This is a genomic window from Xylanibacter brevis ATCC 19188 (assembly GCF_000621725.1).
In the GTDB taxonomy this organism is placed as follows: domain Bacteria; phylum Bacteroidota; class Bacteroidia; order Bacteroidales; family Bacteroidaceae; genus Prevotella; species Prevotella brevis.
In genome coordinates this window covers 1-57,671 of record NZ_JHXM01000022.1, presented here as the reverse complement: position 1 = coordinate 57,671, position 57,671 = coordinate 1, and the positions used below count along the sequence as shown (strand labels likewise).

Below are 57,671 nucleotides of genomic sequence, written 5' to 3'. Positions count from 1 at the left end.
GCCTGCTATAAAGTCATTGTAGGCCGTAGCTGGAGCACCAGGGCGACAGAAGCCTTGTACGTTGACGGAATAGTTGCCAGCAGGCATCTTGCGAAGTGTCTGATTGATGTCGAACGTCTTCTGGAAGAACTCAGCGCATGAATTGTTAATCGTAGGTTCCACCGACCAGCCATCGTTGGCGTCGAAACCCGGGTTGGCAATCATGAATGTCAAGTCGAATGGATGCTTGGCATCTGTTGGGGTCACATTACAAAGGAATTGATAGGTGGCCTGCCTGATATCCTCGGTCAACGATGACAGTTCTGTGACATTGGTACTATTCGTTATTATGCTGTCAATGGTTTGGATCGTCTTTATGAAATTAGCGTCGGCATCCTCTTTGAGTTCCTGGTGAGGAACGTCTAGAAACGTCCTGACTTTCTGTAGGTTAGCGTATATCTGCTGCTTAAGTTCTTCAATTGCGGTTGTCTCTAAATTGCTCAGTTCGTCGGCCTTGAGAATCAGCCAGCGTTGTGCTTTTGCACCATTTGTGATATCGAATTTCGTTCCACTAACACTTCCTGTGTTTGTTGCTGTCAATGTTTTAGGTGTCCATGTGCTATTGGGGCTAATAAGCCAATAGCCGCGTTTGGCATTGTTGCCAGTGCCAATATCTACTCGGCCTTTCATCACGTGGAAGTCTTCAGCGCTTCCGGGTTCTGCGGCATCTGTGGTGCGAAACAATAAATTGTAGGTGAGATAACGACCAGTGGCTACGTTGCGGAACTGATAGAATTGGTTGTCTGGTGTAAAGGTGATGTACCATGCCAGACTATCGTTCTTTGCAGCGTCCTGAGCACTTGTGACAATGTTCTTGAGTGTTCCACTCTCGTTGATGCCAAGATAAGATGTGTATAGACCGCACTCGCTCGACTCGTTCTTCAAATAGTACTTGGTGTCATCTTCCTGATTGAAAGCGTAGTAGGGCTCAGCAAATAATGACTCTGTATGCTGAAGTCCATCCTCGCCTAAGGCTTGGCATACCAGTCCGTTGGCAATATAAAGCGATTCAGAACCGTTGTCCTCATCCGCACCGTTGATGCCGAATGGCCACAAGTGCTGATAGTCGCCATTCAGAGTCGCCGTATTGTTGTTGGCTAGAAAGCGCATGAGCTCCGTGACGCGTTCACCCAGCCATAAGCCTGTACCATATCCGTCACCATTAACGCCTGAACGCAGCGTGTGGCGACTCCATTCTGTATCATTCCAAGGTATAACGCCAATACCGTGAAGCATCTCGTGGAGAATGGTTCCGGTACGTTGATATGAGGTGTTGCTGCCCACCCGAATCCAGCCGCCATAGGAACAGTCGGCTGTTTTTACGCCGGCATCGTATCCAACTTTCGATGAAAAACCCTTTATCTCTGTCAGATTGTTCCAATATTCAACAGCCTTCTCTGATGCCTGCTTGATGCGGTTGTATGTGGCCTCGTCGCCGCCATTTCGCATCTGAAGGGTGATGGTGCCCATCGGCAGTGTGTAGAACTTGATTTCTTCTCCATAGCCTACAGTACCATTGCTTGCCTTTGCATAGGCTCTCATGTAGTATTTTGTGGCAGGGGTTAGGTCTTTCAGCCAATAGATGCCAGCCTGCAGTTCTTTTTCGTGAGCGGGTAGGGCTGTCGTAGTTGTATTGTCTTCTATCGTAGGTTGAGGATGCTCACTCCAGCAAATGCCTCTTTCGGAAATTGATGTACCTGTTGCAGCTTTTGATGATTGGATGCGTGCGAATGCCATAGTAGCACCGCGTGCAAAGCGTGGATTAGTTTCTACGGTAGGAGCCTGAGCGTGAATCTGCTGCAGGGAGGCTACGATGAGCGCAAATGTAGTTAGAGTACGTGTTAGTGTCATTATCTGAGTTTCAGTTAGTAAAAAGTTCGTGAGTGCAAAGGTACGAAGTTTTTTTTTATTATCCTAAGGTACGAGAGAAAATAAAATAGCACTCGCGCGAACAATAATATATTATAAAAGCGGGTGGGAGTGGGAAAGTAAAAATCGAAAATTGTCACGTCGGCTTTGCAATTTTTCCTTATTTTGTTTGGCAATATCCGAAAAATCACGTAACTTTGCGCAAAATAAAACAAAAATATTATTGTTAATCGTTATAAAAAACTAACTTTATGAGTCAAAAAAGAGTTTACCTCTTCGGTAATGGCAAGGCCGAAGGTAATGCAAAGATGCGTGAGGAGCTCGGCGGCAAGGGTGCAAACCTTGCTGAGATGAACCACATTGGTGTTCCTGTTCCTCCAGGTTTTACAATTACTACTGACTGCTGCAATGAATATTATCAAGTAGGACAGCAGAAGATTATGGAGCTGCTGAATGATGACGTAATGGCAGCTGTAAAACATATTGAGAACTTGATGAACTGTAAGTTCGGCGATGCCAAGAACCCACTGCTGGTTTCTGTTCGTTCTGGTGCTCGTGCTTCTATGCCTGGTATGATGGATACTATCCTGAATCTGGGTCTGAACGACGAGGTGGCAGAAGGTATGGCTGCTAAGACCAACAATCCTCACTTCGTATATGACTCTTACCGTCGTTTCGTACAGATGTACGGTGACGTAGTGCTGGAGATGAAGCCCGTCAACAAAACTGATATCGACCCATTCGAGGAGATCATCGAGAAGGTTAAGAAAGAGAGTGGTGTCGTTCTGGATAAGGACCTTTCTGTCGAGGATCTGAAGAAGTTGGTTAAGCTGTTCAAGGCTGCCATCAAGGAGCGCACCGGTAAGGACTTCCCCAATGATCCTATCGAGCAGTTGTGGGGCGCAATTTGTGCTGTGTTCCGTTCTTGGATGAACGAGCGCGCTATCCTCTATCGTAAGATGGAAGGTATTCCCGACGAGTGGGGTACAGCTGTATCAGTAATGGCTATGGTATTCGGTAACATGGGTGATACCTCTGCTACTGGTGTATGCTTCAGCCGTGATGCTGCCAATGGTGAAAACCTGTTCAACGGTGAGTATCTGGTGAACGCACAGGGTGAGGACGTTGTGGCTGGTATCCGCACACCACAGCAGATCACAAAGATCGGTTCTCAGCGCTGGGCTGAGCGTGCTGGCATCTCTGAGGCAGAGCGCGTTGCTAAATATCCTTCAATGGAGGAAGCTATGCCTGAGATCTATGCAGAACTGAATAGCATCCAGGATAAGCTGGAGCACCACTATCACGATATGCAGGATATGGAGTTCACCGTACAGGAGGGCAAACTGTGGTTCCTGCAGACACGTAATGGTAAGCGTACTGGTGCCGCTATGGTGAAGATTGCCATCGACCTGCTCCACGAGGGTATGATTGACGAGAAGACTGCCATCATGCGCTGCGAGCCTCAGAAGCTCGACGAGCTGCTGCACCCCGTATTCGATAAGAAGGCCCTTTCTCAGGCTAAGGTGATCGCACAGGGTCTGCCTGCATCTCCTGGTGCTGCTTGTGGTCAGATTGTGTTCCACGCTGACGATGCAGAAGCTTGGCACAACGATGGACATAAGGTAGTACTCGTACGTATCGAGACCTCTCCTGAGGATTTGGCTGGTATGGCATCTGCCGAGGGTATCCTGACTGCTCGTGGTGGTATGACCTCTCACGCTGCTGTTGTGGCTCGTGGTATGGGTAAGTGCTGCGTTTCGGGTGTAGGTTCGCTCAATGTAAGCTATAAGGACAAGACCGTAGAGATTGACGGCGTTGTATATAAAGAAGGTGACTACATTTCTCTGAATGGTACCACAGGTCAGGTTTATGCTGGCGAGGTGCCCACAAAGGCTGCCGAGCTCTCTGGCGACTTCAAGGAGCTGATGGATCTCTGCGACAAGTACACCAAGCTGCAGGTTCGCACCAATGCTGATACACCTCGTGATGCTCAGCTCGCTCGTGAGTTCGGCGCTAAGGGTATCGGTCTGACTCGTACTGAACACATGTTCTTCGAGGATAAGAAGATCATCGCTATGCGTGAGATGATTCTCGCTGACAGTGTTGCCGGACGTGAGAAGGCTTTGGCTAAGTTGCTGCCTTATCAGAAGGCCGACTTCAAGGGTATCCTTGAGGCTATGGACGGTCTGCCCGTTAACATCCGTCTGCTCGATCCTCCTTTGCACGAGTTTGTTCCCCACGATTTGGCTGGTCAGGAGACAATGGCCAAGGAGATGGGCGTTAGCGTAGAGGATATCAAGCGTCGTGTTGACTCTCTCGCAGAGAACAACCCAATGCTGGGTCACCGTGGTTGCCGTCTGGGTATCACCTTCCCCGAAATCACTGCTATGCAGACCAAGGCTATCCTGGGCGCTGCTTGTGAACTGAAGAAGGAAGGAAAGAATCCTATGCCAGAGATTATGGTTCCTCTGATTGGTACAATGTACGAGCTGAAGCAGCAGAAGGAAGTCATTCAGAGCGCTGCCAAGGAAGTATTTGCTGCTGAGGGTATCGAGGTTGAGTTCGAGATTGGTACGATGATTGAGATTCCTCGTGCTGCTTTGACCGCCGATCGTATTGCTGAGGAGGCTCAGTACTTCTCATTCGGTACCAACGACCTGACTCAGATGACCTTCGGTTACAGCCGCGACGATATCGCTTCGTTCCTGCCTGTTTACCTTGACAAGAAGATTCTGAAGGTTGACCCATTCCAGGTACTCGACCAGAAGGGTGTAGGCCGTCTCATCAAGTTTGCCGTTAAAGAAGGCCGTGAGGTACGTCCTGACCTCCGCTGCGGTATCTGTGGTGAGCATGGTGGTGAGCCCAGCTCTGTGAAGTTCTGTGCTAAGATAGGCATGAACTACGCATCTTGCTCTCCCTTCCGTGTGCCCATCGCACGTCTCGCCGCCGCCCAGGCAGCTGTCGAAGAGTAAATATTTATCCTACATAATGTTAGGGACCTGCTCATAATAGGGCAGGTCCCTTTTTTAGTTTAGAAGAAGGCTTCCGGCGATTGTAGAGTGAAAATGTTGCAGAAAATGCGATATTTTGCGTTTTTGTTTGGCGGTTCAGTATTATTTCAGTATCTTTATAGCAGAATTTGAGGAAATATCATTTTGTTCATAACCTCTGCTACGGTTTGGCGTACCCTTGTCTTACTTTTACAGGAAAACAAAGAAATATGGACAACGAAAGAGGACAAAGTTTGATAACCAAATATGTCTGGGTGATAGAGACCATCTATCGCAGACGTAAGATCTCGTTCAAAGAACTGAACGAGCTATGGCTTCGCGATGACATTAGCAGAGGTGTGGATATCCCCAAACGTACCTTCGACAACTGGCGTTATGTTATCTGGGATATGTTTGGCATCAACATCGCCAATGAAGGACGTGGCGAGTACCGTTACTACATAGAGAACGAGGAGGACATCAGCAAGAACGGACTTCGTTCTTGGCTATACAACACCTTCTGTGTAAGCAATGCCTTGGCGAACAGCCAAAGCATTAAAGACCGCATCATTTTGGAGTACGTGCCGTCTGGCCAGGAATACTTACAATCCATTATAGAGGCCATGAAGGAGAATCGTGTCCTTAATATCACCTATTACAGCTATTGGAAAGACGAAGAGTACACCTTCGATGTACAACCATACTGTGTAAAGTTGTTCCGACAGCGTTGGTACATGGTCGCTCGAAGTACCTATTCATATTATTACAAGAAAGGGCCGCGCATCTATTCTCTGGATCGTATTAAATATCTTCATACAACAGATGAGACATTTGAAATGCCAAAGGACTGGACGGCAGAGAAGTTCTTTGAAGGCTGTTTTGGTATCATAGCCGAACAATCTGTTAAGATTCAACCAGTCAAGCTGAAAGTATCAGCAGGACAAGCCAACTACATTCGTAACCTAAAAATGCATGAGTCGCAGGAAGAGATTGAGCGTAACGAAGAGTACAGTGTTTTCACCTTTAATCTCCGTCCAGAGTTTGACTTCCAGCAAGAACTTCTCTGGAACGGTGAAGATATGGAAGTGCTGGAACCTCTCTGGCTCCGTAAAGAAATTGCCGGAAAGATTAAAAGAATGTGGAACAAATACAAGGAGGACAAATAAATGAAAGATTTGAGTAAGAGAGAGCAGGGTGAAGCTCGTTTCGACTCTGCCGAACGGAAAAATCTTCGAGCAGGGCTCAAAGATTTTGCAGCAATAGATTTCGAAACAGCCAATAACGAGCGTTCTTCGGTTTGTTCTGTTGGAATAGTCATTGTTCGTAATGGTGAGATAGTAGATTCGTTCTACTCTCTCATCCAGCCAGAGCCAAACTATTATAACTACTGGTGCAGCCAGGTGCACGGCCTTTGTCAAGAAGACACCGAGGATGCACCAGTATTCCCGAAAGTCTGGGCACAGATAGAACCCCTGATTAAGGGCTTGCCCCTGGTTGCCCACAACAAGCCTTTTGACGAAGGTTGCCTAAAGACCGTGTTTCGAGTATACCAAATGGATTACCCTGATTATGAGTTCTACGACACACTGTGCGTTTCGCGGCGCGTACTCCCTAATTTAGAAAACCACCAACTCCAGACTGTGGCAGAAGCCTGTGGCTATAAGTTAGAGAATCATCACAACGCGCTTGCTGATGCAGAGGCATGTGCATGGATAGCAAGAGAGATACTATAGTTTTCAACTTATCCACGCTGCATTATTATCATCAATAGAGATAAAAGATAAGAAGAAAAATAAAGAATTATGGAAGAGTATAATAAACTTATTCAAGAGAAAAACTTGTTGGATGTATTTGAGAAATACAGCGATTTACAAATCAAATACAAAAAAGAAGACAGGCATTATATTGATGTCAAAATTGAACCATATATTATTTGTCTTGAATACAATTGGAAGCAAGAAATATGGATGTCAATCCTGCATACAATATTTGATAAAAATGATGAAGAAAGAGATTATCCAATATTTCCCAATGCAGAAGATGTAGGACGCCTTATCTATGATAATATTAAATTTGTAAAGGGAAAGTATGTTATAAATTGTTCTGTCGATTCGTGGTATCAAGATGTAGAGACAATTTTGTCAAACATAAAGAAGAACAGACCTACTCTATATCACGTACTTGATAATAGTACTTTGAGATTTCCAGATGGAATGATGAAAACAAGAAGAACAGATTGGAAAAGTCCAGCACGATTAATCGATATTCATCAAGAATCTGAGAAAGGGTTCGTTCAAGGAATAAAAAAAGAAGAGCAGTCACTATATGATAATTCGCATTATTTATTTGGAAGTAATGGAACATACGTGGGACCTGAGGAGAAGTATTATGTACTAAAATTCAAAGTTCTTCGTCCAGGGCAAGAACTATTTCAACCTATCAACGAGTATATTAATGTTGAAAAGTTGATTAGAGAATACTATCTTCCAAAGATGCAAAGGGAAAGGATGTCATCTAAGCTTTTGGGAAAAATTAACCAAAGGATTACCAATCTGAAATTGGATGTTGTCACTCGAGATTTTAACAAATATGGTGCAGTTTCAATTAACGCAACCTACAAACCCATTGGATTTGATTCTTGGGATGATTATTTAAAATCAATTATATAAATAAGAGTATTAAGAAAAAAGTAATTGCTGATTCAAAAGCCTGTGCATGGAGAGCAAGAGAAATATTGTAATAAGCATATATTTATGACGATTGACCCGATAAAGCTCATAAAAGAGTTCATTCACGATTATCTACATGATAATTTGGACGAATTAGTTATCTTCCGACTGTATGATCTAAGAGAAGACGAGAAGTATGGTTGTCCCAATCGGAAGTTCGATTCGGATGACACTAATATAATGCGTGCAATCTATTGTGTTTTATTCTCCGACGCATGGCAAGGGCTGACAATGGATACACTCGAAGATTATACCTTCAGAGGTGATACTATGAACACGTACAATACGATGTTTGGAAGACCATGTAATGATTCGCTTCATCCTGGATTAGATAAATTCAGCCCGTCTAGTGAACTTATCACAAAGGTGGAATATTTCCAAAACTGTGTATGTGGCACCATTGGCAATATGTGTGTCCTGCCGAATATTGGGCATAAATACAACGGTGAGTACGAAACATTGAATACTTACCGAGGATGCCACTATATCTGGCATGACTTCTTCGATCAATTCCTTGTTGCTTTAGAATCCGTGTTGGAGAAAAAAGAAGATGCGGACTATCCTCTTCAGAAACATATAATGCTTAATGAGCAGGCTTTTCGCCCTTATATGAATGATGATGGTATTACACGCCTATCCCAAGCCTTGCTGTGGGAAGACTACCTTAATAAGGATGGAAAGCCCTTTATATCATCTAAAGGTTTCTTCTATTGGAGGAATTTTGACATGACTGCTGATAATTATTTGCTTGAAGCGGAACGCTATGTAGATTTTGCTACAAGAGTCATCCGTCATAGAGCAGAAATTATGGTTAAGAAATTAAAGATTAAACTATATATGAAACACAGAACAATTGACCCAGTGGCAATTAAAGAGTTGACTTGCTTAGATTTTCATATTCCATCATATCAACGCGGTTACAGATGGACCACGCAACAGGTTAGCGAATTACTTGAAGATATTGAAGATTTCTGCGAAAAGGGAGCAAAAGGTATTTACTGTATACAGCCGCTTGTAGTGAAGGAACACGGCACTTCCTGGGACGTGATAGATGGACAGCAACGACTTACCACCATCAATATCATTCTTTCCTGTTTAAATCAGGAAAAGTATAAGCTGCAATATCAGACAAGGCCCAAAAGCCAGATGTTCCTCAGCTATATTCTCAATCGTACGGAAGAGGAAGCCAAGGAGAATATCGACTTCTATCACATGATTGAGGCACGTAACTTCATTCTTCGTTGGAAACAAGGTAAGGATGAAGAGTATATCAAGGAATTCACAAAAATCTTGTTAGACAAGGTTAAATTCATATGGTATGATACGGATACACAAGACCCAATTGAGGTATTTACTCGTTTAAACATTGATAAAATACCGCTTACTTCAGCAGAACTAATTAAAGCTATCCTGCTTAACCGTTCTAACTTCCCGTCAGACGATAACTATGAGAGGATTCGGCTCATACAACAGGATATCGCTTCACAATGGAACGAGATAGAAGCCATGTTACAAAACGATGAATTTTGGCTTTTCTTTCATGATGATACTTATACACAAGAAACACGAATTGATTTCATCTTTGAATTGATGTGTAGCCAGCGTGTATTGGGTGAGCCGACAGAGGATATTGGCACCGACCAATCTCGTGTATTTCGCTATTTTTATGGTTATTTTCACGATTCAAAATACAGCGAAACGACGCTAAAAATTGTTTGGGAAAAGGTTAAGAAAATATATAGCACACTCTATGAGTGGTTTACGCATCTTGAACTTTACCACTATATAGGATACTTGATGGCTCGTCCTAAGGAATCCACACGACAGAAAGGAAACCCCGCAGCCCAGCAAGCACTACTCTTCAAATATCTCACTGAATGGAACAAGCCAGGCATGACTATTGGAAAGTTCAAGGAATATCTCATTGGTGAAATCAACAACACGCTGAATGATTGCGCAGACCTTGGAAAGATTTACGAACTGAAAGGTTGCCCGAAGACACAATGTCGACCACTATTGCTCCTACATAATGTAGAATCGGTCATCCAACAGGGTCTGATCGTGCAGAAGGAGTATGGTCAGAGTGTCTTTACAAAATTCCCGTTCAATCTTTACAAAAAAGAAAAATGGGATGTAGAACACATTGACTCCAATACTTCTAATGAACTCACAAGTTTTAATGAGCAGAAGGAATGGCTTCTGACAACATACATTATCTCGACTGATGAACAAAGGAAAGACATAAAGAACTTCTGTCTTAATATGCAGGACAACGATAATGAGGCAGAGCGTAAGCGTATTTTTGATAAACTGGCACAGGAGATTCTTCCAGAAGGAAATGCTGAAGAATATCTCGACGAAGAAGAAAAAAACATGGTATGGAACTTCACTCTGCTAGACGAAAGTACGAATAGAAGCTACGGAAATGCAATCTTTCCTGCCAAACGTCGCACCATCATAGGGAAGGAACAAGGCGTGTATTATCCTATACCTACATTTAATAAGGAAAAAGGCTTTGAGGTTCCCGTGGAGCGCAAAGCCAAGTCTGCCTTCATTCCACCTTGCACGAAACAGGCATTCATGAAATATTACAGCCCTACATCCGGAAGCATGGTGGCATGGACTAAAAATGATGCCGAAGCTTATCTGAAGAATATTTATCGTATCTTATCCCAGAAATTCAAAGTTAAAGACTATGTTTCAGACACTATATAATATACTGCGTCAGCAACGCATCGAAATTCCCATTATTCAGCGCGATTACGCTCAGGGACGTGAAAATAAGGTGTATCTTCGTGAGCGCTTGCTCGGGAAGATGATTAAGGCTCTGCAAGATAAGTCTGGCAAAGATACTTTGAGCCTTGATTTCGTTTATGGCACAAATGAACATGGTGCCATGTGGCCATTGGATGGACAGCAACGTCTAACTACACTGTGGCTACTTCACTGGTATCTTGCCGTGAGGACAAATAACCTTGCCTCTGCAGAGGGGTGGCTCAGTCAGTTTACTTATGAAACCCGTACAACTTCTCGCGATTTCTGCAAGAGTCTCTGCAACATGGATACGGAGGCCTTCAATCAGAGTGGCATGAAACTCGTGGATTTCATTAAGGACCAGACATGGTTCTACTCCAAATATAAGCAAGATCCTACTATACAGGGAATGCTCCGGACGCTGGGAGGAACGAATATCACAAATTCTGAAAACGTGGACATTCAAGATGGTATAGAGGAGTTTCTTGCTGACGACAATAACTGTTCTGAGTATTGGGAGCGATTGTTAGCTGACGATTGTCCAATTTACTTTCTCTTCAAGGACATGAAGGATGAGAATCTGCCATTATCGGATGATCTTTATATAAAGATGAATGCCAGAGGAAAACAGCTGACGGACTTTGAAAACTTTAAAGCAGATCTTATCGGATATGCTCCAAACGAGGACAAGCCCAACGAAAAACTTTTCAATCATAAAACAGCTTCGCTCATTGACAATGAGTGGACGGATGTGTTCTGGAAAGAAGCGAGTTCTAAGGGTATCTTTAAGGTGGATGACATATACTATAAGTTCTTGCGTCGCTATTTTCTTGACAGGCTGATTGCCACGACATCCCGTAACGTACAGGAAACGCAACAGATTAATCTGTATCAAGACCTCTATAAAGGCAAAGAGAACTATGATGGACTAAAAGGATATGACGAGGTACTAACATCAGAAACAATTAATTCTTTAGAAAAGCTGTTTGCTCGTTGGAATGGAGCGAAGATTGCTCCTTATTGGGAAGAAACCGACGTTTTCGCCTTTATTCCAGAATATGTTGTCAAAGAAACAGGCAAAGATGACGAGCATACAGTTGTGGAGGTTTCATCTATTAGTCAAAAACAACGGGCTGTATTCCATGCAGTTTGTTGCTATTTTGAATATAATGAGATATTCAACAAAGAACAATTTGAACAATGGATGCGCTTCGTATGGAATGTCGTGGAAAACAGCAGCTTGAACAACGAGGAAGCAATGATTGGTGCTATTCGTTTATTTGAGGAACTGCGTTCCAAAAGTGATAATATCTTGCAATTCCTCGCTTCTGATGAAAAAATACGATCTAGTTTCGCGGCAAAGCAGGTGGAAGAGGAACGCTTCAAGGCTAAACTGCTATGTGGTAAAAATAGAGAAGAATGGCTAAAACTCATAAGAGAAGCCGAGGAAATGCAGTTCTTTAAAGGAAACATCGCTTGTTTGCTCCGTTATGATAGCAAGGAATTCGTAGAGGATATTGAATGTTTCAAAGTGAAACTCTTGCATGCAAGTACTTACTTTGATGACAAAGAGGTCAGAAAGGAATATGCGCTGTCACTCACAAAAGCTTTAATCCGTATAGCTCATCACTGGGAGCAGCTCGTCGAACAATATATTTATGACACCAGTGCTGATGCCTGGAAAGAAAAAATACTTCATAGCACAAATCCAAATTACTATAAGGAAGTACATACACTCTTGACAGCAGATAACCTTGATGAGCTTGACTTTATAAGCATTGAGGACGGAGAAAGGGATTGGGTTAAATCAGCCAATCATATTAAAATGCTATTCGCTGAAAGCAAATTCTTAGAGGAAGAACCATACTATCGTTATGGAAAAATCGTAAGTAATGGATCTGAATGGAGGCTTCACTGGACTGCAGGTGTATTGACATTCTTCCCATATAGAAGGAACTATGCCTACTGTTTCGATTGGATTGACACAGATAGTAACTACTCTTTCCGTCGAAATATTATGCTGTCGCATCCAAACATAGAAGTTGATTCTGATGTAAATTCATGTAACCAAGGAATATTCTGGAATTGGAGAGTGTATTTCAATTACAATGGAAACTCGTTCATGTGGGGATATGACAATATCATATATCTCCTTAATCGAATAAATGAACCCAAGAAAAGAGATTCAAATCATAAGAACGAAAGAGATGACAAATACTTCTGTATTCACATGAACGAACTGCCTGATATTTCGCAACAAGGACTGCTGATCCGACTAACACATCTAGCAGAAGAAGCTTCAATGTGATTACGATTATCAAGGTGTCTCTTCAATCTAACGATTTTTGTTATAAACAATATCCCAAATAACATGAAAAGGTATCGATTCGTACATTTGAATGTACATTCCCATTATTCAATAAATGATGGGTGCGCCAGCATCAGGGAATTGGTGGATGCCGCCATCAAAGAAAGAATGCCTGGTATTGCTATTACTGATACTGGCAATATGTTTGGCATTATGGAATTTTTCGACTATGTCAGTCAGATTAACATCGACAGACAGGAGAAGGGCAAGAAGTCTTTCAAACCCATCATCGGGTGTGAGCTGTATGTGGCTAAGAATGGATCAAAGGACAAAAAAGATGGTCACAAGGATTTGAAAGGGTTCCATCTGACTGTTCTTGCCAAGAACTTGACAGGCTATAAGAACCTCGTTAAGATTGTAAGCAATTCATGGACTGATGGTTTCTATGGAAGCCCTCGAACAGACCGTGCGGATTTGGAGAAATATCATGAAGGTCTGATTGTCCTATCAGGTAGTGCTGGCAGCGAGGTCTTTACTAAGATTTCCAAGGGTGACATAGAAGGTCAGGAAGAAACCATTAGATGGTATCAGCAGACTTTTGGAGAGGATTATTATCTAGAACTACAGCGCTGTGCTGATTATGACTTGAAGAGCAACACGCCAAGTGAGCTGATGCTTGAACAGGAAAAGGTTAATACCGTTCTAATGCAAAAAGCGAGAGAATATGGCGTAAAAGTTGTAGCCACGAATGATGTTCATTATGTGGCTCCTGAAGATTTGTCAGTATACAATATCCAACAATGCTATGCTACAGGTAAGACAATGGAAGAATTCTCCAAAACAGATTTTCTTCAATTCCGCTGGTTGACAAGCAGAAAACATATGTGCGAATTGTTCGCTGATGTACCTGAAGCTATAGCCAATACAATGGAGATATCTGACAAGGTTGATTTCTATGATATTCACCATGCTCCCATTATCCCCCAAATTGCTATTCCTAATGGCTTTGGGGATGAGAAAAAAAGCAAGGAAGATGCCTATTTGGAATACCTTTCTTTTGCCAAAGCAAAACAGATATACGGGGAATCGCTTTCTGAAGATGTGACTGACAGGCTCAATTTTGAACTGCAAATCATTAAACAGAGAAGAGCTTCTGGCTATTTTCTCTTTCTACAAGATGTCGTCAATACCGCTCAATCAGAACTTGGCGTATGGGTCGGTCCTGGACGAGGTTCTACAGCTGGTAGCCTTGTGTGTTATTGTTTGGGAATTACTAAGATTGACCCGTTGAAACATGACCTGCTTTTCGAACGATTCCTTAGCATTGAGGGCACGATGTTTCCTGACATAGACATAGACTTCGATGATGAAGGTAAGGAACGTGCTCTTGAATGGCTTCAGCAGAAATATGGCAAGGAATGTTGTGCGCATATTGTGTCGTTTAGCACATTCTCCACAGCAAATGCTTTCAGCACCATAGCACGAGTTAACCAATTGCATACTCCAGAGACAATGGCTATAAATGAAGTACTTTCGTCTCATTATGGTTATTCTTGGCGTTCCATAAAAGACGTTATAAAATATGAGCCAAAGCTGAAAAAGTTAGTTCGCAAAGCAGGACAACCTTTGAATAATGCAATTGATAATACTGCCATATTGGAGCGAAAAATTCGTGGTCTGGGTATTCATGCCTGTGGCTTTATTGTCGCTAATGATCCAATAACAAACTGGGCACCCATTTCTACAGTAAGTATAGAAGATTCCAATGGCAATGATGAGATATTGAGATGTGTCCAATATGAAGGAATGCGAGTGGAATCTTCAGGTCTCATAAAGTTTGATTTTCTTGGGCTAAAGACATTATCCCAAATGAGAGATATTTGTCGGCTCATTAAGACCCGGAAAGACGAGAATTTCAATATTGATGTGATTCCAATTGATGATGAGAAAACCATGAAGCTGTTTCAGACTGGTCAAACCGAAGATGTTTTCCAATTCAATTACCAGGGGATGCAGAAGTATTTAAGAGAACTTCATCCCACATGCTTCGAGGATTTGGTAATCTTGAATTGTATGTATCGACCAGGGCCAATGGAAGATATATCAAAGCTCATCAAGCACAAAAAATCAAAGAAAGGAATAAAGTACATCATTCCTTGTATGGAAAAGTACCTTCAGAATACATATGGTATCATTGTTTATCAAGAACAATTGATGATGCTTTCGCGCTTGATAGCCAACTTCGATAGAAGTGAGAGCGACTTGCTGAGAAAAGCCCTCGGTAAGAGGAAAACGGATGTGCTATCCATCCTGAGACCAAAATTCATAGAGGGTGGAATGAAGAATGGCCATAAGAAGAATGCTCTTGAAAAAGTATGGAATGAAATGGAGTGGAAAGGATTGTATGCTTTTAATAAGTCTCACGCTGTTTGTTACACTTGGCTGGCCTATCAAATGGCTTATTTGAAAGCCAATTATCCAGAAGAGTTCAAACAAGTCTTCGAGAAGTATAATTCCGACTAAAATCCATTATTATTGTAAGCAGTTCAGCAAGTAGATATATCACAAAAATTCTATTGATATTGAATTTTTCTCAGACCTCTGCCACCAGTTGGCGGAGGTCTTTGTTTTCTTTGCACCATAATTCTTTTGAATATGGGAAAAGTAGAGAAATATGAGAAGTTGAACAAACCTGGATTATGGTTTGTTTGTTCGGGACAACCAGCTACCGAACTTAAACAGCACGTATATAACTTTGCTGTGGAATCTGGCTTGCCTATTGTGGTCTATTCTGGTATTCCCAAAAAGGAAATACAGGTATGACAGGTACCAGGTACCTGTCATACCCTAAATCTCCCCAAGGGGGAGACTTAACCACCTCCTAAGCAACAAACAGCGCATCCAGAATAGGTGCGCTGTTTTTGTTGTTTAAAGTGAGAAGTGAGAAGTGGTGCGCCTATGGCGCAAACCAACCCTCTCTAAATCTCCACGAGAGGAGACTTAACTCCCTCCCCTTGGGAGGGTCGGGGAGGGGTTTTAGTCCTCATTCTCCCCCTGACTCGCGGTCTCATGTAGTAGGCGTGTCACCACCACCGATGAGTGAGAAGGCACCGTTCTTTGTATTTTGTTTTAAAAAAGTTTTCGTTTTTGCTGTTTTTTTTGTACCTTTGCACCGGTTTTTGGGATTTCGTAATTAATAGTGCTCGAAATTCTTCTCTAGATTTGTTCCCTAATCAGTGAGGTTTGTAGCGCATTGTGGCAAACGGGAAGTTTGTCCGAACCTTGATGGTTCATTATTCGTATTTCCGAGGGAAGGAATTCTTTAGTACGAGTAATGAAATTTAAGAGTATAAGTTTTTTATTAATGAGTAAACACAGGTATTTTTGTGCTCTGACTTTCTCTATGATAGTTGGAGCAGGTTGCTGTGTACCTACGTATGCACAGCACAGGATGAGCCTTCAGTCGCTTTTCGACCTGGCTGACCAACAGAATCAGCGTATCAAGGTCAGTGAAGCTGCATTGAAGGCTGCAGAAGAAGGGGTGGTATCGGCTAAATCAGCCATGCTGCCAAGTGTTGAATTCAATCTGCAGGGCTCTTACACGGGCAATGCATTCCTGATGTCACGAGACTTTTCTGCCAGTGGCATTACAGAGTATATCGTTCCAGGATTAGGTCCTCAGCAGGTAAAGAATGGCAAGCAGCCCACACCGCATTGGGGCAACAGTTTCACGGCCCAGGCCTGTCAGGTAATCTATGCAGGTGGTGCCATCCACTCAGGCATTGAAATGGCAAAACTGGGTCGCCAGTTGGCGGAACTTGATGTGGAGAAGAATCGTCAGGAGGTGCGTTTCTTGATTGCTGGCTATTTCCTAGATCTCTGCAAACTGCAGAACCAATTGCTGGTTATAGCGAAGAACATTGAGCTGACGGAAAAAGTCATCGAACAAATGAAAGCGCGCCGTGAGCAGGGAACAGTGTTGAAGAACGACCTGACGCGATACGAGCTACAACTGCAGAGTCTTCTGCTGACAAAGACACAACTTAATGATGCAAAAGAGATTATTCGTTATCAGTTGAGTACAGCTATCCACCTGCCTGAGGGAGAGAATCTAGAAGTGGATACACAATCGCTTGAAAAGGAGGAGCTAGAGCTCAAGGCACTCACTTCCGAAGAGTCGTGGCAACAGATTGCTGCAGAAAAAAATATAGATATTCGCCAGGCTTCACTTGCCACAGAAATAACGGAACAAAAGATCAAAAATACGCGTGCCGCATCGCGACCCTCAGTGGCTGTGGTGGCAGAAAACAATCTGTTTGGCCCATACACCTCCGATCTGATTCCAAAGGATGCTAACGTCAACGTGTGGTTTGTAGGCATTGGCGTGAAATACAATCTGTCAAGTCTATGGAAGAACAAGCATGCTATCCGGAAGGCGAAGCATGAAAATATCCAGGCGCTTGAGCGTGTAAAGTTAGCGCACGAAGGCATTGGGAATGGGGTACAGGCAAGCTATACAAACTTGTTGACCAGCTCTGTGGAGGTTACCACGCAAGAAAAACAAGTGGAACTGGCAGACCAGAACTATGTGGTGGTAAAGAACCGTTACGACAACGATCTGGCTTTGCTTACCGATATGCTTGATGCCTCAAACATGAAGCTTTCTGCCGATATGGCTTTGGTGAATGCACGTATCAACATGCTTTATAACTATTTCAAACTTAAATATATAACAAATACACTTTAGCAAAATGGAAAAGAATAAGATTACAACTTATATTTATAATACAATAGTAATACTCTGCATCGTATGTGGTGCCGTTTATGCTGCCAGCCAGTTTATGCATTTCGGAGGTGGCGAGGTTACAGACAATGCTCGTGTGTGCCAGAATATCGTGCCCCAGAACTGTCGCGTGCAGGGGTTTATACGTGAGGTGTGCTTTACCGAATTTCAGGAGGTGAAGAAAGGCGATACACTTATTGTCATTGAAGATGCCGAGTTTCGTCTTCGCTTGGCGCAGGCAGAGGCAGACCTTACCCGTGCCGAGCACGGATCGCAGGGCACAGCAAGCAGCATCCATACCACCAAGACCAGTATCAGCGTGACCGAAGCAGGCATCGAAGCCGCTCGTGTGCAGATGGAGAATGCCAAGAGGGAGGATGCCCGTTTTCAGAAACTGCTGGAGCAGGATGCCGTTACACAACAGCAGTATGACAATGTCCATACGGGTTATCTGAGTGCTAAGGCAGGATACGAGCAGGCGCTCCGCTCGCGCAACACGCAGACGGCCGTTGTGGCAGAGCAGGGATATCATCTCTCAGCCTCAGAGGCAGCCATAGAGCTGGCACGTGCGCAGGTGGAGATTGCCCGGCTGAACCTCTCGTATTGCTATATCATTGCCACTTGCGATGGTGTGGTGGGCAGCAAGGATATTCATGTGGGACAGTTGGTCAACCCCGGTCAGACCATGGTGAGCATCGTCGATAAGCATGAGAAATGGGTGGAGGCCAACTATCAGGAGTCGCAGATGCCGCATATCAAGGTGGGCGATAAAGTGCGCTTTACTGCCGATGCCGTTCCCGATGTGGAATATACAGGAGTGGTAGAGCGTATCAGCGATGCCACAGGAAGTGCGTTCTCGCTGATTCCTATCGACAATGCCACAGGCAATTTCGTCAAGGTGGAGCAGCGTGTGACGGTACGCGTGCGGATTGATGCCTGCGATGAACTGCAGAAGCTGCATGGTGGTTATAACGTGGTTTGTAAGGTGGAAGAATAATGGGAAAGCTGACTGAGTTTTTGATGAAGGCACCAGCGCCACCAGCAGGCATGCCTTTCTGTATGCCGATGATGAAAGGGTGGGTGCCTCGCCAGTTGCAGCCCTGGATTTACGTCCTGACGGCGCTGTGCTTCCAGTTCTCTGGAGGTATCTATCTGGGTGCCCTCGATGAGATTCGCGGCACCACCAACTTCATGATAGAGGATGTGATGTTCCTGCTCTATGCCACGCTGGCAGGTATGGCCGTGTGGTTCCCGATGCTGTTCAGGATGAAGTTCCGCTTCACCAATCAGCAGCTGCTGTGCACCTCGGCCATCGTGATGGGCATCTGCAACGTTATCACGATGCATAGCCACTCGATGCCAGTACTCGTTGTGGCATGTTTCATTGCAGGTATTGCCAAGATTCAAGGCACGTTCGAGTGCATGAGCAACATCCAGCTGTGGATAACGCCAAGGCGCGACTTCGCCGTCTTCTTCCCCGTGCTCCACATCATCCTTCTCTCTGCCATCGAGGGCAGCGGATGGCTTGCAGCCTGGATGGGGCACCATTTCACTTGGCAGATGATGCACGCCTTTACCGTAGGCACTATGTCGTTCGTGCTGCTCACGCAGATAGTTCTGTGTCGTCCGTTCTGTCCTATGCCCAACAGGTTTTCGCTGAAGGGTACCGACTGGCAGGGCGCGCTCCTCATCTGCGTCACGATGCTCCTGTTCTCATATATTTTCGTCTATGGAGATCATTACAGGTGGATGACCAGCCAGCACATCAGAGTGGTGGGAGCTTTTACACTCCTCTTTGCAGGACTTACCCTTTACCGGCTGATTCACAACCGCTATCCATACGTCGAGCTGCGACTGCTAAAATGCCGCAATGTGGTACCCATTCTCATCGTAACCATACTGGCAGAGTTGGCTTTCGGTGCTGAGCATACACTGGAGGAGATACTCTACACAGAGGTCATCGGACTGGAAGAACTCACCAAGGAAAGTCAGTATATGTGGGCATTGCCAGGCATGTTTCTGGGTATAGCACTTGACCTCTACTGGCTGAAGGTTCAGAAGTGGAAGGTATGGAAACTGATAGGCATCAGTTTTCTGTCTATCTTTGCATACGCCTTGCTTATGTACACCACGGTGGGTATGAGTGTGAACATCGAGCAATACCGGCTGGCCATCATGCTGCGCGGCTTTGGTTATGGTGTGCTTGCCCCAACCCTGATGTGGGCATTAGACGAGTCGGTACCCAGTCTTGAGATGTTCTTCATGGGCCTGTTCGTGTTCAACATCCCCCATATGTATCTTGGTGGTGCTATGGGTTATGGTTTCTATACCACCATCTTCTCGCATTTCCTGAATGCGGACATGATGCACTACGGTCGCCAGCTGACACTCACCAACCTCGACCTCTCGCAATTTGATTTCGGGGCGTTCATGGGCGACAGCTATCTGCACTCCATGATGCTTGTAGCCATCAAGCAGGTGTATGGCTACGTCATATGGTTTGCCCTGCTCCTGGCATCCATCTTCTTGTTGTGCGATATTCCCGCTGTAAGAACAAACATCCGTAAAGTGCCCCTATGGCCGGTGTTGGCGATAGAATATCTGTCAAGGAAACATAAGTCAGAGTGACTGTTTTATCACAAACAATTCAATAAAAAGTTCCCCTCCTTTTTCAGGAGGGGATTTTTGTTCTTATCAGTTTGTAATAGTGCCACTTTTTGTAACTTATAGTGCCTCTATTTGGAGGTTAAAGTGCTCGTTTTCGTACGAGTTGCCTGTTATAACTGGACCATGATGCTTCCAACTGAGGTCTAGGTACTAAAATTGCGAAGCACTAATATGCGTGCAAAGTACAGGGAAAGCATCGGAACCAAGGGTTCATACATGTCTTTTTCGGCTTTTTAGAACAGTAATTTGATACATTTTGTGCCCTTTCCTGAGTTAGATATCTCAGGTGCCTTTGATTTGCTGATATCGTATCTCGTTGATTATTAGCTTTTTAGATAAAAATAAATGGTTGCTAATGTGGCCTTGTGTTCCAGTTCCAGTTGTTCCAGTTTTGTTTTTGGTTGTTCTGTTACCCCTATTTCTATATATAACTATCTATATATTAATTAGTTATGAATATATAACAAGGGTTTTTGTCCCTCAAATTTTAATTGGAACAACTGGAACTGGAACAAAGTGCTCTTGAATTACACTTCCTCTACAAGGCCTCTAAGTGCTATGCAAATCTCGTTGTAACCGCCGAGGGCATATCGCTCGAACGATAAGCGGTATTCAGTTTTTGATTGCTGACCGACTCATCGCCATGCTTGTTGTATGCCCAACGGCACAAACAGCTTCCGCCAGACGATTGAGGTAATGGAAGCGTTCGTAGTCACTTGCGAAGGAGGGTAAGTCCTCGGGCCATGGAGCCATGATAAGTAGCGTCCCTGAAGCGCAAGCTTCGAAACGACTTCGTTCAGGTTTCCAGAATTTGCCAATAGGCTCAGATTGTACGTGTATTAGGCGAAGCCCTTGTTGCAAAGCTATGTTCTTTATGCGCTTCTCACATTCAGAGATACCAGGGGTGACAAGTACATCGCCACTCCTTGCTGACGATATGAGCCGTTCGCGTTCTTCCTTCCAAAAAGTGGTTTGTTCTGTGGGTACGCCATCTGTTTTGCGATGGAAGAAAACCTGATGTTTCTCGGGTTGGCGAAGCAAAAGCATATTACCGAAGGCGCTGTAACGAATGCCGTCAATGGCGATACAAAGGGCGTGCTGAAACAGATTCGGATATTCGCGACGCATCATGAGGCGGCGTGGGTTGTCGCGCAGGTAGTGCTTCCAGTTCTCCAGTTGTCCGTCGCGCATAAGGATATGGTCGTTGTAGTTAGGCTCAAAAAGGGATGGGCGCTTCTCTGAGGCTGACGCCCCAGACACGGTGACTGTTGAAGCACTTCTTGCCATCGTGGTGCCCGTCTCACCTTTCACCACTGTGGCTGAGGCGTTAGCCTCTGCCATTCCTGTCAATTGCCACCAAGCACGGCTGACCCCGCCTTTGAATGCGCCGATGATAATGCCGAGGTGCTTGCCTTCTGGCAACGGCGCGTTGATACGCACAATCATGTGTAGATGGTCAGGCATTAGGCATACCTGCCAAATGGCAACCATCGGGTAGTAGTGGTGTATTTTCGGAATCTCATTGTTAAGCACCGCCAGACCAAGGGGCGAAGGTTTGAGGTGGGGTGCTTCGCCTTCATACTTAGTGCTTCCAACAAGCTTGCCAAAGACAGGCAGTCTATCTGCAACAACCATAGTCACCTCGTATGTCCCTGGTATGGCATAGTCGTGCCCATACATGCGTCGTGTCTGACAGCTTTCCTTCATTGCTCCCTTCTTTACTTTAATTAGGGGATAGTCCCTTAATCACTTGTAGGTCGAGGTCCATAAAAGACCTGCTTTTTCAAGAATAGGTATTACATAAGAGGCTAATAGACGTTTACTTTTGTTTTTTTCAGAGTAGAATTCATTTTTTAGGTCTTCACGGTCTGCCATGAATATATCCATCATCTCATCGTTTAGCATACGTGCATTAATAAAACCATTGCAATTTTCGCCAGAAGAAATGACGTAGCATACTTGTCTAACAGACTTACTACTTGTTGCAGCAGCAATGGCAGCACCACCGACGGCTCCAAACATTATCCCCATGGCTACAATATCTCCTTTTATTTTGCCAAGGTTCATTTTATTCACAAAGAGCATACTATGCTTTCCTATTCTCTTGGTTGGGGTATAGCCGTTCCCAAAATGTACGTCAGAATAAATTAGTTTGCGACAATTAACATAAAGAGTGTCATTCTTCTTAACGACAAAGGCTTTTTTCTTAAGTATCTTATCTGAGGCTTTATTGCCTGTGGTAAACGTGTGACGATTACCGTTCCACAATGATTTTGGATTATTACTGGGTTTTTCATTTATCAAAGTGTCTAACGGAATCCATTTGTCATTCATGAAGTCCTCATAGGTGTTGCAATAAGCACACTGAGCACTTATTGAGTTCACGTTTAAAAACAAGACGACACTAAATAACAGTTGTATGAATCTATTTGTCATGTTATTTAAATGGTTGATTAATAAAGGTAATTGCTTCTATTTCTTTTTCACCCACCCGTCGGGGGTTATCTCTAAGGGGAAGAGGACGGCCTTGCGACCTTCCTTGTAGCGACCTTTGTAGTAGGCGTGGCAGAGGTAGTACATGCGACCATCGGGGGTGCGGGTCATGGTGCCGTGACCACAGCTTTGCATGATGCGGCCATCGCCCTCGAGGATGGGGTTGTGCTCGTATTTCTCCCACGGTCCTTGCAGACTGTGGCTGCGGGCTACGCTGACGGCATAGTCGCTCTGAGGCGAACAGCAGTCGCGGATGGAGTAGAGGATGTACCACCAGTCGCCCTGACGGAAGATACATTGGCCTTCCATGCCCTGGCGCTCGTCGTCGCGCAGAAGGGTGAAGGGCTCGCCCTGCAGGTGGAGACCGTCGTCGCTGAGTCGCTGGCAGAGCAACTCTATGGGACGATGGCTGGGGTCGAGACCATAGGCCTTCCATGAGATGTAGAGCTGGGTGCCGTCGCGGAAGACGTAGGCGTCGATGGCTTCGTTGGTGGTTCGGATGAGTGGACCGTAGTCCTTGAACTTACCCTCAGGACCTTCCGCCATCGCTACGCCGATGCAGCTGGTACCGTCGCTTTTCTGACGGGCTGTGTAGTAGCACATGGTGCGACCTGAGAGGTCGAAGAGCTCGGGTGCCCAGAAGCTGCCACTGGTCCATGATGGCCACTCTTCGAAGATGTAGCCCATGGGTTCCCACGTCTGCAGGTCCTTGGAACGGAAACGGGGGTAGGCCTGTGCCTTGTTGCCTGAGGTGGCAGCAGCATAGTAGGTGTCGCCTACGCGGATGACGGAAGGGTCGGGCACGTCGGCATCGATGACGGGGTTTTTGGCAAAAAGGGTGCCTGTGCGGGTGTCGTCACCATATATAAACTCGTAGGCATGGGCGAGCGTGGTGGCCGACAATAGTAATGTGAATAGGAAAAGTCGTAAAAGTTTCATCAGTCTAAGGTTTTTATGTTTTGAAGAAGAAGAAAAAAGCCGCCCAAGGTTTATGGCCCTGGACGGCATTCTTATGAAAAAATTAAGAAATTGCCCTAAGGGGACAGTATCTTATTCGCCTTTGATTGCAGCAACACCGGGAAGAACCTTACCCTCGATGGCCTCGAGAAGAGCACCACCACCAGTTGAGATGTAAGATACCTGATCGGCCAGACCGAACTTGTTGACACAAGCTACAGAGTCACCACCACCAATCAGAGAGAAGGCACCGTTCTTGGTAGCCTCGGCAATAGCGTCGCCGATGGCACGTGAACCAGCGGTGAAAGCATCGCACTCGAATACACCGGCAGGACCGTTCCACAGAATGGTCTTAGCACCCTTGATAGCCTCGGCAAATGCCTTCTGGCTCTCGGGACCTGCATCAACGCCCTCGAAACCAGCGGGAACCTTGTTGGCAGGGCAGGTGATGATCTCTGCACCTTCCTTCACAGTCATGGTGCCGAAGTCGAGACCGTTGGTAGCGGTGCAGTCAGAACCGAGAACGAGCTCTACGCCGTTCTTCTTAGCCAGCTCCTCAACACCCAGAGCTACATCCAGCTTGTCGAGCTCTACGATAGAGTCACCGATCTCGCCGTTGTGAGCCTTTGCGAAAGTGTAGGTCATACCACCGCAGAGGATGAGCTTATCAACCTTACCGAGCAGGTTCTCGATGATACCAATCTTAGAAGATACCTTAGAACCACCCATGATGGCAACGAAAGGACGCTTGATGTTAGAGAGTACGGCGTCAACAGCCTGCACCTCTTTCTCCATCAGCAGACCCAGCATCTTGTTGTCAGCGTCGAAGTAGTCGGCGATAACAGCAGTAGAAGCGTGCTTACGGTGAGCTGTACCGAAGGCGTCCATTACGTAGCAGTCAGCGTAAGAAGCCAGAGTCTTAGCAAACTCCTTCTGGCTGGCCTTCATGGCCTTCTTAGCCTCGTCGTACTCAGGAGTACCTTTTTCTACACCTACGGGCTTACCCTCTTCCTCGGGATAGAAACGCAGGTTCTCCAGCAGCAGAGCCTCACCCATCTTCAGAGCCTTGGCAGCGTCGGCAGCCTTAGCGCAGTCGGGAGCGAAAGCAACGGGAACACCCAGAGCCTTCTCAACAGCCTCGCGGATCTGACCCAGAGACTTCTTGGCATCTACCTTACCTTTGGGCTTACCCATGTGGCTCATGATGATGGTAGCGCCACCATCGGCCAGAATCTTCTTCAGTGTGGGCAGGGCACCGCGGATACGGGTGTCGTCTGTGATCTTTCCATTCTCATCGAGGGGTACGTTGAAGTCTACACGTACGATTGCCTTCTTACCGGCAAAGTTGAATTCGTTGATTGTCATAATGTTTATAATTTAAAAATATTATGTGACTTTTTGGGCAACGGGATAGGCCCGTTTTCGTTAAAACGAGAGCAAAGTTACTAAGAATAGCTGACAAATTGTAGGGTAGAATGAATAATTTAATACTTTTTTGCTAATCTATTATATATAATGTAAAGCTGAGTTGGCAAAAGTATTCTCTTTCGTTTTATCGCATTCGTCCAATAATGCGCACCACGGAGCGCTTGGCCAGTTCGGAGGGATGACTGCCTGGCTGTCCTTCGGGTACGTCGATGCCACGTGCGGCATAGTACTGCTGCCAGTGGTCGAGTATGCGTCCTGTGGCGTCGTGAAACGACAGGGGGACGGGGCGGAAGATAAGTTGGTTGAGGCTGTCCACAAACGACAACTGTACAAGCTCAGAACAGTAAATCTCCTTGTTGTTGGGTAGGAACAGGTAGTCGTAGGGACGGCCCAGAAGACTCCGTGCGTTGTTCAATGAGCGTTGCAGGTCGAATGGAACTGTGATGCGTCCAATGAGGTAGTGGCCGTCGGCAGGTAGCGAATCAACAGAAGTGATGACCACGCCCCGATGGGTGGCCTCGATCAAACTGTCGGTACCAAGGGCGATGGCTACATGCTCGATAAGGTCGCCACGCACCTGCGTAATGGCGGTGGGGCTCTCTTTGACGTGGAAGAGTAGGTCGCCTGGCTGAAGCTGCTGGGCAGCAGCACCGATGCCGTAGAGCACCGATGCTGCCGTCAGCAGTAGAGTGTGTATCGTGTTCATAGTCTGTGAATTAGATGTTGAAACGATACTTAGCGCCAATGGTGAGCCATAGGCCCGGCTGGCGCACGTTGCCAAAGTCCACACAATGACTGCCAAAGAGATTGTTGGCCTCGGCATAGAGCGTATATGCCTCGGCCGTCCACGAGAGGCGCGTATCCACCACGTCATAGGTGTGGTAGGGTATTACAATACCTGCGTTGGTGGTATAGTTGCCGGCTCGTTTCTGCAGACGATATTTCACGTCGAGGCTCAAACGCTCTACGATGGGCATGTGTAACTGGCCCACTAGTTTGTGGCGTAGGTATTCAAGTGTGGATTGCGACTCAATTTGGTGCTGTCCCACCTTGTCTTCGTCTATGTAGCTGTAGGCTACCTGCAGCGTGGCACCAGGCAGGGGTAGTAGCCTATGCAGCTGCAACGTGGCCGAAGTCTCAAAGCCTAGCGTATTGACCTTCGTATAGTTGACACTACGCCACACAGGTTCGGCCTCGGTGGGGTCCAGAATCCAGTCGATCATCTGGCGACAGTGGTTGTGATAGATGCTGGCTTGCACCGTGAGCAGCGAGGAACTGTATTTCACTCCGCCCTCTACGGCCTGCAGCTCCTCGGGCTTCAGATATTTATCGGCCTTATGTCCGCCTACGCTATAGTATAGTTCTGTGAACGAAGGCATGCGTAGCGAGGCATTGTAGGAGGCATACAGTTTCCAGCCTTTGCCCAGTCGCAGGCTGGCATCGATGCCCGGATAAATGGTGAACGGCATCTCGTTCCAGGTGTTTTTCACAGCAATGAAACCAGCCGACAGCGTGAAGCGCTTCAGCAGCAGGTTGTGCTCCAGGTGGAACGAGAGGTTGGAGCGGTTCAGGCCGTACTTATAATCGCGGAAAGGTGCATTCAGTGGCTCGCCCAGATTGCCACTGACAATGTCTTCGTTGCGAAACTCACCGCCAAAGGCCGTGCGGCCTGCTGCCCAGTCGAAGTAGCAGTTGAGGTTGATGCCGAAAGCATCGGTGCGGTGATGGTTGAAAGGAACCAGGTCTTCCGATCCGCGAATCAATTCGAAGCGGTCGTAGCCGCGATTCCAGTAGATGGCAGGCTTCAGGTGCAGACGGCCCGATGTCTCGCCCTGAATAGCTGTGAAGAACTTCAGCGTCTGCTCATACTGCTCGTCGAAACGTCCACTGTAGAACGTGTTGGAACCGAAGCCTTTAGCGCTAAGGCCAGCGTGCCACTGTAGCTGCATCGCCTGGTCGGCGTAGCCTCCCTGATAGAACACCTTGCCGCCCGTGTAGTCGCTGTTCAGGTGGCCAGCAGCAGAGCGCTGGTAGCCATCACTGCGCGTATAGGTGGCAGAGAGGGAAGATGTGAGCTGGTCGGCGTGAGGTGTCAAGGCATAGCGGCCTGCTGCCGACAGGTAGCCAAATGACCCGCCCTCCAATCGCACCTGACCGTTGTAATCCCGTTCGAGGGACGCTTCTGGTGCCTGACTGGTGACGATGTTGATGGCGCCTACCAGCGACGAAGCGCCATAGACGCGGGCAGCAGGGCCTTCGAGCACCTCGATGCGCAGAATGTCGGCCACATCACAGGGCAAATCGAACGCATTGTGACCCGTCTGGGCGTCGCAGATGTTGATGCCATTCAGCAGAACGGCAATCTGCTCGTAGCTGCCGCCACGAATGCTGACATCGGTCTGAGCACCGATGGGGCCTCGCTGTCGAACATCGACGCCCACAGCCATCTTCAGTAAATCGTTAATACTTTGTACTGGCGCCGCCTGAATTTCCTCGCGGCTCAGTACAGTGACCATTCTTGCTGCCTGTCCAAGGGCAAGCGGAGCGCGTGAGCCAGTGACCTCGACATCTTCGAGCGTCGCCTCTTTGTCAACAGACTCGGTGTTGTCTGTCTTCTCAGTCTTGGTGCTCACCTCGTCGGTAGCGGCCGTAGCCGACTGAAGGGTGGCAGCGCTGAGAACGCCAATGACAACCACGCGTCCCAGACAGGCAAAGAGGGAGTAGCCCTTCCGCTGGAATTGGCGGAAGACGATGACCTCGCGCTTGTTAAAATTGGGTTTGTACATGATTGATTTTAAAAAATGAAATAAAAAAAAGTGGAACTTTAGTGTTCCAGTCTCGAATCTTCTATAAGTTTTGGACAAAGATCGTGGAGACCACATTTGTTGCAATGAGGTGAACGCGACGTACAAACGTAGCGTCCGTGGAGCAACAGCCAGTGGTGGGCTAATGGTATGTCACTCAGTGGAATATGTTTCGTGAGCTTTAGTTCTACTTTATAGGGCGTGTTGTCGCTTTTGCTGACCAATCCTAAGCGATGACTGACGCGATAGACATGGGTATCGACAGCCATCGTTGACTTGCCGAAAGCCACGGCCTGAATGACGTTGGCAGTCTTGCGGCCAACCCCAGGGAGGGCTGTCAGCTGGTTCATGTCCATCGGCACTTCGCCATCATGCTTCTCGACGAGCATGCGTGCCATTGCCGCCAAATGGCGTGCTTTGGCATTGGGGTAGCTGACACTGCGAATGTATTCGTAGATGTCGTCAGCATCAGCCTTGGCCATGGATTTAGCATCAGGATATTGGTGGAAAAGGGCGGGCGTTACCTGGTTGATGCGCTTATCGGTGCACTGAGCACTCAGGATGACAGCCACCAACAATTGAAAAATGCTGCCAAACTCCAGCTCAGTATTTACTTCAGGCATCTCTTTTCGGAAGTAATCAAGCACTTGTCTGTAACGCTCTTCTCGTTTCATGTGGGCAAAGGTACTAAAAAAAGGTTGAAAAGTTATAATTGTTACCGAATTTCTGTTTATTTTTCGTATTTTTGCAGCATAAAACCTAATTATTAGATATAATGCTGAAACAAATTGTAATGTCAATGGTCTGCATGACAGCGATAGGCTCACATGCAGCCAAAGTAAAGAGCCCTGTCTGGATGGATCCGCAGGTGAACCAAGTGAATCGCGAAGCACGACGTGCCGCATTCTTCGCCTTCGAGAGTACAGAGCTGGCAAGGCAGAATGATAAGTCGAAGTCTTCGCGCTATTTGTCGATGGAAGGCAAGTGGCGATTCAACTTTGTGAAAGACCATAACCAGGCCCCCAAGAATTTCTATTCGCTGCAGTATGACGACTCGGAGTGGGTGGATTTTCCCGTGCCAGGACTCTTTGAGCTGGAGGGTTATGGCGACAAGATTTACAAGAATACGGGCTACTCGTGGGCTACCACCTTCGAGAGTAATCCGCCCTATATCTCGGAGACCAACAACTATACGGGCTCTTATCGCCGTGAGTTCGTGCTGCCACAGGACTGGAACGGACAAGAGGTGTTCTTCCATGTAGGCTCGGCCACGAGCAACCTTTCGCTTTGGGTCAACGGCAAGTATGTGGGCTATAGTGAGGATGCCAAGGTGGCAGCTGAGTTTAACATCACCAAATATCTGAAAAAAGGCAAGAACCTGATAGCCATGCAGGTGATGCGCTGGTGTGATGGATCATATCTGGAGGATCAGGACTTTTGGCGCTTCACAGGTATAGCCCGCGAGGTGTATCTCTATGCACGTCCTAAGGTGCATATCAAGAATCTCGTGGTGAATGGCGACTGGGACAGTGAGAAGAAGTTGGGCGCCATTGACTATACGATCGATGTGGCCAACCCATCGGGTGTCAACCTGGAGGTGATGCTGCAGAAGCCTAATGGCGAAACCATCTTCAAGCACGATGGACATAAATGGCCCTATTATCAGCACGAGAACTTCATCCTGAACTATAACGATGTGGAGCCGTGGTCGGCAGAGACACCACGCCTGTATGATTTCTGTGTGACTCTGAAGAAGGATGGAAAGGTGCTGGAGGTGGTGAAGCAGCGCATCGGTTTCCGCCGTATTGAGATTAAGGGAGGACAATTGCTGGTGAACGGACAGCCCATCCTGATTAAGGGCGCTGATCGTCATGAGCTAGATCCTGATGGCGGCTATATCGTGAGTGTGGATAGGATGATAGAGGATATCAAGATCATGAAGCAGCTGAACATCAATGCTGTGCGTACTTGTCACTATCCTGATGATCCTCGCTGGTATGACCTCTGTGATGAGTACGGTATCTACCTGACTGCTGAGTCTAATCTGGAGAGTCATGGCATGGGCTATGGCGATAAGACACTGGCCAAGAACCCTGACTTTGCCAAGGCTCACATAGAGCGTCAGGAGGGCAATGTGTGCTCGTTTATCAATCACCCTTCTGTCATCGTCTGGTCACTGGGCAACGAGGCTGGCTATGGTCCTAACTTCGAGAAGGCCTACGACTGGGTGAAGGCGCAGGACAAGACACGTCCCTGTCAGTATGAGCAGGCACGCCAGAATGGCAAGACGGATATCTTCTGTCCGATGTACTACGACTATGATGGATGTGAGAAGTATGCCCAGGGCGACAATCCTCGTCCACTGATTCAGTGTGAGTATGCACATGCCATGGGCAACTCGATGGGTGGTTTCAAAGAGTATTGGGACCTGATTCGTAAATATGCCAAGTATCAGGGTGGCTATATCTGGGACTTCGTGGATCAGGGTATGCGCGACAAGAGCCCTGTCACGGGTCGTGAGATATTCACTTATGGTGGTGACTATGGTAAGTATCCTGCATCCGACTATAATTTTAACTGTAATGGTATCATTGCTCCCGATCGCCGACTGAATCCACATGCCTATGAGGTGGGATATTACTATCAGAACGTGTGGGTGAAGGATGTGGACCTGAAGAACGGTAAGTTTGAGGTTTACAACGAGAACTTCTTCAAGACGCTCGACGACTTGGACCTCGTCTGCTTGTTGTTGCCTGATGGTGAGACTAACAATGCCTACCTCGTGACTCAGTTCCCTGACTTCAAGAACATTGATCCTCAGGAGCGCAAGGTTATTGAATCAGCCCAACTGAAAGAGGCGATTGCAGAATTTACCAAGAAGTATCCTAACCGTGAGCTGACTGCCAACTTCTACTTCCGTGCACGTCGTTCTCAGCCTCTCATCAAGCAGGGACAGGTGATGGCAAAGCAGCAGTTCATTGTGAGCGGCTATCAGTATCCTGATCTTTCGGCCGAGTCAAAGAAAGCAGCTGTAGATAAGGAGGAAACCAATAGTTACGTGAAGCTATCGGCCAATGGTACCGACCTCTACGTAGGCAAGTGGTCTGGCTGGATTGACTATCTGACTGTAGATGGCAAAGAGATGTTGCAGTTCCGCGAGAGTGTGACACCTGAGTTCTGGCGCGCGCCAACAGATAATGACTATGGTGCAGGTTTGCAGCGCAACTTCCGCACTTGGCAGCATCCCGACATGAAACTGCAGGACGTTCGTGTTGACGAGAATACTGTAGTGGCTACCTTCGATATGAAGGACCAGCACGCTAAGCTCACCATGACCTATACACTGACCGCAGAGGGCGAGGTCGTTGTTCGCGAACAGCTCTCTACGGAGAAAGACGCTAAGGTATCAGAGCTGTTCCGCTTCGGTATGCAGTTGCAAATGCCTCAGCAATACGCTCAGGTGATGTATTATGGTCGTGGTCCGGTAGAGAACTATATTGACCGTAATTCTTCAGAGTTTATCGGTATGTATTTGAACGACGTTCAGGACGAATATTTCGAGTATGTGCGTCCTCAGGAGAGTGGCAACCACACCGATGTGCGCTGGTTCCAGGTGCTCAACAAAGAGGGCAGGGGACTCTGTTTCTACTCAAATGCTCCGATGGAGGCCTCGGCTCTGCCTTATACCACAGGCCAGTTGGATGACGGTGAGCAGAAGGATAAGGCATGGGGACGCCACAGTGGTGATCTCGTGCCATCGGGTATGACGTCTGTTCATATTCAGCAGCGTCAGCTCGGCATGGGATGTGTCAACTCATGGGGCGCTTGGCCTCGCAGCGAGTATCGTCTGCCTTACAAGGACTATGACTTTACCTTCGCTATTAAGCCCATCAAGAAATAATGTTGAATACAAGATTCGTAATGATAGCGGTACTCATGGTGCCGCTATCACTTTTTTCTCAGAGATTCCAGAAGTTTCCACGCGAGATACCGGCAGGAAACTATAGTGGCATTTGTGCTTTCGGCGACGACTGTTATGCTGTGGTTAGTGATAAGGCTGATGAGGACGGCTTCTTTGTTTTCAAGATGCAGATAGACACGCTTCGTGGCAAGATTCGTAAAGTGGAGAATCGGGGCTTCAGAAAGAGCGGATTGCCTAATCGTGATATGGAGGGCGTTTGCTATTGCCCGTCGTCAAACTCTTTGTTTATCTCTGGCGAACGCGATAATGAGGTCTATGAGTATACGTTAGACGGACAGCGTACAGGACGGCGCTTGGCATTGCCAGAGGTGTTTCGTAGAGCTGATAGCAACTATGGTCTTGAGGCGCTGACATACGACCGAGTCAGACATTTGTTTTTCACCACTACAGAACATCCGTTGAAGGGCGATAGCGTGTTGCGCATACAGAGTTTTGCAGACAATCTTCTGCCAGCCAAACAGTATTTCTATCGGCCAGACGATCCCCAGGGAAAGGTTTACCTTCATGGCGTTTCTGAATTGTGCGCCCTGAGCGATGGCCGCTTGCTGGTGGTAGAGCGCCAGGTGTACGTCCCTCGGCTGAAGATTGGAGCGAAGTCTATAGTGCGTGTTTATGCTGTATATCCAGGTGATTCTGCCTGTCTTGAAAAGCATCTGGTAAAAGAGATCCGTACACGCCTGACTCTGACAAAGCGCAAATTTGCCAATGTCGAAGGCATGTGTGAGATTGCTTCAGGTCTATGGATGATGGTGGCAGATTCTCAAGATCAGTATAAAGGTGTTCTTCGCGACTGGTTCCTGCTGATGAAGGAATAAAAAAATAAGCCGCTAACTTTGAAAGTTAACGGCTTTCTTTTTGCTTTTGTCGAGGTGACAGGACTCGAACCTGCGACAGCCTGGTCCCAAACCAGGAACGCTACCAACTGCGCTACACCTCGTTTTTGCGGGTGCAAAGGTACACAATTTTTGTGACCCTTGCAAATTTTTCCGCAATTATTTTATGATTCCTTGCTCAACAAAGATCTTTTTCAGTGCTACAACCGAACGTTCCACCTGTTCTTCGGTATGTGTAGCCATCAGAGCATAGCGTACGAGCGTGTCTTGAGGTGCACATGCAGGAGGAATAACAGGGTTGATGAATACGCCAGCATTAAAGGCAAGTGCTGTCACAAGGAATGTCTTGTCAACATCACGCACGTAGAGTGGGATGATGGGGCTCTCGGTATCGCCAATCTCGAAACCTTCCTCGCGGAAACGCTTCAGGGCGTAGCGAGTCACTTTCCACAACTTCTCAATACGCTCGGGTTCATTCTGGATGATGTGCAGGGCTTCCATTGCGGCAGCTGTAGCAGCAGGTGTGTTAGAGGCTGAGAAGATATAGGTGCGGCAGGTGTGGCGCAACCAGTTGATAGTGTCAGCATCGGCAGTGATGAAACCACCAATAGAGGCGAGCGACTTAGAGAAGGTACCCATGATGAGGTCAACCTCGTCGGTCAGTCCGAAGTGGTCGCAAACGCCACGACCCTGACGTCCGAATACGCCTACGCCGTGTGCCTCGTCAACCATGATTGAGCAGTTGTACTTGTGCTTCAGCTTAACAATCTCTGGCAGTTTGCAGAGGTCGCCCTCCATAGAGAATACACCATCAACAACGATGAGCTTAATAGCTTCCTGAGGTAGCTTCTGGAGTACGCGCTCCAGGTCTTCCATATCATTGTGCTTGTAGTGCAGCTGCTTGGCAAAAGCCAAACGGCGTCCGTCAACGATAGAGGCGTGGTCACGATCGTCACAAATCACAAAGTCGTCTTTGCTCAGAAGGGCAGGGATGACACCCTGGTTTACGCTGAATCCGGTAGAGAAGCACAGACAGTCGTCCTTGCCAATGAACTTGGCAATCTCTTTCTCCAACTGGATATGGATATCAAGTGTACCATTGAGGAAACGACTTCCAGCACAACCTGTACCATATTTCTCCAAAGCTTCCTTAGCTTTGTCTATAATGCGCTGGTCACCTGTAAGACCTGTGTAGGCATTAGAACCAAACATCAGAACTTTGTGGCCTCCCATCTCAACCTCAGTTCCCTGTTTGCCAGTGATGGCACGGAAATAAGGATAGATTCCTTTTGCCATTGCCTCCTGAGGTATGCGATACGATTTGTATCTTTCTTGTAATTGTCCCATATTCTTGTTTATAGGTATTTGCTTTTTACAGGCTGCAAAGTTACACAAAATTCTGTAAAACGTGCTATTTTTTCTCAATAAAAGTGCTTTTTCATGTATTTTATCATCTTTTCTCCTTTTATTCTCTCTTATTTTTGTAATTTTGCAAACATGCAAGATAAGAAACAACAGATAGTTTTCATCGTAAATCCAATTTCCGGTACGCGTTCGAAAGAGGGACTTGAGGAACTGATTGCCTCTGTGATTGATGCTGACAGGTACGACTGGAAGCTGGTGAAGACGGAGCGTGCGGGGCATGCTTCCGAGATAGCCAGTGAGTGTGCCGACAGGGGTGTCGATATATGTGTGGCTGTAGGTGGCGATGGTACAGTGAACGAGGTGGCCAGCGCCCTGACAGAGAAAAGCACTGCGTTGGGCATTATTCCTTGTGGTTCAGGCAACGGACTGGCTCGGCATATGCGTATTCCGATGAATATGAAAGGGGCATTAGAGATTATCAATCAGGGACATATCGAGGCCTTCGACTATGGAAAGGTGGGCGGACATCCGTTCTTTTGTACCTGTGGCATGGGCTTTGATGCTTTCATCTCGTTGAAGTTTGCTGAGGCTGGCAAACGCGGGCTGACAACCTACGTTGAGAATGTGCTGAAAGAGGGCTTGAAATACCAACCAGACGTCTATACCGTGACAGACGAATCTAGCACACATAGCTATGAGGCTTTTTTGATCGCATGTGCCAACGCAGCCCAATATGGCAACAATGCCTATATAGCTCCAGGCGCCTCGATGCAGGATGGACTTCTGGATGTGATTATCATGGAGCCGTTCAGCATGTTGGAGGCACCAGGTATCGCACTTGATATGTTTGCAAAGACGCTTCCAAACAATTCTCGCATCAAGACCTTCCAAGCCCGAAAGATTCATATCCATCGTCAGAAGGAGGGAGCCGTCCACTACGATGGCGACCCCACCATCATGGGAACAGACATCGATGTGGAGATTGTTTCTCGTGGGCTTCGAGCTGTGGTGAACCCAGCGTGCATAGAGGATGCCTCGCATCCTACCAGAATGATGAATGCCATCAGTGCTTTCTTCCATAAAATCATATAATAATTATTAAAAGGTACGCGAACTATATTATTTATATGCAAACAGCTTTGGTTTTTATCATCTTGATTGCTGCTTTGGCGTATGCTTCATGGCGCATCTATCAGGTGTTTCTAGAACGCAATAATCCCTGTTATGGATGCCCTGGATGCGACCTGAAGAACAAAATTGATAGAAAACAAGCCTGCGACAAGAAAAAAGTGGCAGAAAAATTTGGCAATCCAAAAAATATATAGTACCTTTGCACTCGCAAAAAAGCAATGGTGCCTTGGATGAGTGGCTTAGTCAACGGTCTGCAAAACCGTCTACGGCGGTTCGAATCCGCCAGGCACCTCGCAGTAAAACTCCGAAACTCCGATAAACAAAGGGCTTCGGAGTTTTTGTTTTCCCAGCAATCAAAAGAATGTAGCGCAAATGACGCGCCATAAAAAAGCAGGACTAAAAAGATAAGTCCTGCTTTGTTGTTACATCGAAAACGTACTTTTATCTATAATCGATTGATTTCCGCCTGAAGATTGTTCAGGAAGCGACAGGCGTGCAAGCCGTCCATCTGTGCGTGGTGGAACTGAAAACTGATGGGCAGCGTGGTCTTGAACAGACTTCTGCGATACCTTCCCCAAACTGCAAAGGGATTATTCAGCGTACCAGAGTATTGGTTTACAATGACGTCGAGTTCGGTTTGTGGCAATGCCGAAGTGCCTATTACCATGTAGCCATCTAGCGACAGTATTTCGCACTTATCTATAGCAAGTGCAGTGAGACGTTGGTAGTCGGCATCAAACGTCCGAATGTTATCGGAGTAGGGGATGTCACACATGCTGATGCCGCCTTTTTTGTCTATCACTATCACGTTAATAGCTAACTTGTCGTATCGGTACATCTTGCCGTCTTCTGGCAAAAGGTAGAACTCATCTACCGTGCTGGCAGCCTTACCAATGCACCAACACAGCAACGTGTTAAACTTGATGCCCATGCGTTTGCTTGCCTTGCGCAGTTTTCCCACGTTGAAAGTCTTAACGACGGTCACCATTGGCTGCGTTGATGATATCCACCAGTTGAATGCGTTGCGCCTGCTTGTCTCGTTTGGATTTATTTCCGTTTTCATCTGCGTTTTGTTAATTACTCAAAGCATGCAATGAGTATTACATGCTCTCCTTCAGAATCTCCGTGATGTCGCCCTTCGTCAGATTCAGGTAACCTGCGGGATAGACCACGGTAGTCTCGGTGATGCCAGGAATCATTTCGGCAGTGGCACCCAGTTCACTGATGGTCAGCGGCAGACCAATCTCCAGCATCCATGCCTTCAGGGCCTGCAGACCTGCTTCGGCAATCTGCTCGTCGGTCATTCCTTCGCCACTGATATTCCATACGTTCTTGGCGAAACGCACAAACTTAGGCAGTCCGTTCTGCATGGCGCGACGATAGTAGGCCATCGATACAGAAGCCAGTGCATAGCCGTGAGGGGCGTGCGTCCAGGCACCCACGCTGTGACCAATCATGTGTACCATCCAGTCTTCCTTCTTGCCCAGTCCGATGAGGGTGTTCAGTGCCCATGTGGCTGTCCACATGATGTTAGAGCGTGCCTCGTAGTCCTGTGGGTTCTTGACAGCGATGCGGCTGCTCTGTATCAGTGAGCGCATCAGTCCCTCAGAGAGGTAGTCGCTGGTGTTGTCGTCGAAGTCAGAGAAGTATTGCTCCATGATGTGGTTCATGATGTCGTAGATGCCAGCCTTCATCTGGTTCTCGGGCACAGTCATGGTGAACTTAGGATTGAGAATAGAGAACTTAGGCATCAGTCGGCTGTCGAACACGTGGCCCACCTTGAATGTGTGCTCAGCATCAGTAATCACCGTGCCGGCATTCATCTCCGAACCAGTGCCAGCCATCGTAAGGATGCAGCCCACGGGCAGCAGTCGCTGATCCTTAGCAGGGTTCTGCTGCTTCAGCCAGAACTGGTCCCAATAGTCGCCCTCGTAATAGACAGATGCTGCCACTGCTTTCGAATAGTCGCACACGCTGCCACCGCCCAGAGCGATAATCAGGTCCACCTCATTCTCGCGGGCAATAATCACGCCCTCATGCAGTTTCTCCAATGTGGGATTGGTCATCACACCGGGGTTCTCAATGATGGTCTTGCCAGCTTCTTTCAGTATAGCCACCACCTGATCGTAGATACCATTGCGCTTCACGCTACCGCTGCCATAGTTCAGCAGCACCACGGGGCCATATCCTTTCAGTTCGTCCTTGAGGAAGTTCAGGGATTCATCACCAAAATAAAGTTTGGTGGGGTTGTAATAAGAAAAATTTCCAAGCATATTTTAAAATCTTTTTTTTAGTAATTAATTCTATTTCAGTTGTTTGCCATCGGCAAAAGCCTTGCCAACGGTCTCACCCAGTTGGATGTAGGTGTGATGAACGGGGTCGAGGGTGATCAGTCCCATCTTTGCAACATCGGGCTTGCCGTCTTCAGCCAGATACTTCTCGTCGCAGAGGATGTTCACGATTTCTGCAATGAGGTAGCAGCCCGTCTCGCTCTCGTCAATCTTCTGCTTCACGCGGCATTCCAGTGTCATCGGAAACTCTTTGAAAATAGGTGCGTTGATGTTGGGCGCCTTCTCGATGGTCCATCCCGTTCTTTCCATCTTGTCGGGTGTGTTCCTGCCGCTCACGATGCCTACATAGTCGGAGGCTATCATCGTCTCAGCAGTAGCAAAAGTCACGGTGAACTCGGGATTCTTGGCCAGATTATCTGTCGTCTGATGTGAACCAAGCGAGATGATGATTTCCTTCATATCCCATTGGCCGCCCCATGCCGCATTCATGGCATTGGGCTTGCCTTCTTGATCATACGTTCCGATAACCATTACAGGCTGTGGCAGTAGCCAAGCATTTGATTTAAAGCTCTTCATAGTCTTTTTTGTATTATACCATTAATTGTTCATCTTAGAACACTTGTGTTATCGTAGCTTTTGTATTGCAGCTTTGTTTTTATCCTTTTCGCCAACAAATTTAAGTAATTTCTTTCAATAATTGTTTGTTTAGGTTCAAATTTCAACAAAAAAATGGATTTTTGAACAATTCATAACAATAGGCAAAGAAAGATGTCTTGAATTAGCAGCTGATAGTTTTACTTTCTCAGGCTAATAGTTAAGCTTCTCTATTGGGAAACCTTAGCTGTTAAATCGGGTCTAGGGGCTGGAGAATGTCATTCCAGGGGCTGGATCGGTCGGATCCAGGGGCTGTATCAGCTCGTTCTAGGGGCTAGATGCTTCGGCTCCAGGGGCTAGATCCGACCCAAAAGCGTTAGTATTGCAAGTCAATAGTGGCACTTTTACTTTTTAATAGTGCCACTATAAGGGCCTAAAAGTGGCTGAAATGATGCTTGACATGCTTTATGTCATTTCATCAGCATTTTCTCAATCAATGGAACATACCAGGTGCGTACTTCCTCGGCTGTTGGGGTGTGAGCACCTGGGAAATGGAATGAGTGGTTGTAATGCTCCAGAAACATCGGTTCGAAGTGAGCCAGCGTGTCTTGCTCTCCAAATAAGCCCCATACTTTGTCCTTATAATAGGGATTGCAATAGCTGAACTGAACATTTTCCAATTCAGAAAACTCCTGTATCAACGCTTCATCGATGACAAACTGCTGATTGCCGTCCTTGCGTGGTGACTTGTATTCATGCTTTCCGATGCGTTCCTTCAGAAATGCTGTCATCTGGAAATGTGGGTTGCCAAGTAGGGCAGGGATGTCAACGATGGGAGCCAGCATCTGGGCATAGAAAGAGCCGCAGCTATTACCCACCAGCAGGTCGGGATGTTCCCTGTCACAGATGTCTCGGATTTCCTCCAGTGCCATCTGTGGATGTATTGGCAAATCGGGAGTGAGCACCTCTGCACGTCCTTCGAATGCCTCTCTCAGCGCCACAGCAGGCACGCATTGACCGCTGGCAAAGAATCCGTGCAGGAATAATATCTTTTTCATTGACAGTTTATTTCTTTATTCAAACTTTTGCTGTCCGTTTTATGATTGATTTTCTGGTGTTCTCAAGCAATAGGGCAACTTGCCATGTTTGCGATGATGAGCAACACATGCGCAGCATTTTCCGTGCCGAACACATTGCTTGGGACATGGACATTCGAAATAGTTGGTCTCGCCAACTGTTGATGATCTGTGTGGACAATTCATAGTCTTCTAATTATTGTTTTTGCAAAGATACAGATAATACAGCATTCTGCAATAACTTTTTAGGCAGATTTAAGTGTATTTATGTAATAGTTGGCATTAGGCGAAGACGCCACAACAAAATCTTCATCGTGAAGAATGAAGAGATTTACACCTTGATAGGCTCGAAAGATAATTCAAATATTTATGAAAGTAGCTGTATTGTTGAGATTTAATAATATTGTAATACAAATCCTATTTTATCTCGGAAATAATCTGTAACTTTGTGCCTAGAAATACAGAAGAATCATGAAGATACTTGTTGTGGATGATGAGCAGGATATCTGTGAGATACTGCAATATAACCTTGAGAACGAAGGTTTTGAGGTAGTTACTGCCTATTCAGCAGAGGAGGCACTAGAACTGTCTCTACAAGATTTTACGCTTATTCTGCTGGATGTTATGATGGGAGAAATGTCTGGGTTCCAGATGGCACGCAGACTCAAGAACAATCCAGCTACAGCACAGATTCCCATTATCTTCATTACGGCACTCGATAGTGAGGATAATTTGGTAAAAGGACTAAATATCGGTGCAGACGACTATATTGCTAAGCCATTGGGTATGAAGGAAGTGAAGGCCAGGGTTAAAGCTGTACTCAGACGTACTCAATCGCAACAAAATGGTCCGACTGCTGTAGATAATCATATTGCCTACGAAGGAATTATGGTTGATCTGAATGCCAAGAGTGTCGTATGCGACGGAAAGGAATTGGAATTCACCAAACTGGAATTTGAATTATTATCTTTTTTTCTCCAGCATCCCAACACGGTGTTTTCTAGGGAAGACTTATTAAAGTATTGTTGGCCAAATGATGTGCTGGTGGGAGATCGTACGGTGGACGTGAACATCACCAGATTACGTAAAAAGATAGGCCATTATGGTAAACAGATAAAAACACGTGTGGGCTATGGCTACTGCTTCGAAAAGTAAATCCTTTCAGCGTAATCTGCTGCTGAGCATCGGCGGCGTGTTCCTGCTCTTTGCTACATGTTTCAGCGTATATCAGTATAAGCGTGAAAAGGAGTATAAGATTGATATTCTTCATTCACGACTGCAGATGTACAACTATGAGATGGTGCAGACTGTCGGTAAGGATAGTATGAGCTGTAGCCGACGTTTTCGCGATTATGTCGTGCATCATCAGATGGAGGGACTGCGAGTGTCTGTGATAGACAAGGCAGGACGGGTCATCTTTGATAGCTATGATACTGATGTGGAAGCATTGGGAAACCATCTGCAGCGAACAGAGATCCAGCAGGCTTTGCAAGAGGGTAGTGGTTATGATATCAAGCGAATGTCACAGTCAACCCACGAGACCTACTTCTATTCAGCCACTCGTTTTGGCGATGTGATTGTGCGTGCTGCCGTACCATATTCAGCAGAGCTGACTCGTTCGTTGCAGGCAGACAATACCTTTATTTATTATTCAGGCGTTCTCACCCTATTGTTGGGCATTGTTCTCTACTATATCACTCATCGTATCAGCCGACACATTGGTTACCTGCGTGAATTTGCCGTGAAGGCTGAAGAAGGTGAAAAACTTGACCACGAACTGGAACGTCGGCTGCCAGATGATGAATTGGGTGATATCAGTCACACGATCATCATGTTGTATTGGAAACTACGTCATTCTGAAGAAGAGAAAGTGCGTATCAAGCGACAACTTACTCAGAATGCCGCTCATGAGTTGAAGACACCTGCCGCCAGCATACATGGCTACTTGGAGAGCATCTTGGATAATCGCGATATGCCTGAAGATAAGAAGAAACACTTCCTGGAACGCTGTTATGCCCAAAGTGAACGCATGAACAAACTACTGCTAGACATGAGTGCGCTCACCAAACTGGATGAGATAGACGACAACCGCTCTGAGGCACGACAGAATTATCGCCCTGTGGATGTGTTGCAGATCATACAGAGTGTGCTGGATGATACGGCCCTGCAACTTCAGGAAAAGGGCATCGCTCCATCACTCCAACTTCCTCAGCATATAGAAGTGCTGGGCGATCAGAGTCTGATATACAGCATATTCCGCAACCTGATAGACAATGCAATTGCATATGCCACAGGTGCATCGTTCCTGAAGATTACTTGTACTGAGGCGGAAAATGAAGGTCGCCACTTCTACGAATTTAATGTAAGCGACAATGGCCAAGGCGTGGAGGCGCAGCATCGTGAGCACCTGTTTGAGCGTTTCTACCGCGTGGATAAGGGACGCTCGCGCAAATTGGGTGGCACAGGTCTGGGACTTGCCATCGTAAAAAATGCAGTTGCTGCCCATGGTGGACAAGCAACTGCACTTGCTACTCCTGGCGGTGGACTCACCATCAGGTTTACCCTTGCACGTTTCTAATCATTCAGAATGATAACCGACTACGGATTACCCTTGTCCGTTGATAGGACCGTCACCAAAGTCGTTGTTTAGGCCCTTGCCGGCCTGCACGACGTTCATCACGTAGTCACCAAGTTTCTCGCACTCAGAGATGAAATCGACGTAGAACACACCGAGCTGATAATCGTAAAGACCAGCATTCACATCATGCAGATTTTGGTTCTTTAGCTGTGTTCGGTAATTGTTGATCTCGTGTTCGATGTTAAGCGAAACTTTTATACCATTCTTTGTGGTGGGTCGGTCTATGCGTTTAAGCATCTCGTTTAGAGCCGAATCGACCAGTTGCATCATCGTCATCATGTGCTGCATCTGATCGGCAGTAAACTCCTCCTGGCAATGCATACGATGACGATTCAGGGTACGACCGAGGTTATAAACCGAGTCGCCGATAGACTCTAACTCCGAGATTTGGCGGAGCATCTTCTGTATCTGAGCTTTCGAGGCATCCGACAAGCGGCCTTCGCTCACCTTATTCAGATAGCTGGCAATCTCCATCTCCATCGAGTCGGTGATGTTCTCGTATTTCTCGATACGAGCAAAGAGCTTATTAAATTCCATCTCGTCTTTCGTTTCAAGAAGCGTGGGCACGAAACCCGCCATACGCTGGCAGCGCTCAGCAAAACTACGAATCTCCTTCTGAGCCTCCATGATGCTGAGCTCGGCTGTAGAAAGTAGACCGCCACTGATGAAGCGCAAGCGATAGTCTTCGTCCTGAGCCTTCATAGGCAGCACACGGCACACAAACATCTCTATCTGCTTTACAAAACCAATGAGCAACAGCGTGTTGATGATGTTGAAGGCGGTGTGAAAGGCTGATAGCTTAAAGAGATCGTTGCCACCACCCATACAGTTTTCTACTACCCAACTAACGGCATCACAAGCGGGATAGAACACAATGAGGAACGCTACCACACCAAACACGTTGAAGAACATGTGGGCTAGGGCGGCACGACGAGCTTGTGTGTTGGCTGTCAGTGAAGCCATAAACGCCGTGATAGTGGTACCTATATTCTGTCCCATAGCCAGCGCAGCTGCTTGTTCGAAGCCAAAACCAGGGATGTTCATGCCGAAGAGCATCAGGGTGATAGCCATTGTGGCAGCTGAAGCCTGCACAATCATCGTTACCAGTGCACCAACGATGACAAAGAGGATAATCGTGAAGAACGAGTCTTGTGGTACGTGGGCCAGCATACCTGCCACCATATCGCCAATGTTCATCGCTGTGGCAGCCTCTTGCAGAAAAGAGAGTCCCATGAAGAGGAACGAGAAGCCAAAGATAAACTCACCGATGCTTTTGCGGTTACCCTTGCCACTGAATATCAATGGCATACCGATAGCCAACAAGGGGATAGCAAAGGCAGCGATGTTCACCTTAAAGCCAACAGCTGATATAATCCATGCTGTAACTGTTGTTCCGATGTTTGCACCCATGATGACGCCAATAGACTGCGCAAGCGTCATCAACCCTGCATTCACAAAACTTACAACCATCACGGTTGTGGCACTCGATGACTGGATGAGTGCCGTAATAAGAATACCTGTTAGAACACCCATCACACGATTCTTTGTCATCGCAGCCAAAATACTGCGCAGGCGATCGCCTGCAAACTTCTCCAGACCCTCCGACATTGTCTTCATTCCGAAGAGGAACAATGCTAGCGAGCCCACAAGCGAGAAAATGTTGATAATCAATTCCATTTTTTTATAATTTTGCTGCAAAGATATTACAATCTTATTACGCTGTTGTTACGTCCATATTACAATTCTGTTACAAACGGTATTCTGCAAACGCTATTGAAAAGGTTAAAATAGGGCAGGGGAATGAATGCCCCTTGAAGATTGAGATACACATGAGGGCAGAGGTAGGCTTCTTCCAAGTCGAAGAAGTCCTGATTCCCAAGATACAGTCAAGTCCTGCCAAGAGCCTGTTGGAGTTGTATGCAGGAGTTGAGGGAGAAGAAATGAAGCGGTATATGTAATGTTATAATGCAGTTTCACGGTTATTGCAATCTCATGACATTGTGAGGTTGCAATAATTCTTTATTACCCTTGCAACACGTCTGTAACATCCTATCTGTACTTTTGCAGCGTCATTTGGAAAGGCAAACCAAAACTTCCTTATGATGAGTAATGAAAAAAAAGAAAAAATGTACATTGTTTGTATTATTCTGCCTATGTGTAGTGAAGGTGGGTGCACAAGAGCTTACTTTAGAGGAGCGTCTCACTCAGATTGAACAAGAACTACAACGGCAAACGGAGAAACAAAAATTCATGCCACAGATACATGGCATACTCCGAGGTAAGTATGAATATGAGTATGAGCTGGATCTTAACGCCAGTCGTTTTGAGGTGCGCAATGCTCGATTATCGGTTGATGGCAATATGCCGTTAAAAAGCAGTTACAAACTCGAGGTGGATCTTTGTGATGAATCTGCCATCAAGATGAAGGATGCGTGGGTACGTGTGAATCCAATCAGCACCTTTCGCATCACACTTGGTCAGCAACGAATGCCTTTCTCCATCGATGCTCATCGAAATCCGTCGGCACAATTCTTTGCGAATCGCTCATTCATTGCCAAACAGGTAGGAGATATGCGTGATGTGGGAGCTGCTGTTGGCTACGATATTATAAGTATGGAAAATCGCAAGATACTCTCAGTTGATGCTGGTATTTACAATGGTTCCAACCTTGACAATCAGAAAACAGCTTGGTTTACATCTCCCGCATACTCTGCTCGTATTCAATATTTTCCAGTCAGAGGCTTGGCACTCATTCCAAGTGTTCAGCACCAGCTCATTGCTAGTCGCAATGCATCCTATACGTCTATTGACTTTGGTGCATACTACGAATACTTAGGCTTCCATTTGGAAGCAGAATATCTACATAAGTTCTATGCTAAAGATGCCTTTGACGATTGTAACGCCATAGATGCGATGGCTATTTACAAGATACCAGTTAAGAAAGGTTATCTGGGTGGTGTTAGCTATCTTCTCCGTTACGATTACATGGACAATCATAGTGATGGAAAGAAGGGATTTGATGAGGGTACCACTCGACTTTTGCAATCTGATGCTCAGCGTCATCGACTCACAGCAGGAGTCACCTTTCATGTAGCCAATAAGTACTTTCCCACCGACATCCGTCTCAACTACGAGAATTATTGGTATCCTAATGGAGGTACCCCCAAGGAGAGCGAGCAGGACAAACTCGTAGCCGAACTGATGATTAGATTTTAATGAACACTATAAGAAAAAAATATGAGCATATTTAATCTGTTTACAAAGTGCAAAGATTCTGCCCTTCCCGGCCAGGGACAATGCATTATTATTGATGCTGACGAGATGGAAGAGTCTCGTTCCATCTCCTTTTATGAAGAAGACGAGGATTGTGACGATGACGATGATGATGACGACGATTAAGAAATTGAAAATAAAATGGAAAACAAAATTAAAAGTATAATAATAGCAACTCTCCTCCTCATTATGCCTTCCATCAGTTTTGCCGGTATAGTGAAAGGCAAAATTATAGAGCAAGGAACCAACGAACCACTTACTGGGGCAACTATCGTAGCGAATGACGGACAAGGAACTTCCGCTGACATTGATGGAAACTACTCGTTGAAATTAAAGAATGGTACCTATACGTTGACTGTGCGATTCATTGGTTTCAAGACCATGATAAAAGAAAATGTTAAGGTGACAGGAGATGAATTGATAATAGATTTCGTGCTTGAGCCAGACAATACCACGCTTGGCGAGGTAACGGTCAGCTCAACACTGCGCCACAACACCGATGCATCCACCACTCGCGAGCAGAAAGAGGCACACGTCACAATGACGGGCGTGAGCGAGCAGCACATCAAACGGACACAGGACAAGGATGCAGGTGAGGTGATACGACGCATACCTGGCGTGAGCATCATCGATGAGAAGTTCGTAATGGTGCGAGGGCTCTCACAACGATATAATAATGTGTGGCTGAATGGTGCCGCTGTACCTTCGAGCGAAGCCGACCAACGCGCATTCTCGTTCGATATTATCCCATCATCACAACTTGACAATATGATGGTGGTTAAGTCGTCTGCACCTGAATATCCGGCTGACTTCTCGGGAGGCTTCATTCTGGTCAATACGAAAGATGTACCGAGCGAGAACAAGACGGAAATCTCGTTAGGGACATCGTGGAATACTTCATCTCATTTCCGTACATTCCTCTCTGCCAAGGAAAACGACTGGCATACACAATCATCTTCTCCAGTCGGGGACATCAGTGCTTCGGCAAGCACAGCACAACGATGGCGTACAGACAAAGGACAGACATGGGCACTCGTGACCAGCGTCAATTTCACACAGCAATACCGCACACTATACGACATGGAAAACAATCTCTTTGGTGCTTACGATGTGACACACAATCGCTCCAACTACCTGCGCCAAATGATTGACCAGCAGTTCAACCTTAACCGCCGACTTGGTGCCTTGCTCAACCTTACCTACCTCTCCGCCTCAGGGCGCAACCGATTCGAATTGAAACAGATTCTCAATCACTTGGGTAAGGATCGTTACACGGATCGTGATGGCTTTGATGCGCAGGGCGACCATGTGCGTCAGGCAGAGTATTACCGCCAGCGAAGACTCACCTATAATGTTCAGTTGGACGGCAAACATACACCATCAGAAGCAGACAAACTTGATTGGAGTCTTGGCTATGCGTACGCCAATCGCCATCTGCCCAACCGTAGGCGATACAGCATGATGGAAGAAGAAGGCCGTTTCATGATAGACAACCTGAACGACTTTAATCGGGAAACGTCCCAACTGGATGAGCACATTTTTTCGGCGGCTGCCAACTGGAAGCACGAGTTTGCTTTCGGTTCGTTCACACCCTCCCTCTTTGCCGGTGCCTATGCCGAGCATCGTCGCAGAACTTATGAGACGCGTCAATGGACGTTGCAGTATGAGGGTGGCCAGTTGCCCAGGTCACTTAATGGTTGGGATACAGAGACAGGTCTGCCAATGATCTTGACCATGGACAATGGTGCGACAGGTTCGCCGACCAATACGAATGGCATCAGTTGGCACGAGCTCATCGACTGGAGCAACAACTATTCTGCCCGAAGCACACAGGGCTGCGGCTATGTGAGCGCAAAACTCCCCATCCGACGATTTGACATATATGGTGGTGTTAGATTTGAGTATGTACGTACAGAACTCATCTCCAACACCCGTCGTCAGGAGCCTTCGCCTCTTTCTACGTTCTATGACTACAACGACCTCTTCGCATCGCTCAATCTTGCCTACCACCTTACAGACAAGCAGCAGGTGCGTCTGGCATACGGTCGCACGACCAACCGCCCTGAGTTTCGCGAACTCTCTTCCAGTGTCTATTACGACTTCGATCTTGCCAGCAACGTGCAAGGCAATCACAATCTATTACCCACTTATATTGATAACTTCGACCTTGGCTGGGAATGGTATCCTCATGCGGGTGAGGTGGTAAGCCTCTCACTCTTCTATAAGCACTTCCGCAACCCTATCGAGTGGACGTATACTGTGGCAGGTGGCACCGACCTCGTATATTCCTATCTCAACGCAGAGGGAGCCAACAACTATGGCGTCGAACTCGACATTCGTAAACAGCTGGACTTCATGCGTCTGCCTTTCCTCTCTTTATCACTTAATGCCTCATGGATCAAGAGCAACGTAACTTTTCCTGAGGGAAGCAAAGAAGAATCGCGCCCGATGCAAGGACAGTCACCTTATTTGGTCAATGTTGGTCTTTTCTTCAACAGCAACCAAATCCCCGGCAAAGCAAAAGGAACGCAGGGATGGACGGCTTCCATACTCTACAATGTGATTGGAAAGCGCCTGATAGGCGTAGGGCGTAGTGTGGGAACTGGTACCACCGAGGTACGCGTCCCCGACAGTTACGAGATGCCTCGCCACCAGCTCGACTTCAACATTGCCAAGCGCCTCGGTCATTTCGATCTTCGTCTCTCCATTCGTGATCTTCTGGCACAAAAGGTTCAGCTCAAGCAGTTTGAAAAGACCCCACAAGGAGAAGTCGAACAGATTACACGATCCTATAGCCCTGGAAGGAATATACAATTTTCTGCAAGTTTCCAGTTCTAAAAATCTTGCAGTATTACAATCTGGTTACGTAACAAAATCGTAGCATGGTTATAACAAGGTAGAAACATCATGTGAATATCTTTGCAACGCAATTCGGAAAGGTCGAGTTGCATGACGTAATAACAAACAATATTAACAATGAAGAAAAAAGTTTTTCTTTCGGTGGCAATGATGGCCACTACGCTGATGATGACCATGGTGTCATGCAGCCAAGACGATGACGTGAACAATGGTAGTGAGACACAAACTGCCTATGTATGGGGCATGGATGGTAGTATCAAGACATGCGACCACCTCACTTTCACAGCAGACGGCAAGGATGACGCTAATGGAACCATTATCGGTAATGGTGATAAGGAATTTGTCTTTACAGGAAAGCAGACGCTGAAGAAAGGTGTCTATCTGATGAAGGGATGGATATACGTGGCAGATGGTGCCGAACTAACCATCGAACCAGGCACCGTGATCAAGGGTGAGAAGGCTTCTGCCGCTTCGCTTATTGTGGAGCCAGGTGGCAAACTCTACGCCAAGGGCACAGAGTCAGCTCCTATTGTCTTTACTTCAGCAGAGGCAAAGGGCAACCGTAAGCCTGGCGATTGGGGAGGATTAATCATCTGCGGACGCGGTACAAATAATAAAGGTGTGCTCGGTCAGCAGATAGAGGGTGGTCCTCGCACGAAACACGGTGGCAATGATGCCAATGACAACAGCGGTGTACTCTCATATGTTCGTGTAGAATTTGCAGGTTATCCTTTCCAGAAGGATAAGGAAATCAACGCTTTGACATTGGGCAGCGTAGGTGCTGGCACACAGATTGACCACGTGCAGGTAAGCTACACCAACGATGATTCTTTCGAGTGGTTTGGTGGTAATGTGAACTGCCGCTATCTCGTTGCCTACAATGGTTGGGATGATGAGTTTGATACGGACAACGGTTACAATGGTAAGGTACAGTATGCGCTCTCCATCCGCAACCCTCGCATTGCCGACACCTCGCAGTCAAATGGTTTTGAGAGCGATAACGATGCCGACGGTTCACTCACCGAGCCTTTTACTTCTGCCGTTTTCTCAAACGTGACCTTCATTGGTCCAATGGGACGTGATGGTTTTGAAAATACACCCGATTATATCAACGGTGGTAACGTCTTCCCACAGAATGGTTCCGCCCTCGGCAAGTTCCAAAGTGCCATGCAGATTCGTCGCAGCAGCCGACTGGCATGCTTCAACTCCGTGGCAGTCGGCTATCCTGTTGGCTTGATTGTGGATGCAGAAAAGGGTAACACACAGGATGTGGCAAAGGCTGGCAACCTGAAGCTACAGAACATCTTCTTTGCCGGCATGGGCGTGACGGGTAGTGATGCTAACAAACGCTACGAGGACAATCTCTACGATGCTGTGCAGAAGAGTGTGATTGACGCCAATCAAGAGTCTTACAGCAGCACCTTCTTCAAGTCGCAGACGGGCAACAAGGTATTCCAGAGCATCTCCGACTTGATGCTCACCTCGGGCATCTATTCTGGTGTACAGTACCTTCCACAGAGCGGTTCGCCATTGCTAGGAGCTGCCAGCTTCACCGACGTTTTGCTCTCTTCATGGTTCGAGAAAGTCAGCTACATCGGCGCCTTCGGAAATAATGACAACTGGCTCCGTGGCTGGACAGAGTTTGACCCACAGAATGCTGAGTACTAATCTGTTCAGAATATAATATCATTTAGTTACGCGTGTATGGTCTTTCCTTTATGGAAATGGCCATACACTTTTATCCATTTTTATATGCTTATGCAAAACAAATCACAAAAGGAAATCATACTTGAAGAAAAAATTCAGAAACTGGTTGCTGACATCGTGGAGCATTCGGACATTGACGACAATCTACCTGTCCGCATGATGAAGCAGCTGTTGGAGAATGAAGAAATAAAGGCAATCCAGGATTATGCGAACACGGTGTCTATCACTCGCCTAGGATTGAACGACCATGGCCCTGTTCATATGCGTACCGTATGTCATAACGCACTGAAGATGCTTAGCATATTGCATGACGCAGGGGTGGAGACGAGCCTACAAAAGGAACACTCTGGCAGCTTTGCTGACAGTGTTGTTGCCGTAATGATTGCCGCGTTCCTACATGATGCCGGTATGACTATCGGCCGGAAAGACCACGAACTTTACTCTGGTATTATCTCCTATCAGATTATAACAGATGTCCTGCAGAAGAATCTTCCCGAGGATACGATGCGCAGAACCATCATCCGCTCAATGGCCATGGAAGGCATACTAGGTCACATGGCTACGCACCCCATTCATTCCATTGAAGCAGGATTGATACTCATTGCGGACGGATGTGACATGACCAAGGGGCGTGCCAGAATTGCTCTTGAAATCCCAACCAAACCCACCGAAGGCGACATCCACAAATACTCAGCCAACTCCATCGAAAAGGTTCACATAACACAAGGAACAGAGCATCCTATAAAGATAGAAGTCCTCATGAAGTCAGAGGTAGGACTTTTTCAGGTAGAAGGTGTGCTCATGCCTAAGATACAGTCAAGTCCATCCAAGCACCTGGTGGAACTCTATGCCTGTGTAGAAGGGCAAGAAACAAAAAGGTATCTGTAGTTATTACAATCTTATTACGCTATTGTTACGCCCGCGTTACAATCCTATTATAACCGGTGCTGTAACCTATCCGTTATACGAATGAAATGTTTTTGTAATATGCTCAGTTTACCTTTGCAATGTCAATCACTAACGGTTGGCAAAATCATTTATGGATAAAGAAAAAGCAATAAGAATTCAGAGAATCTTTAATTGGGTGAGATTTGTCATCCTAGTGTTGTTTCTCACATTTATTTTCATCGGATTATCATAACGACCTTTTAATTAAAGATGAATACATTATTTCTCGGAATAGTTATATTCCTGATTGTACTTGCAGTGTTCGACCTAGTGGTTGGCGTAAGCAATGACGCAGTAAACTTTATGAACTCTGCTATCGGAGCCAAGGTGGCAAGATACAGAACAGTGGTTACAATAGCTGCTGTTGGCGTGTTCGTTGGAGCTTCCCTGAGTAATGGTATGATGGACGTGGCCCGACATGGCATCATGACGCCACAGTATTTCTCGTTCTACGACGTGATGTGTGTATTCCTGGCAGTCATGGTGACCGATGTGGTACTGCTCGACGTGTTCAATACGCTCGGTATGCCTACATCCACCACTGTCTCGATGGTATTCGAACTGCTGGGCGGAGCCTTTGCCATCGCCCTGTTACAGATCCTCCATGGGGCAACGGCAGCTGACGGTACATTACTCTCATTAGGCGATCTGCTGAATACGGAGAAAGCCATCTCTGTCATACTTGGCATTTTCCTCAGTGTTGCCATCGCGTTTGTCCTCGGCACGCTGGTACAGTGGGTGGCACGCATCGTTTTCACTTTCACCTATCGCGTGAACGGGAGAACGACAGATCAGTCGGGCAAGATGGGAAGTTTGGTTGCATCATCGTTAAAGATTGGTATCTTTGGTGGATTATCTGCGACGGTCATTGTATGGTTCCTGCTTGTCAACGGATTGAAGGGAAGTACTCTGATGACCCCAGAGGTGAAAGAGATTATCAGTCAGAACACATGGTTGATTATTGGCGGTGGCATGGCAGTATTCTCTGTGTTGATGACGCTGCTGAGTGCCATGAAACTGCCCGTACTGAAGTGCGTTGTACTGTTGGGCACCTTCGCTCTGGCGATGGCATTTGCTGGCAACGACCTGGTGAACTTCGTGGGTGTCCCACTGACAGGACTTGAGGCCTATCAGGACTACATGGCTAATGGCAACGGCGAAGCGCAGAGCTTTATGATGCGCTCGTTGATGGAGAGTGCTCATACCCCCACACACTATCTCTTCGCGGCAGGTGTGGTGATGGTGCTCGCACTGATATTCTCGAAGAAGGCGCAGAATGTGGTGAAGACCTCGGTTGACCTCTCGCGACAGGACGAGGGCGACGAGATGTTCGGTTCGAGTGGCGTAGCACGGACCTTGGTTCGCACGTCGAGAAGCATGGCCAACGGCCTGACGGCGTTAGTGCCGAGTGGGGTGGGGCGATGGATTGACTCACGCTTTAATGCCGATGCTGCTGTGCTTAAACAGGGAGCCGCCTTCGATGAGATTCGTGCAACGGTCAATCTGGTGCTTGCAGGTGCTTTGGTGGCACTGGGCACATCGCTTAAACTGCCGCTATCCACTACCTATGTCACCTTTATGGTGGCTATGGGTGCTTCACTGGCAGACCGAGCATGGAGTCGTGAAAGCGCTGTGTTCCGTATCACAGGCATGCTATCGGTCATAGGTGGTTGGTTCATCACGGCAGGTGTGGCGTTCATGTTGTGCTTCCTCGTCTGCATAGCCATATTCTTTGGATCGTTTGTGGCAATGGCCGTTGCCATCGCGCTGGCCATCTTCTTGCTTATTCGAAGCCATCTGCGCTATGAAAAAAGCAACAAGACCAGTGAGGCCGACGAATTGTTTGATCGGATTGTTCGTAGTAGTGATAAAGCTGAATGTTGGATACTGCTTCGACAACATGTGACACTAAGCATTACGAACCAACTACAGTTGATCGCAGAGACTTACAAATCGTTGACCGATGCTTTCTTTTATGAGGATTACCGCACGCTAAAGCGTAACACAGTGATAATCGAAAACCAACGCAAAGATATAAAACGCCAGCGACGCAAACAGATTATGGCCCAACGACGTATAGACCCCATGTTGAGTATTGAGAAGGGCACATGGTACTTCCTAACCATCAACTCGCTAGCACAAATGGTATATGGTTTGAAACGTATGGGTGAGCCATGTTTAGAGCATGTGGGTAATAACTTTCGTCCAGTGCCAAGCAAATATATCCAAGAGTTCATACAGATGCGCAATGAGATATTGCAACTCATCAACCGAGCCAGCCATGTCGAAACAATGGCGTTGATACGTGATGATGCTGATAAACTGCAATCACAGCTCTCCAATTATCGACGAGCTATCATTCACGACATTCAAGCCAGGCATCTCAATATTGAAAGCATGACAGTATTTCTGAATTTGGTCCAAGAGTCACAACAGCTTCTCAGTGCTTTGCGCCACACAGTGAGGGGGGCAAGCAAGTTTGATGAGTAATGCACGTTGGCTGTCGATGTGTACAAGCTAAGCTTTCACGCCAATGATTGTCGCATTCGATGGCTTCATACGGTGAATCTCAGTCTGGATAAAGCCCGCATCGTCGAGCAGTGTCTTCAGTTCCTCCGGCGAATAGGCTGTCATGCCCTCTACGACATTCGTCCACATAGAGTCGCCATCAATTACTTCTATAAGAATGGCGAACTTTCCTCCCTGCTTCAGTACGCGACGTACCTCCTGAAGACAGGCAGGGAGGTTGGGCCAAAAATATACCGTCTCTACTGCAGTTACGAGGTCGAACTTACCATCTTCGTAAGGCAAATTCTCTGCAGACCCCTGAGTGATGAACACCCGTTTGTTGAGCACTTCGGCATTCACCTTCTTGGCCTTCGCTACGCTTTCCTCAGAGATGTCGATACCATAGACCTTTGAACCCTCGCTCCGCTTCATCAGTCGTTGCAAGGTAGCCCCTCCGCCACAGCCGATATCAAGCATCGTCCAGCCGTCCTGAATATTGACCAGTTTCAGTCCCCAGTTCGTAAGCGGTGCATGACATAGATTCATAAACTTCAGCATCGCACGTCCCATTCGCCCTTGCGGACATGCACAATTGGTGAAAAATGTTTTTAATAGCCCCATTGTTTTATCCTCCACATTCTAAATCTTAATCTTACTAAGAATTATGGGTGGTTATAGCATTAGAAAATGGGGTGCAATACCTAAAACTCGGTGTTTTAAGCATCGCAAACCTGTAACGCTCAGCAAATCAGATTAACAAGAATGTGGTATTATGTAAGTATAAGTAGCTGATAATTAGTGCATATTCCCCCAACATTTTGCCCCTTCTGAATAGCATATATATATTATATCCGGAAGATAAAAGGTTTAGTTTAGGTTATAAATATTTAATATTGGAATAAACTAAACCAAACCGAGTCTTGCCCAAATAAACCTTGCTTTAGTCTCTCTTTTTTGGATGGCAATTCAAATATTGCTTTTTTTAATAGTGTTATAGTCTCTGTTATGTTCAGATAAAAGGTCGTCCTTATTTTTTTATTTGTGGTTTTTCGAAAAAAACTAGATTAAATGTGTTAAAAAAGGTTGTAATGTTACAACCATTTAAGTATGTTTTGTACATTTGCAGCATGATAGCTGCGAGAATGCTCCCGCTCCAAAATACTGAATGCTATGCGAACACAACCTACGCTTACATTAGCTGATATGAAAGAAGTAACAGGCATCAGCATCGCCGCTATTCAAAAACTCCTTGACCAGTTGATTCAGAAGAAACATGTAGAACGTGGGGAAAAAGAAGGCAGTTGGAGGGTGTTTGTGACATAATAGGTAATGTAAGATGCTGAGTATACTAACGATATGCAATCCCTCTTGAATCCCGGCATTTAATTAATCAAACGTTATTAAAAAATGTATAATAATATGCAAAAGAAAACTTTTGTTACTATTCTGTTCTCTCTGCTTTCAATTTTTGCGTCTGGACAAATTAAATCGGAAGTATCTGAGACTGTAGAGCTGATGGGAATCCTTTCGCGTACTGCGGGGTTTCAGGAATTCAGCAAAGACCTTGCCGGCCAGTATTCTAAAGATACTGAAGCATGGTTTGCACAATACCGTGAGCATCCGACTGTCGCTTACTATAAGGAGCTACGTGACAAAAATGGCATTGCCTACGAACGGGTGACGAATATGGCGGTTCATCTGAAAATAGAAAAAGGTAAAGTAAAGCTTGTCGGCAATCGTGCCGAACTCACTGGTGGCTGGCAGAATGTTGACCTTGACGACTTCGTGAAGCGTCTTAACAAATTCTATGTAGATTCACGCTTTCATGAGTTCTTTGAGCAACACCAGAATTTCTATAGTGACTTCTTGAAACAATACGATACCAATGTCATGCCATATATTTATACTGATTGGTATGGTAAATTCTACAATGGAACTGGGTCAGACGAACGCTTCCGCCTCATCATTGGTTTCACCCATGGATCGACCAACAATAGTGCTTCCCGACAACTGCCTGGTCAGCCACATGAGGTTTTCGCTGTCTGTGGCTACAATCTGAATCCCAAAACTGGTCGTCTGCTGTTCGACACCAGCCTTCCGCTTCATGAGTTCAATCACTCCTTTGTCAATCCGCTTTTGGAAAATAATGAAAAAGTTATGCAAGAAGTGGGAAAAAAACTATTCCAATCCTCACAATCAGTTATGGAGAAGCAGCACTATGATGACTGGCACATCGTCATCAACGAAAGTCTTGTTAGAGCTGCTGTCATTGTCTATTTCTACGAGAATGGCTTCAATCAGTTTGCCATGAATATGCTAAACATAGAAACGATACAAAATGGCTTCCCCTGGGTGCTTGATGTTGTTTCTGCTCTACGCTATTATGCTACCCATCGTGAACAGTATTCTACGCTTAACGATTTCTATCCAGAGATTGCTAGATTCCTTAACAAATACAATATGAAATAATTAGCAAAAAAATAGGTTTAGTTTACTCCGCTTTATATATAGGGAGATTTAAACTAAACCTACTTTCCCACGCACCAACTGAAATCAACGAAAATATCGGCGTTCTACGGCTTTAATCAGTACACGGCCAATCTTCGAAAGTATTTCGAAAGTAAGTGAAAGTGCAAATACTTGATAATAAGCACTTTTACGATTTGGCTTGTACCGCGCCTTTTTGCTCGACTTGAGAAATGCTCGTCTGAATGTATTATCCCACTGGATATCAACGAGTTTCTCTTTGTTCGCTACATATTTCAATTATGTTGCAAAGTTACACATTTTTCACGAAAAACGTGCAGAATGCGCTATCTTTTTTATAATTCATCCCAACGAATGGAATATGATTCTAACAACTTTGTGGGTATTTGCAGTTCGGTAGCGGTTTTGCGCCAGTCTTTGATGGCTACTCGAACCTCTTCGATAATATCTTTTGCCTCCTGTTGTTCAAGCATGTAGTTCTCACTTGCGGAAAGTAGAGCGTTAATGTCTGACTGTTCTGTGTATTCATCGATGAGCAGGCATTGATAATCCCTTGTTCCAGGGTTGATGTCGTATGCAGGAGAGAGTGTCCAACCTTTCGGGGTAAGCAGGAAACCGTGGTTACGGAAGTGGTCATCGGTATTGCCGAACATGACGTTGAATGCCACTCGGCGATAGAGCTCACGGAGATTCTGACGCACATCGGTACACCCACGAAGGATGAAATCAACGATGTCCAGATAGCCGTTTCCTGTGCTGCTGCCAGCACCGTCATCAAAACCAAGCAACGACATAGCAGAAGCAAAATGAATGCGACGGCCTTCTGCTGTTCTATCGAAGCGTTCAGAAAGAAGCAGGTCACGATCTTTTGAAATCTTGATGGTGCGCGTCTTTGCCACGTTGATGCCAGCCTTGGCCGCAAGCTGATGCGAGAAGTGCTCAATAAGTTCAGTATTCTCCAAATCCTTTTTTGATGGGAACTTGGCTACATATAGTTTGCCGTCCGTATCAACCACGTTGGCCTTAGGACGAGCACCACCAAGCGAAGTGCCTGGATCAATCAATTGGTCGAGCCAACGCTGTTCCGGCAATTCATTGCGTTCCTCTGCCAACTCAATCTCATGGCATGCATCGCACTGGGCGCGAAGACTCTCGATAGGTGGAACAAGGAATTTCGCACTCGCATTTATATAGCCATCGCTATCTTCCTCTTTGTATCGTATGCCTCCCATACGGGTGAAGTCTTCAATCCCTATGAGATAGTCGTAATTAGTGAGCATACGTTTCGGCCTGCCTTCCTGTTGGGCAGTCAGTCGCTCTCTGAGGTCAAGCAGTAAACGTCCCCAGCGATCGGGAAAGAAATCCTTGACAAAGTCGAACACATTATCATTACCACGAGGATGCTGCAACGAAGGAACATTCATCAGGTCACCACTCAGCAGGAGGCCACCATGCTGTTTCAGCCACTGGCGCGAATACTCAAAGACAAAATGGTCCTTGCCGCGAACGTGTTCGTAGCCTAATATTCCAATCTCTTCGGGAGAGGTTAGGAAGTCAAAATCTGCGTAAACTGTAATCCTTTTCATCGTCTGAGTAATTCTGCATCCTGAAGTTGTCTGCCAAGAGCATCGTCAGCAGCCAACAGGGTGATATCCTTTTCCAGATTAAGCGCAAAAAGAACACGCGCATAGATACCCATGGAAACCGTTGGGTCGCCATGTTCCACCTTTGAGACAGTCAGCCGTGTCACTGTTGCCCTGTCTGCAATGTCTTGCATAGACAAATGCCTGCGCTTGCGGGCCAACATGATTTGCTCTCCCATAATCTTCAGGTTCTGGTGTCTTAGCCTGAAATACGTTGACTCCTGCCAAACCTTTTAAAGTTAAAAAGAGTTATGAGAAAAGGTCAACGTTTTGCACGCGCTTTCAAGCGTGCCGTAGCAGTGGAATATCTGCAAAGTGGTGAGGAACGTAAGGTGATAGCCATGAAATATGGTCTTCCTAACGTCCAAACTGTCAGTAATTGGGTAAGTTTATACCTAACTCCGCACGAAATTGAAACAAAATGTGTAAATTTGCCGCGGGTTAATGTTAATGCAGTAGAGATGGCAAAGGTAGAAACTCCTCAGCCTCAGGTTCCCTTGGAGAGCCAGCAGGCC

The 57,671-nt window shown here is 46.4% G+C and carries 43 protein-coding genes and 2 tRNA genes (1 of these 45 running past the window's edge); 27 read left to right on the top strand and 18 right to left on the bottom strand.

The genetic code is table 11. The features are described from left to right. On the bottom strand, positions 1-1,890 hold the 5' portion of the coding sequence (locus tag T433_RS15340) for a hypothetical protein (protein WP_155808496.1). It extends 471 nt beyond the left edge of the window; the window shows 1,890 of its 2,361 coding nt (coding positions 1-1,890); it begins with the start codon at positions 1,888-1,890; the stop codon falls past the left edge of the window. 269 nt (positions 1,891-2,159) lie between these two features. On the opposite strand from T433_RS15340, the gene ppdK reads away from it, so the two are divergent. From ppdK to T433_RS0111555, 10 genes are all read left to right on the top strand, one after another. Then, positions 2,160-4,880 (top strand): pyruvate, phosphate dikinase, encoded by a 2,721-nt coding sequence (gene ppdK / locus T433_RS0111605; RefSeq protein ID WP_027450503.1) that lies wholly within the window; start codon positions 2,160-2,162, stop codon positions 4,878-4,880. A 248-nt stretch (positions 4,881-5,128) separates the two neighbouring features. Further along, positions 5,129-6,064, top strand: a complete 936-nt coding sequence (locus tag T433_RS0111600; RefSeq protein ID WP_044109839.1) for a helix-turn-helix transcriptional regulator — start codon at positions 5,129-5,131, stop codon at positions 6,062-6,064. 93 nt (positions 6,065-6,157) lie between these two features. After that, positions 6,158-6,631, top strand: a complete 474-nt coding sequence (locus T433_RS0111595; RefSeq protein WP_027455910.1) for a 3'-5' exonuclease — start codon at positions 6,158-6,160, stop codon at positions 6,629-6,631. 69 nt (positions 6,632-6,700) lie between these two features. Beyond that, positions 6,701-7,567: a hypothetical protein gene (locus T433_RS0111590; protein ID WP_027455909.1), complete on the top strand. Its 867-nt coding sequence runs from the start codon at positions 6,701-6,703 to the stop codon at positions 7,565-7,567. Positions 7,568-7,858: 291 nt separating this feature from the next. Further along, on the top strand, positions 7,859-10,342 hold the full coding sequence (locus T433_RS0111585; protein WP_162164202.1) for a DUF262 domain-containing protein: 2,484 nt from the start codon (positions 7,859-7,861) through the stop codon (positions 10,340-10,342). After that, positions 10,323-12,689: a DUF262 domain-containing protein gene (locus T433_RS0111580; RefSeq protein ID WP_027455907.1), complete on the top strand. Its 2,367-nt coding sequence runs from the start codon at positions 10,323-10,325 to the stop codon at positions 12,687-12,689. The genes T433_RS0111585 and T433_RS0111580 overlap by 20 nt, the downstream gene beginning before the upstream one ends. A gap of 63 nt (positions 12,690-12,752) precedes the next feature. Further along, positions 12,753-15,212 carry a DNA polymerase III subunit alpha gene (gene dnaE, locus T433_RS15335; protein WP_052357105.1) on the top strand — a complete coding sequence of 820 codons (2,460 nt, stop codon included), beginning with the start codon at positions 12,753-12,755 and terminating at the stop codon, positions 15,210-15,212. 841 nt (positions 15,213-16,053) lie between these two features. Continuing rightward, the gene (locus T433_RS0111565) at positions 16,054-17,436 is read left to right on the top strand and encodes a TolC family protein (protein ID WP_027455906.1); all 1,383 of its coding nucleotides are present in this window, start codon (positions 16,054-16,056) and stop codon (positions 17,434-17,436) included. Positions 17,437-17,440: 4 nt separating this feature from the next. Further along, complete coding sequence (locus tag T433_RS0111560; RefSeq protein WP_027455905.1) at positions 17,441-18,469, top strand: HlyD family secretion protein; 1,029 nt, start codon at positions 17,441-17,443, stop codon at positions 18,467-18,469. Then, positions 18,469-20,100: a hypothetical protein gene (locus T433_RS0111555; protein WP_027455904.1), complete on the top strand. Its 1,632-nt coding sequence runs from the start codon at positions 18,469-18,471 to the stop codon at positions 20,098-20,100. Before T433_RS0111560 ends, T433_RS0111555 begins: the two co-directional genes overlap by 1 nt. 651 nt (positions 20,101-20,751) lie before the next feature. Here T433_RS0111555 and T433_RS0111550 read toward each other — a convergent pair. From T433_RS0111550 to nth, 7 genes are all read right to left on the bottom strand, one after another. Beyond that, the gene (locus tag T433_RS0111550) at positions 20,752-21,846 is read right to left on the bottom strand and encodes a transposase (RefSeq protein WP_155808494.1); all 1,095 of its coding nucleotides are present in this window, start codon (positions 21,844-21,846) and stop codon (positions 20,752-20,754) included. Between the two features lie 39 nt (positions 21,847-21,885). Next, the gene (locus tag T433_RS0111545) at positions 21,886-22,575 is read right to left on the bottom strand and encodes a DUF6563 family protein (protein ID WP_044109834.1); all 690 of its coding nucleotides are present in this window, start codon (positions 22,573-22,575) and stop codon (positions 21,886-21,888) included. 36 nt (positions 22,576-22,611) lie between these two features. Continuing rightward, entirely contained in the window at positions 22,612-23,571 is a 960-nt protein-coding gene (locus T433_RS15330) for a glycoside hydrolase family 43 protein (protein ID WP_081778482.1), read from the bottom strand. Positions 23,572-23,682: 111 nt separating this feature from the next. Then, complete coding sequence (locus T433_RS0111535; protein ID WP_027450432.1) at positions 23,683-24,954, bottom strand: phosphoglycerate kinase; 1,272 nt, start codon at positions 24,952-24,954, stop codon at positions 23,683-23,685. Between the two features lie 187 nt (positions 24,955-25,141). After that, a complete protein-coding gene (locus tag T433_RS15325; protein WP_052342149.1) occupies positions 25,142-25,723 on the bottom strand; it encodes a YiiX/YebB-like N1pC/P60 family cysteine hydrolase in 582 nt (193 codons plus the stop codon). Positions 25,724-25,733: 10 nt separating this feature from the next. Continuing rightward, positions 25,734-27,803: a TonB-dependent receptor plug domain-containing protein gene (locus tag T433_RS0111525; protein WP_027455901.1), complete on the bottom strand. Its 2,070-nt coding sequence runs from the start codon at positions 27,801-27,803 to the stop codon at positions 25,734-25,736. Positions 27,804-27,841: 38 nt separating this feature from the next. Further along, positions 27,842-28,495 carry an endonuclease III gene (nth, locus tag T433_RS0111520; RefSeq protein WP_027455900.1) on the bottom strand — a complete coding sequence of 218 codons (654 nt, stop codon included), beginning with the start codon at positions 28,493-28,495 and terminating at the stop codon, positions 27,842-27,844. Positions 28,496-28,596: 101 nt separating this feature from the next. Here nth and T433_RS0111515 point away from each other — a divergent pair, with 101 nt between their 5' ends. Together T433_RS0111515 and T433_RS0111510 are read left to right on the top strand one after the other, a co-directional pair. Next, the gene (locus T433_RS0111515) at positions 28,597-31,722 is read left to right on the top strand and encodes a glycoside hydrolase family 2 TIM barrel-domain containing protein (RefSeq protein ID WP_027455899.1); all 3,126 of its coding nucleotides are present in this window, start codon (positions 28,597-28,599) and stop codon (positions 31,720-31,722) included. Next, the gene (locus T433_RS0111510; RefSeq protein ID WP_052357104.1) at positions 31,722-32,618 is read left to right on the top strand and encodes an esterase-like activity of phytase family protein; all 897 of its coding nucleotides are present in this window, start codon (positions 31,722-31,724) and stop codon (positions 32,616-32,618) included. The genes T433_RS0111515 and T433_RS0111510 overlap by 1 nt, the downstream gene beginning before the upstream one ends. Positions 32,619-32,667: 49 nt before the next feature. Here T433_RS0111510 and T433_RS0111505 read toward each other — a convergent pair. After that, a tRNA-Pro gene (locus tag T433_RS0111505) sits at positions 32,668-32,740 on the bottom strand. 55 nt (positions 32,741-32,795) lie between these two features. Further along, positions 32,796-33,983, bottom strand: a complete 1,188-nt coding sequence (gene spt / locus T433_RS0111500) for a serine palmitoyltransferase (protein WP_027455897.1) — start codon at positions 33,981-33,983, stop codon at positions 32,796-32,798. Positions 33,984-34,133: 150 nt separating this feature from the next. Between spt and T433_RS15320 the strand changes: the two genes are divergently transcribed. The 3 genes from T433_RS15320 (at position 34,134) to T433_RS0111485 (ending at position 35,424) form a co-directional block, all read left to right on the top strand. After that, positions 34,134-35,093, top strand: a complete 960-nt coding sequence (locus T433_RS15320) for a diacylglycerol/lipid kinase family protein (RefSeq protein ID WP_081778480.1) — start codon at positions 34,134-34,136, stop codon at positions 35,091-35,093. A gap of 35 nt (positions 35,094-35,128) precedes the next feature. Further along, a complete protein-coding gene (locus tag T433_RS16290) occupies positions 35,129-35,326 on the top strand; it encodes a hypothetical protein (RefSeq protein ID WP_044109832.1) in 198 nt (65 codons plus the stop codon). Positions 35,327-35,352: 26 nt separating this feature from the next. Next, a tRNA-Cys gene (locus tag T433_RS0111485) sits at positions 35,353-35,424 on the top strand. A 153-nt stretch (positions 35,425-35,577) separates the two neighbouring features. Here T433_RS0111485 and T433_RS0111480 read toward each other — a convergent pair. From T433_RS0111480 to T433_RS0111465, 4 genes are all read right to left on the bottom strand, one after another. Further along, a complete protein-coding gene (locus T433_RS0111480; protein WP_027455896.1) occupies positions 35,578-36,195 on the bottom strand; it encodes a CatA-like O-acetyltransferase, family 2 in 618 nt (205 codons plus the stop codon). 37 nt (positions 36,196-36,232) lie between these two features. Beyond that, the gene (locus T433_RS0111475) at positions 36,233-37,405 is read right to left on the bottom strand and encodes an iron-containing alcohol dehydrogenase (RefSeq protein WP_027455895.1); all 1,173 of its coding nucleotides are present in this window, start codon (positions 37,403-37,405) and stop codon (positions 36,233-36,235) included. A gap of 30 nt (positions 37,406-37,435) precedes the next feature. Then, on the bottom strand, positions 37,436-37,999 hold the full coding sequence (locus T433_RS0111470; RefSeq protein WP_027455894.1) for a flavin reductase family protein: 564 nt from the start codon (positions 37,997-37,999) through the stop codon (positions 37,436-37,438). 488 nt (positions 38,000-38,487) lie between these two features. After that, positions 38,488-39,075 (bottom strand): YqiA/YcfP family alpha/beta fold hydrolase, encoded by a 588-nt coding sequence (locus T433_RS0111465; protein WP_027455893.1) that lies wholly within the window; start codon positions 39,073-39,075, stop codon positions 38,488-38,490. A gap of 489 nt (positions 39,076-39,564) precedes the next feature. Here T433_RS0111465 and phoB point away from each other — a divergent pair, with 489 nt between their 5' ends. Both phoB and T433_RS15310 read left to right on the top strand, forming a co-directional pair. Beyond that, entirely contained in the window at positions 39,565-40,248 is a 684-nt protein-coding gene (gene phoB / locus T433_RS0111460) for a two-component system response regulator PhoB (protein ID WP_027450422.1), read from the top strand. Next, positions 40,226-41,671 (top strand): sensor histidine kinase, encoded by a 1,446-nt coding sequence (locus T433_RS15310; protein WP_052342147.1) that lies wholly within the window; start codon positions 40,226-40,228, stop codon positions 41,669-41,671. Before phoB ends, T433_RS15310 begins: the two co-directional genes overlap by 23 nt. Before the next feature lie 27 nt (positions 41,672-41,698). Here the strand turns inward: T433_RS15310 and T433_RS15305 are convergent, their stop codons facing one another. Beyond that, a complete protein-coding gene (locus tag T433_RS15305; RefSeq protein ID WP_044109829.1) occupies positions 41,699-43,408 on the bottom strand; it encodes a Na/Pi cotransporter family protein in 1,710 nt (569 codons plus the stop codon). A gap of 152 nt (positions 43,409-43,560) precedes the next feature. Between T433_RS15305 and T433_RS16940 the strand changes: the two genes are divergently transcribed. The 7 genes from T433_RS16940 (at position 43,561) to T433_RS0111410 (ending at position 53,008) form a co-directional block, all read left to right on the top strand. Then, the gene (locus T433_RS16940) at positions 43,561-43,689 is read left to right on the top strand and encodes a hypothetical protein (RefSeq protein WP_282706171.1); all 129 of its coding nucleotides are present in this window, start codon (positions 43,561-43,563) and stop codon (positions 43,687-43,689) included. A 292-nt stretch (positions 43,690-43,981) separates the two neighbouring features. Next, a complete protein-coding gene (locus T433_RS15300) occupies positions 43,982-44,947 on the top strand; it encodes a porin (protein ID WP_162164200.1) in 966 nt (321 codons plus the stop codon). Positions 44,948-44,968: 21 nt separating this feature from the next. Then, a complete protein-coding gene (locus T433_RS16550; protein WP_155808492.1) occupies positions 44,969-45,130 on the top strand; it encodes a hypothetical protein in 162 nt (53 codons plus the stop codon). Between the two features lie 63 nt (positions 45,131-45,193). Next, complete coding sequence (locus T433_RS0111430; RefSeq protein WP_248616523.1) at positions 45,194-47,842, top strand: TonB-dependent receptor; 2,649 nt, start codon at positions 45,194-45,196, stop codon at positions 47,840-47,842. Between the two features lie 138 nt (positions 47,843-47,980). After that, positions 47,981-49,531, top strand: coding sequence for a hypothetical protein (locus T433_RS0111425; RefSeq protein WP_044109827.1), 1,551 nt, complete (start codon positions 47,981-47,983; stop codon positions 49,529-49,531). 90 nt (positions 49,532-49,621) lie between these two features. Then, complete coding sequence (locus T433_RS0111420; protein WP_052357109.1) at positions 49,622-50,458, top strand: phosphohydrolase; 837 nt, start codon at positions 49,622-49,624, stop codon at positions 50,456-50,458. A 270-nt stretch (positions 50,459-50,728) separates the two neighbouring features. Beyond that, on the top strand, positions 50,729-53,008 hold the full coding sequence (locus tag T433_RS0111410; protein ID WP_027455888.1) for an inorganic phosphate transporter: 2,280 nt from the start codon (positions 50,729-50,731) through the stop codon (positions 53,006-53,008). Positions 53,009-53,035: 27 nt separating this feature from the next. Here the strand turns inward: T433_RS0111410 and T433_RS0111405 are convergent, their stop codons facing one another. Continuing rightward, the gene (locus tag T433_RS0111405) at positions 53,036-53,647 is read right to left on the bottom strand and encodes a class I SAM-dependent methyltransferase (protein WP_027455887.1); all 612 of its coding nucleotides are present in this window, start codon (positions 53,645-53,647) and stop codon (positions 53,036-53,038) included. 549 nt (positions 53,648-54,196) lie between these two features. On the opposite strand from T433_RS0111405, the gene T433_RS16285 reads away from it, so the two are divergent. Both T433_RS16285 and T433_RS0111395 read left to right on the top strand, forming a co-directional pair. Beyond that, entirely contained in the window at positions 54,197-54,349 is a 153-nt protein-coding gene (locus T433_RS16285; RefSeq protein WP_248616522.1) for a MarR family transcriptional regulator, read from the top strand. 96 nt (positions 54,350-54,445) lie between these two features. Then, positions 54,446-55,495 (top strand): DUF4932 domain-containing protein, encoded by a 1,050-nt coding sequence (locus T433_RS0111395; RefSeq protein WP_027455886.1) that lies wholly within the window; start codon positions 54,446-54,448, stop codon positions 55,493-55,495. 353 nt (positions 55,496-55,848) lie between these two features. On the opposite strand, the gene T433_RS0111385 is transcribed toward T433_RS0111395, so the two are convergent. Together T433_RS0111385 and T433_RS15295 are read right to left on the bottom strand one after the other, a co-directional pair. Beyond that, positions 55,849-57,099 carry a type II toxin-antitoxin system HipA family toxin gene (locus T433_RS0111385; RefSeq protein ID WP_027455884.1) on the bottom strand — a complete coding sequence of 417 codons (1,251 nt, stop codon included), beginning with the start codon at positions 57,097-57,099 and terminating at the stop codon, positions 55,849-55,851. Further along, on the bottom strand, positions 57,096-57,335 hold the full coding sequence (locus T433_RS15295; protein WP_044109824.1) for a helix-turn-helix domain-containing protein: 240 nt from the start codon (positions 57,333-57,335) through the stop codon (positions 57,096-57,098). Before T433_RS15295 ends, T433_RS0111385 begins: the two co-directional genes overlap by 4 nt. Before the next feature lie 72 nt (positions 57,336-57,407). Between T433_RS15295 and T433_RS15290 the strand changes: the two genes are divergently transcribed. Next, a partial coding sequence (locus T433_RS15290) for a helix-turn-helix domain-containing protein (protein WP_044109821.1) occupies positions 57,408-57,671 on the top strand: 264 nt, incomplete at its 3' end.

Excerpts from the sequence above, each read along its gene's own strand:
- ppdK (WP_027450503.1), top strand. The coding sequence starts at position 2,160 with ATGAGTCAAAAAAGAGTTTACCTCTTCGGTAATGGCAAGGCCGAAGGT.
- T433_RS15330 (WP_081778482.1), bottom strand. The coding sequence starts at position 23,571 with ATGAAACTTTTACGACTTTTCCTATTCACATTACTATTGTCGGCCACC.
- T433_RS0111550 (WP_155808494.1), bottom strand. The coding sequence starts at position 21,846 with ATGAAGGAAAGCTGTCAGACACGACGCATGTATGGGCACGACTATGCC.
- T433_RS0111475 (WP_027455895.1), bottom strand. The coding sequence starts at position 37,405 with ATGCTTGGAAATTTTTCTTATTACAACCCCACCAAACTTTATTTTGGT.
- T433_RS0111430 (WP_248616523.1), top strand. The coding sequence starts at position 45,194 with ATGCCTTCCATCAGTTTTGCCGGTATAGTGAAAGGCAAAATTATAGAG.
- T433_RS15305 (WP_044109829.1), bottom strand. The coding sequence starts at position 43,408 with ATGGAATTGATTATCAACATTTTCTCGCTTGTGGGCTCGCTAGCATTG.
- T433_RS0111555 (WP_027455904.1), top strand. The coding sequence starts at position 18,469 with ATGGGAAAGCTGACTGAGTTTTTGATGAAGGCACCAGCGCCACCAGCA.
- T433_RS0111560 (WP_027455905.1), top strand. The coding sequence starts at position 17,441 with ATGGAAAAGAATAAGATTACAACTTATATTTATAATACAATAGTAATA.
- T433_RS0111480 (WP_027455896.1), bottom strand. The coding sequence starts at position 36,195 with ATGAAAACGGAAATAAATCCAAACGAGACAAGCAGGCGCAACGCATTC.
- T433_RS0111600 (WP_044109839.1), top strand. The coding sequence starts at position 5,129 with ATGGACAACGAAAGAGGACAAAGTTTGATAACCAAATATGTCTGGGTG.
- T433_RS16940 (WP_282706171.1), top strand. The coding sequence starts at position 43,561 with ATGAGGGCAGAGGTAGGCTTCTTCCAAGTCGAAGAAGTCCTGATTCCC.
- dnaE (WP_052357105.1), top strand. The coding sequence starts at position 12,753 with ATGAAAAGGTATCGATTCGTACATTTGAATGTACATTCCCATTATTCA.
- T433_RS15295 (WP_044109824.1), bottom strand. The coding sequence starts at position 57,335 with ATGGGAGAGCAAATCATGTTGGCCCGCAAGCGCAGGCATTTGTCTATG.
- T433_RS0111410 (WP_027455888.1), top strand. The coding sequence starts at position 50,729 with ATGAATACATTATTTCTCGGAATAGTTATATTCCTGATTGTACTTGCA.
- T433_RS0111585 (WP_162164202.1), top strand. The coding sequence starts at position 7,859 with ATGGATACACTCGAAGATTATACCTTCAGAGGTGATACTATGAACACG.
- T433_RS0111425 (WP_044109827.1), top strand. The coding sequence starts at position 47,981 with ATGAAGAAAAAAGTTTTTCTTTCGGTGGCAATGATGGCCACTACGCTG.
- T433_RS0111515 (WP_027455899.1), top strand. The coding sequence starts at position 28,597 with ATGCTGAAACAAATTGTAATGTCAATGGTCTGCATGACAGCGATAGGC.
- T433_RS0111525 (WP_027455901.1), bottom strand. The coding sequence starts at position 27,803 with ATGTACAAACCCAATTTTAACAAGCGCGAGGTCATCGTCTTCCGCCAA.
- T433_RS0111405 (WP_027455887.1), bottom strand. The coding sequence starts at position 53,647 with ATGGGGCTATTAAAAACATTTTTCACCAATTGTGCATGTCCGCAAGGG.
- T433_RS0111510 (WP_052357104.1), top strand. The coding sequence starts at position 31,722 with ATGTTGAATACAAGATTCGTAATGATAGCGGTACTCATGGTGCCGCTA.
- T433_RS0111545 (WP_044109834.1), bottom strand. The coding sequence starts at position 22,575 with ATGACAAATAGATTCATACAACTGTTATTTAGTGTCGTCTTGTTTTTA.
- T433_RS15300 (WP_162164200.1), top strand. The coding sequence starts at position 43,982 with ATGCCACAGATACATGGCATACTCCGAGGTAAGTATGAATATGAGTAT.
- T433_RS16550 (WP_155808492.1), top strand. The coding sequence starts at position 44,969 with ATGAGCATATTTAATCTGTTTACAAAGTGCAAAGATTCTGCCCTTCCC.
- T433_RS0111565 (WP_027455906.1), top strand. The coding sequence starts at position 16,054 with ATGAGTAAACACAGGTATTTTTGTGCTCTGACTTTCTCTATGATAGTT.
- T433_RS0111385 (WP_027455884.1), bottom strand. The coding sequence starts at position 57,099 with ATGAAAAGGATTACAGTTTACGCAGATTTTGACTTCCTAACCTCTCCC.
- spt (WP_027455897.1), bottom strand. The coding sequence starts at position 33,983 with ATGGGACAATTACAAGAAAGATACAAATCGTATCGCATACCTCAGGAG.
- T433_RS0111465 (WP_027455893.1), bottom strand. The coding sequence starts at position 39,075 with ATGAAAAAGATATTATTCCTGCACGGATTCTTTGCCAGCGGTCAATGC.
- T433_RS15325 (WP_052342149.1), bottom strand. The coding sequence starts at position 25,723 with ATGAACACGATACACACTCTACTGCTGACGGCAGCATCGGTGCTCTAC.
- phoB (WP_027450422.1), top strand. The coding sequence starts at position 39,565 with ATGAAGATACTTGTTGTGGATGATGAGCAGGATATCTGTGAGATACTG.
- T433_RS15320 (WP_081778480.1), top strand. The coding sequence starts at position 34,134 with ATGCAAGATAAGAAACAACAGATAGTTTTCATCGTAAATCCAATTTCC.
- T433_RS0111395 (WP_027455886.1), top strand. The coding sequence starts at position 54,446 with ATGCAAAAGAAAACTTTTGTTACTATTCTGTTCTCTCTGCTTTCAATT.
- T433_RS16290 (WP_044109832.1), top strand. The coding sequence starts at position 35,129 with ATGCAAACAGCTTTGGTTTTTATCATCTTGATTGCTGCTTTGGCGTAT.
- T433_RS0111420 (WP_052357109.1), top strand. The coding sequence starts at position 49,622 with ATGCAAAACAAATCACAAAAGGAAATCATACTTGAAGAAAAAATTCAG.
- T433_RS0111580 (WP_027455907.1), top strand. The coding sequence starts at position 10,323 with ATGTTTCAGACACTATATAATATACTGCGTCAGCAACGCATCGAAATT.
- nth (WP_027455900.1), bottom strand. The coding sequence starts at position 28,495 with ATGAAACGAGAAGAGCGTTACAGACAAGTGCTTGATTACTTCCGAAAA.
- T433_RS0111535 (WP_027450432.1), bottom strand. The coding sequence starts at position 24,954 with ATGACAATCAACGAATTCAACTTTGCCGGTAAGAAGGCAATCGTACGT.
- T433_RS15310 (WP_052342147.1), top strand. The coding sequence starts at position 40,226 with ATGGCTACTGCTTCGAAAAGTAAATCCTTTCAGCGTAATCTGCTGCTG.
- T433_RS0111590 (WP_027455909.1), top strand. The coding sequence starts at position 6,701 with ATGGAAGAGTATAATAAACTTATTCAAGAGAAAAACTTGTTGGATGTA.
- T433_RS0111470 (WP_027455894.1), bottom strand. The coding sequence starts at position 37,999 with ATGAAGAGCTTTAAATCAAATGCTTGGCTACTGCCACAGCCTGTAATG.
- T433_RS16285 (WP_248616522.1), top strand. The coding sequence starts at position 54,197 with ATGCGAACACAACCTACGCTTACATTAGCTGATATGAAAGAAGTAACA.